The sequence below is a fragment of the Sphingomonas endophytica genome (assembly GCF_014199415.1).
Lineage (GTDB): Bacteria > Pseudomonadota > Alphaproteobacteria > Sphingomonadales > Sphingomonadaceae > Sphingomonas > Sphingomonas endophytica.
Window position 1 is genome coordinate 110,578 of the sequence record NZ_JACIJN010000007.1, and the last position, 54,511, is coordinate 165,088.

General features: G+C 67.6%; 57 protein-coding genes and 1 tRNA gene (2 of these 58 running past the window's edge). 24 read left to right on the top strand and 34 right to left on the bottom strand.

The window, feature by feature from the left end:
- The 3 genes in view from FHS97_RS11660 to FHS97_RS11670 are tightly spaced (each overlapping or abutting the next) and all read right to left on the bottom strand, a layout consistent with a single transcriptional unit that may run on beyond the window.
- A protein-coding gene (locus FHS97_RS11660; RefSeq protein WP_184037633.1) for a YgjP-like metallopeptidase domain-containing protein crosses the window boundary here: on the bottom strand, positions 1-253 show its start. 425 nt of this gene lie to the left of the window's left edge; 253 of the gene's 678 nt are visible here — the first part of the coding sequence; the start codon lies at positions 251-253; the stop codon falls past the left edge of the window.
- Positions 250-693 carry a YcgN family cysteine cluster protein gene (locus tag FHS97_RS11665; RefSeq protein WP_184037636.1) on the bottom strand — a complete coding sequence of 148 codons (444 nt, stop codon included), beginning with the start codon at positions 691-693 and terminating at the stop codon, positions 250-252. Before FHS97_RS11665 ends, FHS97_RS11660 begins: the two co-directional genes overlap by 4 nt.
- Complete coding sequence (locus tag FHS97_RS11670; protein ID WP_425506310.1) at positions 681-1,268, bottom strand: SCO family protein; 588 nt, start codon at positions 1,266-1,268, stop codon at positions 681-683. The genes FHS97_RS11665 and FHS97_RS11670 overlap by 13 nt, the downstream gene beginning before the upstream one ends.
- Before the next feature lie 66 nt (positions 1,269-1,334).
- Between FHS97_RS11670 and FHS97_RS11675 the strand changes: the two genes are divergently transcribed.
- Entirely contained in the window at positions 1,335-1,943 is a 609-nt protein-coding gene (locus FHS97_RS11675) for an ankyrin repeat domain-containing protein (RefSeq protein ID WP_184037639.1), read from the top strand.
- A 115-nt stretch (positions 1,944-2,058) separates the two neighbouring features.
- Here the strand turns inward: FHS97_RS11675 and FHS97_RS11680 are convergent, their stop codons facing one another.
- The 11 genes from FHS97_RS11680 to FHS97_RS11730 form a co-directional block, all read right to left on the bottom strand.
- Entirely contained in the window at positions 2,059-2,550 is a 492-nt protein-coding gene (locus FHS97_RS11680; RefSeq protein WP_184037642.1) for an MmcB family DNA repair protein, read from the bottom strand.
- Between the two features lie 64 nt (positions 2,551-2,614).
- Complete coding sequence (locus FHS97_RS11685; RefSeq protein WP_246346626.1) at positions 2,615-3,163, bottom strand: cell wall hydrolase; 549 nt, start codon at positions 3,161-3,163, stop codon at positions 2,615-2,617.
- A gap of 271 nt (positions 3,164-3,434) precedes the next feature.
- Positions 3,435-3,770, bottom strand: coding sequence for a DUF1491 family protein (locus tag FHS97_RS11690; RefSeq protein WP_184037649.1), 336 nt, complete (start codon positions 3,768-3,770; stop codon positions 3,435-3,437).
- Positions 3,767-4,219, bottom strand: coding sequence for a PaaI family thioesterase (locus tag FHS97_RS11695; RefSeq protein ID WP_184037652.1), 453 nt, complete (start codon positions 4,217-4,219; stop codon positions 3,767-3,769). Before FHS97_RS11695 ends, FHS97_RS11690 begins: the two co-directional genes overlap by 4 nt.
- Positions 4,209-4,679 (bottom strand): PTS sugar transporter subunit IIA, encoded by a 471-nt coding sequence (locus FHS97_RS11700; protein WP_184037655.1) that lies wholly within the window; start codon positions 4,677-4,679, stop codon positions 4,209-4,211. Before FHS97_RS11700 ends, FHS97_RS11695 begins: the two co-directional genes overlap by 11 nt.
- Before the next feature lie 9 nt (positions 4,680-4,688).
- A complete protein-coding gene (hpf, locus tag FHS97_RS11705; protein WP_184037657.1) occupies positions 4,689-5,279 on the bottom strand; it encodes a ribosome hibernation-promoting factor, HPF/YfiA family in 591 nt (196 codons plus the stop codon).
- A gap of 55 nt (positions 5,280-5,334) precedes the next feature.
- Positions 5,335-6,024, bottom strand: coding sequence for a DNA polymerase III subunit epsilon (dnaQ, locus tag FHS97_RS11710; RefSeq protein ID WP_184037662.1), 690 nt, complete (start codon positions 6,022-6,024; stop codon positions 5,335-5,337).
- Between the two features lie 10 nt (positions 6,025-6,034).
- Positions 6,035-6,628, bottom strand: coding sequence for a dephospho-CoA kinase (gene coaE, locus FHS97_RS11715; RefSeq protein WP_184037666.1), 594 nt, complete (start codon positions 6,626-6,628; stop codon positions 6,035-6,037).
- Positions 6,625-7,440 (bottom strand): shikimate dehydrogenase family protein, encoded by an 816-nt coding sequence (locus tag FHS97_RS11720; protein WP_184037668.1) that lies wholly within the window; start codon positions 7,438-7,440, stop codon positions 6,625-6,627. Before FHS97_RS11720 ends, coaE begins: the two co-directional genes overlap by 4 nt.
- 158 nt (positions 7,441-7,598) lie before the next feature.
- Positions 7,599-8,186 carry a Maf family protein gene (locus FHS97_RS11725; RefSeq protein ID WP_184037671.1) on the bottom strand — a complete coding sequence of 196 codons (588 nt, stop codon included), beginning with the start codon at positions 8,184-8,186 and terminating at the stop codon, positions 7,599-7,601.
- A complete protein-coding gene (locus FHS97_RS11730; RefSeq protein WP_184037674.1) occupies positions 8,186-9,016 on the bottom strand; it encodes a pyruvate, water dikinase regulatory protein in 831 nt (276 codons plus the stop codon). The genes FHS97_RS11725 and FHS97_RS11730 overlap by 1 nt, the downstream gene beginning before the upstream one ends.
- A gap of 326 nt (positions 9,017-9,342) precedes the next feature.
- On the opposite strand from FHS97_RS11730, the gene hemE reads away from it, so the two are divergent.
- From hemE to ribA, 7 genes are all read left to right on the top strand, one after another.
- The gene (hemE, locus tag FHS97_RS11735; protein WP_184037677.1) at positions 9,343-10,362 is read left to right on the top strand and encodes a uroporphyrinogen decarboxylase; all 1,020 of its coding nucleotides are present in this window, start codon (positions 9,343-9,345) and stop codon (positions 10,360-10,362) included.
- A 2-nt stretch (positions 10,363-10,364) separates the two neighbouring features.
- The gene (locus tag FHS97_RS11740) at positions 10,365-10,820 is read left to right on the top strand and encodes a CopD family protein (RefSeq protein ID WP_184037681.1); all 456 of its coding nucleotides are present in this window, start codon (positions 10,365-10,367) and stop codon (positions 10,818-10,820) included.
- Between the two features lie 255 nt (positions 10,821-11,075).
- Positions 11,076-12,332, top strand: coding sequence for a transcription termination factor Rho (rho, locus tag FHS97_RS11745; protein ID WP_184037683.1), 1,257 nt, complete (start codon positions 11,076-11,078; stop codon positions 12,330-12,332).
- 224 nt (positions 12,333-12,556) lie between these two features.
- Complete coding sequence (locus FHS97_RS11750) at positions 12,557-13,291, top strand: TerC family protein (RefSeq protein ID WP_184037685.1); 735 nt, start codon at positions 12,557-12,559, stop codon at positions 13,289-13,291.
- A 63-nt stretch (positions 13,292-13,354) separates the two neighbouring features.
- Positions 13,355-13,966 carry a LolA family protein gene (locus FHS97_RS11755; protein ID WP_184037687.1) on the top strand — a complete coding sequence of 204 codons (612 nt, stop codon included), beginning with the start codon at positions 13,355-13,357 and terminating at the stop codon, positions 13,964-13,966.
- 240 nt (positions 13,967-14,206) lie between these two features.
- A complete protein-coding gene (locus tag FHS97_RS11760) occupies positions 14,207-14,989 on the top strand; it encodes an exodeoxyribonuclease III (protein WP_184037689.1) in 783 nt (260 codons plus the stop codon).
- A 44-nt stretch (positions 14,990-15,033) separates the two neighbouring features.
- Complete coding sequence (gene ribA / locus FHS97_RS11765; RefSeq protein ID WP_184037994.1) at positions 15,034-16,056, top strand: GTP cyclohydrolase II; 1,023 nt, start codon at positions 15,034-15,036, stop codon at positions 16,054-16,056.
- On the opposite strand, the gene FHS97_RS11770 is transcribed toward ribA, so the two are convergent.
- Both FHS97_RS11770 and FHS97_RS11775 read right to left on the bottom strand, forming a co-directional pair.
- Positions 16,047-16,727, bottom strand: a complete 681-nt coding sequence (locus FHS97_RS11770) for an HAD family hydrolase (protein WP_184037692.1) — start codon at positions 16,725-16,727, stop codon at positions 16,047-16,049. The two genes, ribA and FHS97_RS11770, sit on opposite strands and share 10 nt — an antisense overlap.
- The gene (locus FHS97_RS11775; RefSeq protein ID WP_184037695.1) at positions 16,724-17,383 is read right to left on the bottom strand and encodes a YggS family pyridoxal phosphate-dependent enzyme; all 660 of its coding nucleotides are present in this window, start codon (positions 17,381-17,383) and stop codon (positions 16,724-16,726) included. The genes FHS97_RS11770 and FHS97_RS11775 overlap by 4 nt, the downstream gene beginning before the upstream one ends.
- Positions 17,384-17,405: 22 nt before the next feature.
- Between FHS97_RS11775 and FHS97_RS11780 the strand changes: the two genes are divergently transcribed.
- Positions 17,406-17,969, top strand: coding sequence for a thiamine phosphate synthase (locus FHS97_RS11780; protein ID WP_184037699.1), 564 nt, complete (start codon positions 17,406-17,408; stop codon positions 17,967-17,969).
- Positions 17,970-18,003: 34 nt separating this feature from the next.
- Here the strand turns inward: FHS97_RS11780 and FHS97_RS11785 are convergent, their stop codons facing one another.
- Positions 18,004-18,717 (bottom strand): hypothetical protein, encoded by a 714-nt coding sequence (locus FHS97_RS11785; RefSeq protein WP_343053436.1) that lies wholly within the window; start codon positions 18,715-18,717, stop codon positions 18,004-18,006.
- A 203-nt stretch (positions 18,718-18,920) separates the two neighbouring features.
- Here FHS97_RS11785 and FHS97_RS11790 point away from each other — a divergent pair, with 203 nt between their 5' ends.
- The 4 genes from FHS97_RS11790 to holA are packed head-to-tail and all read left to right on the top strand — an operon-like array spanning position 18,921 to position 23,440.
- Positions 18,921-19,367 carry a DUF3576 domain-containing protein gene (locus tag FHS97_RS11790; protein WP_028967403.1) on the top strand — a complete coding sequence of 149 codons (447 nt, stop codon included), beginning with the start codon at positions 18,921-18,923 and terminating at the stop codon, positions 19,365-19,367.
- Positions 19,368-19,383: 16 nt separating this feature from the next.
- The gene (gene leuS, locus FHS97_RS11795; RefSeq protein ID WP_184037717.1) at positions 19,384-21,924 is read left to right on the top strand and encodes a leucine--tRNA ligase; all 2,541 of its coding nucleotides are present in this window, start codon (positions 19,384-19,386) and stop codon (positions 21,922-21,924) included.
- Positions 21,921-22,433 (top strand): LPS assembly lipoprotein LptE, encoded by a 513-nt coding sequence (gene lptE, locus FHS97_RS11800; RefSeq protein ID WP_343053437.1) that lies wholly within the window; start codon positions 21,921-21,923, stop codon positions 22,431-22,433. The genes leuS and lptE overlap by 4 nt, the downstream gene beginning before the upstream one ends.
- The gene (gene holA, locus FHS97_RS11805) at positions 22,430-23,440 is read left to right on the top strand and encodes a DNA polymerase III subunit delta (RefSeq protein WP_184037720.1); all 1,011 of its coding nucleotides are present in this window, start codon (positions 22,430-22,432) and stop codon (positions 23,438-23,440) included. Before lptE ends, holA begins: the two co-directional genes overlap by 4 nt.
- Here holA and FHS97_RS11810 read toward each other — a convergent pair.
- From FHS97_RS11810 to FHS97_RS11835, 6 genes are read right to left on the bottom strand one after another with little or no spacing between them, the layout of a single operon-like run.
- Positions 23,437-24,357, bottom strand: a complete 921-nt coding sequence (locus tag FHS97_RS11810) for a ParB/RepB/Spo0J family partition protein (protein ID WP_184037723.1) — start codon at positions 24,355-24,357, stop codon at positions 23,437-23,439. The genes holA and FHS97_RS11810 overlap by 4 nt on opposite strands.
- Entirely contained in the window at positions 24,354-25,136 is a 783-nt protein-coding gene (locus FHS97_RS11815; RefSeq protein ID WP_184037726.1) for a ParA family protein, read from the bottom strand. The genes FHS97_RS11810 and FHS97_RS11815 overlap by 4 nt, the downstream gene beginning before the upstream one ends.
- Positions 25,136-25,744 (bottom strand): 16S rRNA (guanine(527)-N(7))-methyltransferase RsmG, encoded by a 609-nt coding sequence (gene rsmG, locus FHS97_RS11820; RefSeq protein ID WP_184037729.1) that lies wholly within the window; start codon positions 25,742-25,744, stop codon positions 25,136-25,138. Before rsmG ends, FHS97_RS11815 begins: the two co-directional genes overlap by 1 nt.
- The gene (gene mnmG, locus FHS97_RS11825) at positions 25,741-27,453 is read right to left on the bottom strand and encodes a tRNA uridine-5-carboxymethylaminomethyl(34) synthesis enzyme MnmG (protein WP_184037732.1); all 1,713 of its coding nucleotides are present in this window, start codon (positions 27,451-27,453) and stop codon (positions 25,741-25,743) included. The genes rsmG and mnmG overlap by 4 nt, the downstream gene beginning before the upstream one ends.
- Positions 27,454-27,462: 9 nt before the next feature.
- A complete protein-coding gene (mnmE, locus tag FHS97_RS11830) occupies positions 27,463-28,737 on the bottom strand; it encodes a tRNA uridine-5-carboxymethylaminomethyl(34) synthesis GTPase MnmE (protein ID WP_184037734.1) in 1,275 nt (424 codons plus the stop codon).
- Positions 28,734-28,970: a DUF6489 family protein gene (locus FHS97_RS11835; RefSeq protein WP_184037737.1), complete on the bottom strand. Its 237-nt coding sequence runs from the start codon at positions 28,968-28,970 to the stop codon at positions 28,734-28,736. Before FHS97_RS11835 ends, mnmE begins: the two co-directional genes overlap by 4 nt.
- 147 nt (positions 28,971-29,117) lie before the next feature.
- Between FHS97_RS11835 and FHS97_RS11840 the strand changes: the two genes are divergently transcribed.
- The gene (locus tag FHS97_RS11840) at positions 29,118-29,810 is read left to right on the top strand and encodes a dienelactone hydrolase family protein (RefSeq protein ID WP_184037739.1); all 693 of its coding nucleotides are present in this window, start codon (positions 29,118-29,120) and stop codon (positions 29,808-29,810) included.
- A gap of 65 nt (positions 29,811-29,875) precedes the next feature.
- Here the strand turns inward: FHS97_RS11840 and FHS97_RS11845 are convergent, their stop codons facing one another.
- Positions 29,876-32,194, bottom strand: a complete 2,319-nt coding sequence (locus tag FHS97_RS11845; RefSeq protein ID WP_184037752.1) for an FtsK/SpoIIIE family DNA translocase — start codon at positions 32,192-32,194, stop codon at positions 29,876-29,878.
- 113 nt (positions 32,195-32,307) lie between these two features.
- Between FHS97_RS11845 and FHS97_RS11850 the strand changes: the two genes are divergently transcribed.
- Positions 32,308-33,537, top strand: coding sequence for a UbiH/UbiF/VisC/COQ6 family ubiquinone biosynthesis hydroxylase (locus FHS97_RS11850; protein WP_184037755.1), 1,230 nt, complete (start codon positions 32,308-32,310; stop codon positions 33,535-33,537).
- Between the two features lie 21 nt (positions 33,538-33,558).
- Here the strand turns inward: FHS97_RS11850 and pdeM are convergent, their stop codons facing one another.
- From pdeM to FHS97_RS11875, 5 genes are all read right to left on the bottom strand, one after another.
- The gene (gene pdeM, locus FHS97_RS11855) at positions 33,559-34,236 is read right to left on the bottom strand and encodes a ligase-associated DNA damage response endonuclease PdeM (protein WP_184038000.1); all 678 of its coding nucleotides are present in this window, start codon (positions 34,234-34,236) and stop codon (positions 33,559-33,561) included.
- 40 nt (positions 34,237-34,276) lie between these two features.
- Entirely contained in the window at positions 34,277-35,677 is a 1,401-nt protein-coding gene (locus FHS97_RS11860) for a M20/M25/M40 family metallo-hydrolase (RefSeq protein ID WP_425506311.1), read from the bottom strand.
- 53 nt (positions 35,678-35,730) lie between these two features.
- Positions 35,731-36,654 carry an aspartyl protease family protein gene (locus FHS97_RS11865; protein ID WP_184037761.1) on the bottom strand — a complete coding sequence of 308 codons (924 nt, stop codon included), beginning with the start codon at positions 36,652-36,654 and terminating at the stop codon, positions 35,731-35,733.
- 30 nt (positions 36,655-36,684) lie between these two features.
- Entirely contained in the window at positions 36,685-39,093 is a 2,409-nt protein-coding gene (locus FHS97_RS11870) for a ligase-associated DNA damage response DEXH box helicase (protein WP_184037765.1), read from the bottom strand.
- 192 nt (positions 39,094-39,285) lie between these two features.
- Entirely contained in the window at positions 39,286-39,468 is a 183-nt protein-coding gene (locus tag FHS97_RS11875; protein WP_184037768.1) for a hypothetical protein, read from the bottom strand.
- A 73-nt stretch (positions 39,469-39,541) separates the two neighbouring features.
- Between FHS97_RS11875 and FHS97_RS11880 the strand changes: the two genes are divergently transcribed.
- The 3 genes from FHS97_RS11880 (at position 39,542) to FHS97_RS11890 (ending at position 44,145) form a co-directional block, all read left to right on the top strand.
- Positions 39,542-40,540 carry a ligase-associated DNA damage response exonuclease gene (locus FHS97_RS11880; RefSeq protein WP_184037771.1) on the top strand — a complete coding sequence of 333 codons (999 nt, stop codon included), beginning with the start codon at positions 39,542-39,544 and terminating at the stop codon, positions 40,538-40,540.
- Positions 40,541-40,726: 186 nt separating this feature from the next.
- Positions 40,727-42,352 carry a S10 family peptidase gene (locus FHS97_RS11885; RefSeq protein ID WP_184037775.1) on the top strand — a complete coding sequence of 542 codons (1,626 nt, stop codon included), beginning with the start codon at positions 40,727-40,729 and terminating at the stop codon, positions 42,350-42,352.
- Positions 42,352-44,145 (top strand): DUF885 domain-containing protein, encoded by a 1,794-nt coding sequence (locus FHS97_RS11890; protein ID WP_184037778.1) that lies wholly within the window; start codon positions 42,352-42,354, stop codon positions 44,143-44,145. Before FHS97_RS11885 ends, FHS97_RS11890 begins: the two co-directional genes overlap by 1 nt.
- Positions 44,146-44,359: 214 nt before the next feature.
- Here the strand turns inward: FHS97_RS11890 and FHS97_RS11895 are convergent, their stop codons facing one another.
- A complete protein-coding gene (locus FHS97_RS11895) occupies positions 44,360-45,037 on the bottom strand; it encodes an RlmE family RNA methyltransferase (protein WP_184037781.1) in 678 nt (225 codons plus the stop codon).
- Positions 45,034-46,071 carry a Ppx/GppA phosphatase family protein gene (locus FHS97_RS11900; RefSeq protein ID WP_184037784.1) on the bottom strand — a complete coding sequence of 346 codons (1,038 nt, stop codon included), beginning with the start codon at positions 46,069-46,071 and terminating at the stop codon, positions 45,034-45,036. The genes FHS97_RS11895 and FHS97_RS11900 overlap by 4 nt, the downstream gene beginning before the upstream one ends.
- Before the next feature lie 144 nt (positions 46,072-46,215).
- Between FHS97_RS11900 and FHS97_RS11905 the strand changes: the two genes are divergently transcribed.
- The 6 genes from FHS97_RS11905 (at position 46,216) to FHS97_RS11930 (ending at position 51,729) form a co-directional block, all read left to right on the top strand.
- Positions 46,216-46,289 (top strand) — tRNA-Gln (locus FHS97_RS11905).
- 102 nt (positions 46,290-46,391) lie between these two features.
- Positions 46,392-48,053, top strand: a complete 1,662-nt coding sequence (locus FHS97_RS11910; protein WP_343053438.1) for a glycoside hydrolase family 43 protein — start codon at positions 46,392-46,394, stop codon at positions 48,051-48,053.
- A gap of 86 nt (positions 48,054-48,139) precedes the next feature.
- Positions 48,140-49,072: a serine O-acetyltransferase EpsC gene (gene epsC / locus FHS97_RS11915; protein ID WP_184037787.1), complete on the top strand. Its 933-nt coding sequence runs from the start codon at positions 48,140-48,142 to the stop codon at positions 49,070-49,072.
- Positions 49,065-49,805, top strand: coding sequence for a gamma-glutamyl-gamma-aminobutyrate hydrolase family protein (locus FHS97_RS11920; protein WP_184037789.1), 741 nt, complete (start codon positions 49,065-49,067; stop codon positions 49,803-49,805). The genes epsC and FHS97_RS11920 overlap by 8 nt, the downstream gene beginning before the upstream one ends.
- Before the next feature lie 54 nt (positions 49,806-49,859).
- Positions 49,860-50,228 carry a hypothetical protein gene (locus FHS97_RS11925; protein WP_184037792.1) on the top strand — a complete coding sequence of 123 codons (369 nt, stop codon included), beginning with the start codon at positions 49,860-49,862 and terminating at the stop codon, positions 50,226-50,228.
- 61 nt (positions 50,229-50,289) lie between these two features.
- Positions 50,290-51,729 (top strand): MATE family efflux transporter, encoded by a 1,440-nt coding sequence (locus tag FHS97_RS11930; protein WP_184037795.1) that lies wholly within the window; start codon positions 50,290-50,292, stop codon positions 51,727-51,729.
- Between the two features lie 3 nt (positions 51,730-51,732).
- On the opposite strand, the gene rpoN is transcribed toward FHS97_RS11930, so the two are convergent.
- The 3 genes from rpoN to FHS97_RS11945 form a co-directional block, all read right to left on the bottom strand.
- Positions 51,733-53,202, bottom strand: a complete 1,470-nt coding sequence (gene rpoN, locus FHS97_RS11935) for an RNA polymerase factor sigma-54 (protein ID WP_184037798.1) — start codon at positions 53,200-53,202, stop codon at positions 51,733-51,735.
- Positions 53,203-53,381: 179 nt separating this feature from the next.
- The gene (lptB, locus tag FHS97_RS11940; protein WP_246346628.1) at positions 53,382-54,176 is read right to left on the bottom strand and encodes an LPS export ABC transporter ATP-binding protein; all 795 of its coding nucleotides are present in this window, start codon (positions 54,174-54,176) and stop codon (positions 53,382-53,384) included.
- Between the two features lie 113 nt (positions 54,177-54,289).
- Positions 54,290-54,511, bottom strand: the 3' end of a protein-coding gene (locus FHS97_RS11945; RefSeq protein WP_184037801.1) for an LptA/OstA family protein. The gene runs 315 nt beyond the window's last position; only the last 222 of its 537 coding nucleotides appear in the window; the start codon falls outside the window, past its right edge; the stop codon is at positions 54,290-54,292.

The following is a 54,511-nucleotide window of genomic DNA, read 5'->3' on the forward strand; positions in this document are numbered from 1 at the left end:
CGTCGGCGTGCCACGCGATCGTGAGCATCTTCCCGTCGACGGGGATCGTCGCGCCAGGGACGAACGGTCGCGCGGCGGGTAGCCGGTCACGCTGATGATCGATCCACGCCTCCTGCGCGCGCGCCCACGCCAGCGCCTTGGCGAGCGAGGCACGCGGCGGCAGCGTCAGCCGCGCCTGGCCGCTGACCGGATCGAACGACAGCCGCGTGCGGCGCGCGCGCGGATGGCGCACCACCGCGATGTCATCGGTCACAGCTCGCGGTCGACGATATGCAGTTCGAGCTCGCCGGCATCATCCTCGCTGATCGTCCAGCCGCGCACCGACTGACCGGCGCGATGGACCGCCTCGCGATCGCCCGACACGAGATAATGCCACTCGGGCAGCGGCTCGCCCGCCGCGCGCAGCCGATAGGCGCAGGTCGTGGGCAGCCAGTCGATCGCGTGGACGTTACCCATCGTCAACCGCACGCACTCGCTGACATAGGCGCGGCGGTGGCGGTAGTTCGAGCATTGCCCGCTGCGGCGATCCAGCAACCGGCACGCGACGTTGGTGGCGACCAGCTCGCCGGTCTCCTCATCCTCCAGCTTGTGGAGGCAGCATTTGCCGCAGCCGTCGCACAAGGCCTCCCATTGCGCGCGGTCGAGCCTGTCGAGCGGCGTCGTCTCCCAGAAACGACCGGTCAGTGCGCCCATTTCCTCACCTCCGTCGCGATCGCAGCCGGCGGGCCTTCGGGCAACAGCGCCAGCGGCCTGCCGTCCGGATCAAAGAGATAGATCTGCCGGCTGTGGTCCATGAGATAGCCGCCCCCGGTGCCGGCGCCACGTGCGAAATAGATGCCATATTCCTTCGCGACCTTCGCGATTTGCTCGGGCGTCCCGGTCAGGCCGACGAGCCGCGGATGAAAGGCGGTGACGAACCGCTTGAGCGCGGCGGGCGTGTCGCGCGCCGGATCGATGGTGATGAAGATCGGGACGATCCGCTTGCCGAGCGCCGGATCGTCGCGCTCGATCGTCTTGAGCGCCGCCGCAATGTTCTGCACGTCGGTCGGGCAGACATCAGGGCAGAAGGTGTAGCCGAAATAGACGATGCGATAGCGTCCGGCGAAATCGCGATCGGTGACGGTGCGCCCATCCTGATCGGTCAGCGTGAAGGCGCCACCGATCCGCGCGCCCGCCAGCGGCGGCTCGCCGGCCGGCTCTTTGGCACAGCCCGAGAGAGGCCCGGCGAGCAGCAGCGCGAGCGTGGCGGCGAAACAGCGCATGTTCATGGCGAGGCCAGATGTGATGCGTTATAGGCAGCAACGCAACCCTCAGTCCTAGCGAGACCCGCCCCGATGCTTCGCCGTTCGCTTATTCCCATCGCGCTGCTCGCCGCGCTGCCGGCGGTCACCGCCACGTCCGTGGCCGCGCAGCAGCAATCGCAGAGTTACAAGTTCCTTGAAGCAGTGCGGAAGGGTGACGGCAACGCGGTGATCGGAATGCTCGACCAGCCCGGCCAGACGATCATCAACGCGCGCGACATCACCAATGGCGAGGGCGCGATCCATATCGTCGTCAAGCGCGGCGATGCGGCCTATCTGCGCTATCTGCTCGCCAAGGGCGCCGATCCGAACCTGCGCGACGGGCAGGGCGACACCGCGATGATGCTGGCGGTGCAGGCGAACCAGCCCGACCTGATCCAGATCCTGGGCGCGTCCAAGGCCAATCCGAACCTCGGCAACAATGGCGGCGAGACGCCGCTGATCCGCGCCGTGCAGCGTCGCGACCTTGGGCTGGTTCGCGCGGTGCTCGCCGCCGGCGGGAACCCCGACCAGACCGACAATGTCGCGGGCATGTCCGCACGCGATTATGCCAGGCGCGATACGCGTTCGGCGGTGATCCTGAAAATTCTCGAGGAAACGCCCGCCAAGCCGCAGCGCGCGGTGGCAGGTCCGAAGTTCTGATCTCCATAGCCGGCATCCCGGGCTCGACCCGGTATGCCGCTTTTCACGACAGCTGTGGAGAAGACGGCCGGGGATCAGGTCGGCGGCGACAAGACTTGGGTAGCGACCTCCGCCCTCAAAAGCCGCTCACCGCATCCGGGTCATGCGCGGCGATCACCCGCCGCGCGGCACGGCGCGCGAAAGCGAGCGTGCAGCGCTTGCGGGTGGCGGCGGGCAGCGGATCGGTCCGCGCCTCGCGCACGATCGCCGCATCATAGCGGTCGGCGACGATCAGCCCGGTACGATCCGGCAGGAACGCTTCCCCCGCGATCGGCGTGGCATCGAAGCCCGCCGGCACCGCCCAGTAGAAGCGGTCGCAATGCGCGAGATAATCCTGCCACTTGCCGTCGCCGAGCAGGTCGGCACGCGAAACCTTAATCTCTACGATCACCAATTGCCCACGTGCGTCGACAGCCATCAGGTCGGCGCGGCGGCCGCCCTCCAGCGGGACTTCGGCGATGGCGGTAAGATCGTGCCGCAGCAGCATCCGCGTCACGCCACGTGCGACATCGAGCGCACATAGCGCGGCGGTAGCATCCTGATGGCAGGTATCGGGCGGCGTCAACATGGCCACCCGAATAGAACATCATGCGAACGAAAGCCACGCCCTCGTTTGCATCGTCCGATTGCGATCAGCGATAAAAGACGTGGTTGCCGATCGAGGCGACGCGGACGCCATTGGCGTGGCCGGCGCGGCGATGGTTGAAATACAGCGCATTGGCGGCATCGCTTTCCCATGCGTCCTTCAGCGCGACCTTCGCGACGGCCATGGCGGTGCGCCAGTCGTCGTTGCTCGGCGCGGCTGGCATCCGGCCACCGCGCACGAACGAGAATTGCCCCTTCTGCGTGATGACCTCGCAGGCGCTGCCGCCGAAACGGTGCGAGCGGGTGCGGTTGAGGATCACCTCGGCGACCGCGAGCTGGCCGCTGAGCGGCTCGCCGCGGGCTTCGAAATAGATGGCGCCGGCCAGGCAGCGCAGGTCTTCGCCGGCGTCCGAGCGGATCGACTGGTCGGCGACTGCGGCGGCGAGGGTGGGATAGGCGATCTGCTCTTCGACCTGCGCCGGCGTGACGGTCGCGGTCGTGGTGTCGGCGACCGGCGCCGTAGCCGGTGCGGCCGGGGCGATTGCGGGAACCTGTGCGGGCAGGGCGAGTTGAATCGCGGTAGAAGCGGCGGGCATCGCCGGAAGTTCAGCGGCCAGTCCGGGAGCGCTCTGCGCTACCAGAGCAAGGACCGAGAAAGTAAGCGTCGCAAAAGTTGCGAGGCGCGAGCTGAACGGCATTCCACATCATTTTTATGCGGTGGGTGCGCGGATACGATCGCTGAAGCAGCGTTAGCTGTTCGGTATCGCTCCGGGTCCCCCCCGACTGCGTCACCGTCGGGATCGCACCCCGCATCGGCACAACGCACGTTGTCGATACCGTCCGGCTACGGGCAACAGGTTAACAGGGTCAATGCGACAGGATCGTTTCAGCGACGAACCGTTCGGCTTGCGGGACGTCCAGTTCGATCACCCACAAATCCGGATCGCGACGGCGACGATTCTGCCAATATTCCTCGACCGCCGCCGGGTCGTCGGCGCGCGGGCCGGCCGGAACGAGCGCATCACGGTCATCGAGTCCCCGCATCCGCTCGACCGCACGCAGCCCGCGACCCTCCGCGATCAGGATCAGCAGCGCGCCGCCCTGCGGCTCGCCGCTGGCACGCACCACCGCCAGCCCGCCGGAGTCGTTCACGCGCCGCAGCAGCGCACCGACCGACAGGTGGGTCGGCAACCGCATGCTCATCGGCCCGCGTACCCCGGCAGCGACGCCAGCGCGATCCGCGAGCGCATGAAGGTGCCGGTACCCCGCGCCACTTCCTCGCCGGTGGCGGTGACGAGGCGCGCCTCGGCGACGAAGACCCGGCGCTGCCCGCTGATCCAGCGGCCCTCCGCCACGACCGGTCCCACGCCCAGCGGGCGGGTGAGCAGCAGGCTGAACTGCGTCGTCAGCAGGAAGCGATCGGTGACCAGACTGTTGCAGGCATAGAAAGCCGCATCGTCGAGCATCTTGAAATAGCTGGTGCCATGCGCCGCGCCGGCGGCGTGGAAATGCCGTTCGTCGACCGCGAAGTGGATTCGCGACTCGCCGGGCGCGACCAGCTCGAGCCGCGACTCGAAGAAGCGATTGATCGGCGCGGCCGCATAGAGCGACTCGAGCGCGCGATAATGTGCGGCGGCGCCTTCAGGCGGCATCGCGCTCGCCATGGTCGGTGAGCAAGGCGTACATCGCGTCCGGCGACCCGGCACCGCGCAGCTTCGCGATCAGCGCACGGTCGCGCAGCCGCCGCGCGACGCGCGCGAGCGCCTTGAGATGCTCGCCTCCCGCCTGCGGCGGCGAGAACATCGCCATCACCACGTCGACCGGCGCATCGTCGAGCGCGCCGACGTCGAGCGGCTGGGCGAGCCGCGCGACCGCCAGCGCGATCCGCGGCAGGCCCGGCACGCGTGCGTGGGGGATCGCGACCCCGCCTCCGAACCCGGTCGATCCCTCCTTCTCGCGTGCCGCCAGCCCATCGGCGAGCAGGCGCGCATCGACCCCGAGGATGGGAGCGGCGAGCGCCCCCATCTGCGTGAACAAGGCCTTCTTCGAAGTCGCCGGCATCCCGAGGACGATCAATTCGGGGACGAGCAGGTCGCTAAGATCGCTCGCCATCAGTTCCGGTCAACCACCACGCTGCGGCTCCACCCAGCCAATCGTCCCATCGCCGCGGCGATAGACCATATTATAGGAACCGGTGCCCGCATTCTTGAACAACAGCGCCTGCGTGTTGCGCAGGTCGAGCATCATCACCGCATCCGACACGCTGGCATCGGGCACGTCGACGCGCGTCTCCGCGATCACCAGCGGCGCATCGCCGGCATCGTCCTCGCCGATCTGCTCCGCGAACAGCGTATAGCCGGCATTGTCGTAGCCGTTGCGGTCCTGCGCCTCCTCGGTCGCGGCATGTGCGGCGTGGCGATCCTTGAGCCGGCGGACGTAGCGGCGGAGCTGCTTCTCGATCTTGTCGGCGGTTCCGTCGAACACGAGATGCGCGTCATGCGCGACGTGGCTTCCTTTCAGGATCAGCCCGCGCGTGACGTGCGCGACGATGTCGCAGGTGAAGCCGTTATCGTGCGGCCCCTTGCCGAAGGTGACCTCCGCCGAGATGGCCCGCGCGAAATATTTGTCGGCGATACCCTGGAGCCGGTCCTGCACATGGGCCTTCAGCGCGTCGCCGATCGCCACCTGGTGACCTGAAATCCGGATATCCATACACTTCCTCCATCTCTGCCGGCTCGCCCCCCTGCGATCCGGCGGTACGTTCGCGTCATTCGGACGCGGCGACCCCCCACAAAGGCTCTTTGACCTTCTTTAGAAACGCAGCATGTGCGGCCAGTTCCGCATCGCTCGGCGAAAAGACCCGCACGGGGCGGGGGCGGGCCGGTGCGGCGACCACTTGCTCGACGATGATCGGCGCGGCTTCGCTGACCAGCCCGAGACCGATCTGCCGCCCGCCCATCAGCTCGACATAGACCTGCGCGAGCAACTGCGCGTCGAGCAGCGCGCCGTGCAGCACCCGGTGCGAGCGGTCGATCCCGTAGCGGCTGCACAGGGCGTCGAGCGTGTGCTTGGCGCCGGGATGGCGGACGCGCGCGATCGCCAGCGTGTCGACCATCCGCGTCCGGCACACCGCCACGTTGCCGCAGCGTTCCAGTTCGCCGTTTAGAAAGGAAAAATCGAAACCGGCGTTGTGCGCGACCAGCGGCGCGTCGCCGATGAATTCGAGCAGCGCCGCGACGCCGGCCGCGAACACCGGATGCTTGGCGAGGAAGGTGGCGGACAGGCCATGGACGCGTTCGGCCTCGGCCGGCATGTCGCGCTCGGGATGAAAATAGGCGTGGAAAGTCCGGCCAGTTTCAACGCGGTTGACCAGTTCGACGCAGCCGATCTCCACCATACGATCGCCACCGGTGAAGCTGAGGCCCGTGGTTTCGGTGTCGAAGACGATCTCGCGCATGATCGCAGTGTTATCGACCCTGTCCGTCCCGCACGCAAGCGATGACGCGCAGCACCGCGGCGCGGGTCTCGTCGAGCGGCACGTCGGTGGGGATCACGAAATCGGCGTGCGCGCGCTTTTCGGTATCGCGCATCTGCCGAGAATCGATGGCTTCGAACCGGGCCAGGGTCATGCCGGGGCGCGCCAGCACGCGTTCGCGCTGCACCGGAGCCGAAGCGGACACCACCACGATGAAATCCATGTCGCGCTCGCCGCCGGTCTCGAACAGCAGCGGGATGTCGAACACGACCAGCGGCGAATCATGATGCCGGACGAGAAAGGCTTCACGCTCGGCGCGGACCGCCGGGTGGACGATCGCCTCCAACGCGCGCATCGCGGCGTCGTCGCCGAGCACCGCTTGCCCAAGCGCCGCGCGGTCGACCCCCTGCGCGCCGGTGGTGCCGGGAAAGCGCGCCTCGATCGCCGCGACCAGAGCGCCGCCCGGCCCCTGCAGGCGGTGGACCGCCGCATCGGCGTCGAACACCGGCACCCCGGCGTCGGCGAACATCGCCGCGACCGTCGACTTGCCCATGCCGATCGACCCGGTCAGGCCGAGGATCGTCATGCCAGCAGGCGCGCGCGCAATTCCCCGTCATGCTCGCGTGGCGGCGCCGCGCCGAAGAACAATTCGAACGCGACCGCCGCCTGCCCGATCAGCATCTCCAGCCCGTCGACCGTCTCGAGGTCGCGCGCGCGCGCGGCCTTGAGCAGCGGAGTCTCTAGCGGGGCATAGACGATGTCGTAGACGACCGCCTCCGCAGGCAGGGGGGTCAGATCGAGATCGAGCGGGTCGTGCCCGGTCATGCCGAGCACACTGGTGTTGACGAGCAGCGCCGCTTCCGGGAGCCGCGCGGTGAGCGGGAGCGCATCGCCCTTGAGCCCGAACTTCGCCAGCAGCGCCGCGCCCTTCAGCGGGGTGCGGTTGAGCAAGGTCACGCGGCCGACGTTGCTGCGCGCGAGCGCGAACAGCACCGCGCGCGCTGCGCCGCCGGCACCGACCACCACTACCGGCTGGCCGGCCAGATCGAGATCGGCGATCGGCGACAGGAACCCCGCCGCATCGGTGTTGGTGGCGATCAACGCACCGTCCTCGCCGCGGAACACGGTATTGGCCGCGCCGATCATCCCGCGCACGTCGCCGGGATCGGGGACATGATCGAGCGCCGCCACCTTGTGCGGGACGGTGATGTTGCAGCCGCGCCAGTCCGGGTCGGCGCTGCGGCGTGCAAAAAAGTCGGCAAGGTCGTCGGCCACGACGTGCGTCGCACGATAGTCGCCGGCCAGCCCGAGCTTTTCCAGCCAGAAGCCGTGGATCAGCGGCGACTTGGAGTGGGCGATCGGATCGCCGATCACCTCGGCATAGGGGGTGTTCGTCATGATGCTACCTTGGCCGATGTGGTGACGGTAAGGTCGGTGGGACGCTTGCCGTCATGCCGGGCTCGTCCCGGCATCCACGGGTCCGCACACCTTCGCCTCGTCGGGGTTGTGGCGCCCTGGACCCCGGAACAAGTCCAGTGTGACGTACAGGTCAAAGGTCACGCCGGCAGCACCTGACGCACGCGCAGATAGTCGAGCACCGGGAGCAACGGCATCCCGAGCACGGTGAACTGGCTGCCGTCGATCCGGGAGAACAATTGCGCGCCCGGCCCCTCGATCCGGTAGCAGCCGACGCAGCCAGAAATCTCCGGCCATTCGGCGTCGAGATAGGTCTCGATGAAGGCGGGCGAGAGCGGGCGGACGAACATCTTGGCCTTGTCGACCATCCGCCACACCGGCTGACCGTTCTCGGCGATCACCGCCGCGCTGACCAGATCGTGGCGCTTGCCCGACATGCGCGTCAGGTGCTCGCGCGCTTCCTCGCGGCTGGTCGGCTTGTCGAGGATCGTGCCGTCGTCGAGCACGGCAAGGCTGTCCGATCCCAGCACCAGATGCCCGGGATGCCGCGCACTGACCTTGAGCGCCTTCAGCTCGGCGAGTGCATCGGCCACGTCGCGCGGGTGGCGGCCGGCCATCGCCGCCTTGAGCGCGGCTTCGTCGGCATAGGCCGGCTCGGCGGTGAAGGGCACACCGGCGGCGGCCAGCATCGTGGTGCGCGAGGCGCTTTGCGAGGCGAGAATCAGCATCAATCGGTGTTCCGTGCGGCGAGCCCGCGGCGTTCGTTGACCAAGGCGATGATCGCGGCGGCGGTTTCCTCGATCGAGCGGCGCGTGACGTCGATCACCGGCCAACCGTTATCGGCGAACATCCGCCGCGCATAGGCGATCTCGCGCGCGACCGCGTCCTGGTCGACGTAATTGGTTTCGGTCGCCTGATTGAGCGACAGCAGGCGGTTGCGGCGGATCTGGATCAGCCGGTCAGTGCTGGTGGTCAGCCCGACGACCAGCGGATTCTTCAGCGAGAACAGCGCGCGCGGCGGCGGGCTTTCGACGACGATCGGGATGTTGGCGGTCTTGAAGCCGCGATTGGCGAGGTAGATCGAGGTCGGGGTCTTGGACGAGCGGCTGACCCCGGCGAGCAGGATGTCGGCCTCCTCCCATTCCTCGTGCGCGATCCCGTCGTCATGCGCGATCGTGAACTGGATCGCATCGACGCGCGCGAAATAGGCCGCGTCGAGAACGTGCTGCCGGCCGGGGCGCGCCTTGGCCTGCTGCCCGAGCAGCACCGACAGCGCATCGTTGACCGGATCGAGCGGGGCGACCGTCGGCAGCCCGAGCGCCTTGCAGCGCGTCTCCAGCGCGGTGCGCGTCACCGGATTGACGAGCGTGAAGATCACGAGACCGGGATTTTGCGCGATTTCCTGAAGGATGCGGTCGAGATGGGTTTCGGTGCGCACCATCGGCCAGAAATGCCGGACGGTCTCGACATCGTCATATTGCGCCAGCGCCGCCTTGGCGATGTTCTCCAGCGTCTCGCCGGTCGAGTCCGACAGCAGGTGAAGGTGGAGGCGAAGCATCAGAAGCCGGACATCGGAGGGGGTGGACCGATCTGTGGATAAGTCGTGGATAGCCGCTAGCGTAACTTCACCGACCCGCCAAGCGCGACCCCGATCGGTGGAAAACTCCGATTCTGTCCACAGCGCCGTCCCCAACCCGTCATTTTATCCACAGGCTGTGGAAAGCGTGGACAGCGCCATGCGACTCCGACGGCGTCCGGCAGAGTCGATCGAGTCAAGCTGTTGGCAATTCCGGTGCTGGCGAATAAGCCCCGCGATCCACGCGCCAACCACATCAACAACCAGACTCCCTGAATCTTCCTAGAAGGGTAGAAGGATCGCACCCGATGGTGACCAAACCCCTGTTGCGAGTCCTGAACGGCGCGCGCGCCGACCGCCCCCCGACGTGGCTCATGCGGCAAGCCGGGCGCTATCTCCCTGAATATCGGGCGTTGCGCGCGGAGAGGGGCGGGTTCCTCGCGCTCGCCACCGATCCGATCGCGGCCACCGAGGTGACGCTGCAACCGATCCGCCGCTTCGGCTTCGACGGCGCGATCCTGTTTTCCGACATCCTGATGGTGCCCTGGGCGCTGGGGCAGGAGCTGACGTTCGGAGCGGGCGAGGGGCCGCGGCTGGCCCCGGCGCTGGTCGACGCGGCGCTGACGGCACTGACCCGCGAGCCGGCGCGACTCGATCCGGTCTATGCGACGGTGCGGGGGGTCGCGGAATCACTGCCCGCGGAAACGACCTTTCTCGGGTTCGCCGGCTCGCCGTGGACGGTCGCGACCTATATGGTGGCGGGGCAGGGCAGCCGCGATCAGGAAGTGACGCGCCGCTTCGCTTATGCCGACCCGGCAGCGTTCGGCGCGATCGTCGACGCGATCGTGGCGATGACGATCGATTATCTCGCGAGGCAGATCGGAAATGGCGTCGAGGCGGTACAGATCTTCGACAGCTGGGCCGGAAGTCTCTCACCCGAACAGTTCGAGCGCTGGGTGATCGCGCCCAATCGCGCGATCGTCGACGGCGTCCGCGCGCGCTGTCCGGGCGTGCCGATCATTGGCTTTCCGAAGGGCGCGGGGGGCAAGCTCGCTGCCTACGCCGCCGGCACCGCGGTCGACGCGCTCGGGCTGGACGAAACGGTCGATCCACACTGGGCGGATGCGGTGCTGCCGCCGGAATTGCCGGTGCAGGGCAATCTCGATCCGCTCGCCTTGCTGACTGGCGGGGCGGCGCTGGACGCGGGGATCGACCGCGTGCTGGCGGCGTTCCCGGAGCGGCCGCATGTCTTCAATCTCGGCCACGGGATCGGGCAGCATACGCCGATCCCGCACGTCGAACATCTGCTGCAACGGGTAAGGGGTTGAACATGGTCGGGTTTCTGGGCGCGACCTATGATTGGGTGAAGGCCGCGCATGTCATCTTCGTGATCTTCTGGATGGCGGGGCTGTTCATGCTGCCGCGCTATCTGGTCTATCATCAGGAGGGGCTGTCCGACCCCGCCGATGCCGCGCGCTGGGTCGAGCGCGAGAACAAGCTACGCGCGATCATCCTGACCCCGGCGATGATCGTGGTGTGGGTGTTGGGCCTCGCGCTGGCGCTGAATGCGGGGATTGCCGACGGCGTGCCGGGGCTGGGATGGCTGCATGCCAAGCTGGCGATCGTGCTGCTGCTGTCGGGCTATCATGGCTGGGCGGTCGGCTATGCCAAGAAGCTGGCGCGCGGGCAGGGTGGCGTGTCGAACAAGGCGCTGCGGATGATGAACGAGATTCCGGCGCTCGCGACCGCGCTGATCGTCATTCTGGTGATCGTGAAGCCGTTCTGACGCCACGTCCGTCATCCCCGCGAAGGCGGGGATCGAGACGCGCAGGTTCTTGTGAGAGTCGAGACGTCCGAGGTTCTGGATTTCCGCCTGCGCGGGAATGACGGATACGCTTGACTATCCCCCGCATGAATCATACCTCGCGGCCGTGACGTCGCCGGTCCTCGGCGCGCGCCGCATCCTCTACAGCTTCGTTTCTCGAGCGTTCTCCATCGCCGGCCGAGCTTTTCCCGACCCCCGATCACATCGGACAGATACATGCATCTCAAGGATTTGAAGAAGAAGGCCCCCGCTGAGCTGGTGCAGCTTGCCGAGGAGCTGGGCGTCGAGGGCGCCTCGACGCTGCGCAAGCAGGACCTGATGTTCGCGATCCTGAAGGTGCAGGCCGAAAACGGCGAGCAGATCATGGGCGAGGGCACGATCGAGGTGCTGCCCGACGGTTTCGGCTTCCTGCGCTCGGCGCAGGCCAATTATCTCGCCGGCCCGGACGACATCTATGTCAGCCCGAATCAGGTCCGCAAGCATGGGCTGCGCACCGGTGACACGGTCGAGGGCGAGATCCGCGGGCCGAGGGACGGCGAACGCTATTTCGCGCTGGTCAAGATCACGCAGGTCAATTTCGAAGAGCCCGAGCGCGTTCGCCAGCGGGTGAACTTCGATAATCTGACGCCGCTCTACCCGGACGAGCGGCTGAAGATGGAAATCGAGGATCCGACGATCAAGGACAAGTCGGGCCGCGTGCTCGATGTCGTCGCGCCGATCGGCAAGGGGCAGCGCTGCCTGATCGTCGCGCCGCCGCGCGTCGGCAAGACGATCATGATGCAGAACATCGCGCGGGCGATCGCGCACAACCATCCGGAAGTGTTCCTGATCGTGCTGCTGATCGACGAGCGGCCCGAGGAAGTCACCGATATGCAGCGCACGGTGAACGGCGAGGTGGTCTCCTCCACCTTCGACGAGCCGGCGACGCGCCACGTCGCGGTCGCCGAGATGGTGATCGAGAAGGCCAAAAGGCTGGTCGAGCACAAGAAGGATGTCGTGATCCTGCTCGACAACATCACGCGTCTGGGCCGCGCCTACAACACCGTCGTGCCGTCGTCGGGCAAGGTGCTGACCGGCGGTGTCGACGCCAATGCGCTGCAGCGGCCGAAGCGCTTCTTCGGCGCGGCGCGCAACATCGAGGAAGGCGGGTCGCTGACGATCATCTCGACCTCGCTGATCGATACCGGCAGCCGCATGGACGAAGTGATTTTCGAGGAGTTCAAGGGCACCGGCAACGCCGAAATCGTGCTCGACCGCAAGGTGGCCGACAAGCGCATCTTCCCGGCGATCGACGTCGGCAAGAGCGGCACGCGCAAGGAAGAGCTGCTGGTCGAGAAGGGCCAGCTGTCGAAGATGTGGGTGCTGCGCCGGATCCTGATGCAGATGGGGACCGTCGATGCGATGGAGTTCCTGCTCGGCAAGATGAAGGATTCGAAGACCAACGACGATTTCTTCGATTCGATGAACCAGTGACCGAGCGTGGCCTGCCGCGTGTCGCGGCAGGACGCACGCCGGTTCGGCCGGCGGGTACGCCTTTGTGCGTACCCGACCGACGGCGCGGGCCCTTCGACTGCCTGCAAGGCAGGCGCTCAGGACATGCTTCGCCCGCGACGGTGCGCCCTTCCCCATGGCATTCCCCGACCGGAACGTTATGCCCGGCAGCATCATTGATGCGGTCAGACGGGGAGTGACCTAATTTGAGCCTTATCGCCACGCTTGCCGCCGCGGCCTCCGCCGGAGCAGCGATCCAGGGACCCGGCTCGCTGGGGGACATCTGGCAGCATATCGTCGCCGATTTCTCGAACCTGTCCGATCCCGCCGCGCTGGCGGCGTTCGGGTCGGTGCTGATGATCGATCTCGTGCTGGCGGGCGACAATGCGATCGTGGTCGGCGCGCTCGCCGCCGGGCTGCCGTCGGAGCAGCGCAAGAAGGTGATCCTGATCGGGATCGGCGCGGCGCTGGTGCTGCGGATCTTCTTCGCGCTGATCGTGACGTGGCTGATGGGGATCGTCGGGCTGATCTTCGCAGGCGGGCTGCTGCTGCTGTGGGTGAGCTGGAAGTTCTGGCGCGAGATCCGCAGCGGCGGGCACTCCGAGATCGACGCCGCCGAGGACGCGGCCACGGTCAAGCCGGTGAAGAGCTTCGCCGCGGCGGCGTGGGCGGTCGCGGTCGCCGACGTGTCGATGAGCCTCGACAACGTGCTGGCGGTCGCCGGGGCGGCGCGCGAGCATCCCGGCATCCTCGTCATCGGGCTGTTGCTGTCGGTGGCGCTGATGGGGCTGGCGGCCAACTTCATCGCGCGGATCATCGATCGCTATCGCTGGATCGCCTATGTCGGGTTGGCGGTGATCGTGTTCGTGGCGTTCCGCATGATCCACGAAGGCTGGATCGGCAGCGAGACGACGCCGGGGCTGGCGACGCTGTTCGCCTGAGTTCAGCGCGGGTTCAATGGCCGGCGGGCAGGTCCCGCCGCCGTATCGCTGTGTGGAGACGACATGTCGCAATATCTTCTTCCGCTCGCCGCGCTGGTCGCGGTGGCGAGTCCGGTGGCGGCGCAGACCGGCACCGATCTGGCGGCGGTGCAGCGCGCGATCGCCGGGATCGACTCGATGACCGCCGCGTTCAGCCAGACCGACCGTAACGGGCAGGTGTTGACCGGCACGCTGACGCTCAAGAAGCCCGGCAAGATCCGCTTCCAATATCAGAAGGGCGTGCCGCTGCTGATCGTCGGCGACGGCAAGGCGCTGACCTTCATCGACTATTCGGTAAAGCAGGTGCAGCGCTGGCCGATCGGCAGCTCCCCGCTCGGGGTGCTGCTCGATCCCGGCCGTGACATCTCGCGCTATGCCAAGATCGTGCCGTCATCCAATCCGGCGGTCCTCTCGGTCGAGGCTTATGATCCCAAGCATCCCGAATATGGCCGGATCACGCTGGTCTTCGCGCGGAGCGCCGCCGCGCCGGGCGGGTTGATGCTGCAGGGCTGGGCGGCGCTCGACACCCAGGGGAACCGGACGACGATCCGGCTCAGCGACCAGAAGTTCAACGTGCCGGTGGCTGATTCGGCGTTTCGCTGGACCGATCCGCGCCGACAGGGCCGCTCCAGCTAAATCGCGGCATTTTTGTCCAATTCGTTCATGTTGGCGAAAGGCTGGCGCGGTTAGAGCCATGAACACGGTCGGTGGGCCATCGGGATTTTCCCCCTGTTGCCCGGTCTCCTGCCTACCGCTTGCGTGACGAACGCTGAGTCGGCCCTCGCTCCATGCCCCCGGAGCGGGGGCCTTTCTTGTTGTGACGCGACCGTGCGGCCCGCCTTGTCGACGTTCCGGCGCATGGCTACCTAGCCGGTCGTGAAAATCGTCTCCTGGAACATCAACTCGGTCCGCTTCCGCATCGAGATCGTCGAGCAGTTTCTCCGCGAGGCGCAGCCTGACGTGCTGTGCCTTCAGGAAACCAAGGTGGTCGACACCGACTTTCCGACCGACGCGTTCCGCGCGCTCGGTTACGATCACATCCTGCTGCACGGGCAGCGGATGCACCACGGCGTCGCGATCGTCGCGCGCGTGCCGGTCAGCGCCGACGACCGGCTCGACTGGCAGGCCAATCGCGAGGCGCGGCATCTGGGGGTGCGGCTGCCCAACGGCGTGCGATTGGAGAATGTCTATGTTCCGGCCGGTGGCGACGTTCCCGACCGTGAGGTAAACGCCAAGTTCGGGCAGAAGCTGGACTTCGTCGAGCGGATGACGCGCTGGTCCGAGACGCTGACCGAGCCGACGATCCTGACCGGCGACTTCAACATCGCGCCGCTGCCCAGCGACGTATGGAGCCACAAGGCACTGCTCAAGGTCGTCAGCCATACGCCGGTCGAGGTGGAGGCGCTGGATCGACTCAAGGCGTCGAACGACTGGGTCGATCTCGGGCGGCATTTTCACCCGGCACCGGCGCGGCTGCACACCTGGTGGAGCTATCGCTCGCCGGACTGGACGAAGAACGATCGCGGTCGCCGCCTCGATCATATGTGGGCGACCGGTGACGTCGCGAAGACCGCGACCGCTCACACCGTCTTCGAGCCGTGCCGCAGCTGGCTGAAGCCGTCCGACCACGTGCCGATCATGACCGAGTTCGCGTGGTGACATCGTCGGTATCCGGACGTGACGCCGCGCGCGCGATCGATGCGATGCGGCGTGGCTGGCCGATCACCGTCACAGCAGCCGACGAACCGCCGCTGACGGTGCTGGCGATCGAAACCGCCGATGCCGAGCGGCTGGCGCGTTTCGCGCCGGACGGGCGCTTCGACGTATTGCTGTCGAACGGGCGCGCCGCGACGCTCAAATTGGCGAATCAGCTCGATGCGGCGGTGCCCGATCGTCCGGTGGTGGTCGAACATGCGCCGTGGTTCGACATGGCGCTGGCCACCGCGCTCGCCGACCCGCAGCTCGATCTCGCGACGCCGCTCAAGGGGCCGTTTCGCACGATCCCGGTTGCCGCGCCGATCGCAGCGGGTGCGGCACTGCAACTGGCGCGGATCGCCGGATTGCTCCCGGCCTTCGTGATCGCGGATGGCGAAGCGGCGCAGACCGTCGACGCGCGGGCGATCGCCGCCCACGAGGATGCACAGGCGTTGCAGGTTGCGGTGCGTGCGCGCCTGCCGGTCGCGGGTGCCGAGCAGGCGGAGATCGTCGCGTTCCGCTCGCCGGAGAGCGCCGACGAGCATATCGCGCTGGTGATCGGCACCGCGACGGGCGAACCGCCTTTGATACGGCTGCACAGCGAATGCCTGACCGGGGATGTGCTCGGCAGCCTCAAGTGCGATTGCGGGCCGCAGCTCCACGCCGCAATCCACGCGATCGCCGCGGCGGGGTGGGGCGTGCTGCTCTATCTGCGGCAGGAGGGGCGCGGGATCGGGCTGGTCAACAAGCTGCGCGCTTATGCGCTGCAGGATCAGGGCTTCGACACGGTGGATGCCAATGTCCGGCTCGGCTTTGCGATCGACGCGCGCGACTTCGGCGTCGCGGCGCGGATGTTGCAGTTACTGGGGCAGGACCGGGTGCGGCTGCTGACCAACAATCCCGCCAAGGTTGCGGGGCTGGAGGCGGCGGGCATCGAGGTGATCGAGCGCGTCCCGCACGCCCTGCCGGCCAACCCGCACAACGAACACTATCTGGCCACCAAGCGCGACCGGACCGGGCATCAGCTCTGATCGGACAGGCCGAGGATCGCCGTGACCTCGTCAAAGTTGCTCGCCACCGCCTTCACGCCGATCGCGCGGAGCCGGTCGCCATGGTCGGGCGCGCAATGGCCGCCGGCGACCAGTCCGATCACGAACGCGCCACTTGCCACTGCGCCGGTCGCACCGACGGGTGAGTCCTCGATGATCGCGCAGCGCTCGATCGCGACGCCCAGCTTGTCGGCCGCATACAGATAGAGATCGGGCGCGGGCTTGCCGTTGGTGACGTGTTCGGCACCCGAATAGAGATGCACATCGAACGCGTCGCGCAAGCCGAGGTGCTCGAGATGGGTAGCGATCCAGCGCACGCGGCTCGACGACACCACTGCGCGTGGCAAGCCCGCGGGAAGCGCGCGGACGAAGGCGGTCGCGCCTGCCACTTCGGCGATCCCTTCGATCAGGCAGCGCTCGTCCTCGGCGCGGCGGGCTTGCTGGAAGCCGGGCGGGATCGGCGCGCCGATATGCGCTTCGATCGCGGCGAGGAAGTCCTTGCCGGACAGGCCCATGAACCGTGCCATCGTCTGTTCGGGCGTGGTCGGATAGCCGGCGCCGGTCAGGTAATCGGCGAGATGGCGGTTGCCGCTTTCCTCGCTCTCGATCAGCACGCCGTCGAAGTCGAAGAGCAGCGCGTCGAAGCGGGTCATGCGCGCGCGCCGAACAGCGCGGAGCCGACACGGACGTGGGTGGCGCCCAGGGACACCGCCTGTTCGACATCGTCGGACATGCCCATACTGAGCCCGGTGAGCCCCGCATCACGCGCGATCTTGGCGAGCAGCGCGAAATAGGGTGCGGGTTCGATCGCTGCCGGAGGGACGCACATCAACCCGGCGACCGTTAGCCCGGCGGTCTGCGCCTCGGTCAGCAGCGCGGGCAGACCCGCAACCGCGCAGCCGCCCTTCTGCGGCTCGTCGCCGATATTGACCTGCACGAAACACTGCGGCTGCCGTCCGGTCGCATCGATCGCGCGCGCCACCGCCGCGACCAGCGACGGGCGGTCGATGCTGTGGATCGCGTCGGCGAGCGTGACCGCCTCGGCGGCCTTGTTCGACTGCAATTGTCCGACCAGATGCAGGCGTGCGTCGGGATATTCCTCGCGCAGCGCCGGCCATTTCGCGGCGGCTTCCTGGACGCGGTTCTCGCCGAAGTCGCGCTGCCCGGCGGCGAGCAACGGGCGGATCGCGTCGATGGGATGCGTCTTGGACACCGCCACCAGCGTGATGTCGGCCGGGTCGCGCCGCGCGATCCGGGCGGCGGCGGCGATGCGGGCGTGGAGCGCCGCGAGACGGTCGTCGGGGGTCATCGACCGCGCTATAGGGAGCGCCATGCCTGCCCGCCACCCCGTCCGCTGGCTGATGACCGACGAACGTCAGGGCGAGCGGCTGTGGCCGGCGCTGGAGCAGCTGCCGCGCGGGGCAGGGGTGATCTTTCGACATTACCGAACGGCGTTGGCGGAGCGACGGGCGCTATTTGCGCGGGTGCGGCGCGTGGCGCGGCGGCGCGGGCTGGTGCTGGTGCTGGCCGGTGGCGAGTCGTGGCGGGGCGCGACGGGGCGCCATGCGCGGCGGGGGCGGGGCGTGGTGACATGGCCGGCGCACGACCGGCGAGAGGCGCTGGCGGCGGTGCGCGCGGGCGCCGATGTGGTGTTGGTATCGCCGGTGTTCGCGACGCGGTCGCATCCGGGAGTTCGGACGCTGGGATTATGGCGGGCGGCGGCGGTCGCGCGTGGGCTGTCGGTGACGGTGATCGCGCTGGGGGGGATGGACGAGCGACGCTGGCGGCGGGTGGCGGCGCTGGGGTTCGACGGTTATGCCGCGATCGACGCATGGTCGGGGCCGTCACCCCTGACTTCAAGGATCAGGTCCGGGACGCCGAAGGTCGTGGGATGAAAACCGGCACGATTTGCAGGAAGTCGCCGAGAGCTTAGAAGCGGAACGCGGTGCCCACGTAGATCGCCTGGCTGTCGCGACGATCGTCGTCGGCGCGGGTCAGGCGCTCTCGATCGGTCTTCAGCCGCATCCCGGCGGTCAGGTCGAGGTTGCGGGTCAGCGAATAGCTGCCGCCGACATCAATCGAATAGCTGTTCGGTTCGGTCAACGCATGCGCTGCGCCGGGGAGCGGACGATCCGCGCTGGCGCCGACCCGGCCGCTCCACTTCGACCCCGAATAGCTGACCGCAACATCCGCCGCCTCGCGGCTGCCCGGCAGCCCGGCGAGATCGACCTTGGCGACGTCACCCGAGATCGCGAAGCGCTTCCAGCCCACCGACACGCCGAGGTTGTAGGCGATCGGCGCCAATCCGACCGTCGCGGGCGCCGCCGAAGCGTACCGTGCATTGTCGCGCGCCGCGATGCTGGACCGAGCGCGCACTGCCACGGTGACCGCACGGTTGCCGATCCGCGACTCGGACGGCGTGAAGCGGAAGCCGCTGGCGTCGAGCCCGCCGCGCGCGAAAAGCGCCGCCAGCTTGGGATCGGCGGCCGAGGGGGTGAAAGAACCAGCAACCCGCGGTGCCGACACCAGTTTGCGCGCCGGTCGCTGCGCCGGATCGGTCGCGCCGAGCACCGGCACGGCTGCAACGGCGGCGGCCAGCAGGCCCCCCCCGATCAATGCAGCGATGCGGCGCGTTGCGGCCACGATCTTATCCATCCCCTTTGTGCCGGACGAATCTGTCCGACCAATGGAGCGGGCCTAACAGGAATCCGTTCCGTGTCCATGACCGCCCCGGCGCTTTATCGGCGACCTGTTGCATCATGTCCACATTGTGGCGCGCTTGCCGGGGGCAAAGGGTGCGGGTAGAGCGGGCAGGATTACCCGAATTGCCTGTAAGGACGATGCCGATGTTCCGCCCCTTGCGCCTCGCGGCTGGCCTGTCGGCCGCTGTTGCCCTGTCGTTGAGCCTGTCGGCGTGCGGCGGCCGCGGCGGCAAGCCGGCCGGCGATCTCGCCGCGTCGAAGGTCACGACGATCGGCGTCAACAGCTATCTGTGGCGCGCGACGCTCGACACGCTCAGCTTCATGCCGCTGCTCCAGACCGACTCCAACGGCGGCGTGATCGTCACCGACTGGTACGTCAACCCGCAGACTCCGACCGAGCGGATGAAGGTCACCGTCTCGATCCTCGACCAGGACCTGCGCGCCGACGCGGTGCGCGTCGCCGCGCTGCGCGAGGTGAACCGCGGCGGGCAGTGGGTGGCGTCGCCGGTCGAGGCCGCGACGACGCAGAAGCTGGAAGACATCATCCTGACGCGCGCGCGCGACCTGCGCCGCGGCGCGGTGACCGGCTGAGGCGACGACGACTGCAATGACCACCCGCTTCAATGCCCTGAAGGCCGACGCGCACTGGCAGCGCGTCTGGGACGAACGCACCACCTTCGCCGCGCGCGACGACAGCCCCAAGCCGAAGAGCTATGTGCTGGAGATGTTCCCCTATCCGTCGGGGAAGATCCACATGGGGCACGTCCGCAACTATACGATGGGCGACGTGCTGGCGCGCTATCGCCGCATGACCGGGCATGAGGTGCTGCACCCGATGGGGTGGGACGCGTTCGGGATGCCCGCCGAGAATGCCGCGATGGAAAAGGGCGTGCATCCGGGCAACTGGACGCGCGCCAATATCGCAGCGATGAAGGCGCAGCTGAAGCGGCTCGGCTTCGCGCTCGACTGGACGCGCGAGCTGGCGACCTGCGAGCCCGATTATTACGGGCACGAACAGGCGCTGTTCCTCGATTTCTATAAGGCCGGACTGGTCTATCGCAAGGAATCGGCGGTCAATTGGGACCCGGTCGATATGACGGTGCTCGCGAACGAGCAGGTGATCGACGGGCGCGGCTGGCGCTCTGGCGCGCTGGTCGAGAAGCGCAAGCTGAGCCAGTGGTTCCTCAAAATCACGCAGTTTGCCGACGAGCTGATCGAGGGGCTGGGGTCGCTCGACCAATGGCCTGACAAGGTCCGGCTGATGCAGGAGAACTGGATCGGCAAGAGCCAGGGGCTGCAATTCCGGTTCGCGCTGTCGGACGGCGGATCTGTCGAGGTGTTCACGACGCGGCCCGACACGATGTTCGGCGCGAGCTTCGTCGCGGTCGCGGCGGATCACCCGATCGCGCAGGCGCTGGCCGCGCGTGACGCGGACGCCGCGGCGTTCGTCGAGCGCTGCAAGCAGGGCGGCACCACCGCCGCCGAGCTGGAGACGCAGGAGAAGCTCGGCTACGACACCGGGCTGACCGCGACTCATCCGTTCGGGGCGGGCGAGCTGCCGGTCTATATCGCCAATTTCGTGCTGATGGACTATGGCACCGGCGCGGTGTTCGGCGTGCCGGCGCACGACCAGCGCGACTTCGACTTCGCAACCAAATATCGCTTGCCGATCCGCCGGGTGGTCGCCGATGGCGACATGACCGACCCGGCGTTCGACGAGGAGGCGGCCTATAGCGGCCCCGGGCGGCTGGTAAATTCGCACTTCCTCGACGGGCTCGACATCGACGCCGCCAAAAGCGAGGTGATCGCGCGCGCCGAGGCCGGCGGCTGGGGGCAGGGCTCGACGGTCTATCGCCTGCGCGACTGGGGCGTCAGCCGCCAGCGTTATTGGGGGACACCGATCCCGGTGATCCATTGCGCGACCTGCGGCGAAGTGCCGGTGCCGCGCGAGCAACTGCCGGTGAAGCTGCCCGAGGACGTCACCTTCGATGTCCCCGGCAATCCGCTCGATCGCCATCCGACGTGGAAGCATGTCGCGTGCCCGGGGTGCGGGGCCGATGCGCTGCGTGATACCGACACGCTCGACACCTTTGCGGATTCGTCGTGGTACTTCATCCGCTTCGCCAGCCAGCCCGACGACCGGCCGTTTGACCGGACGGTAGCGGAGAGCTGGCTGCCGGTCGGGCAGTATATCGGCGGGGTCGAACATGCGATCCTCCACCTGCTCTACGCACGCTTCTGGACGCGCGCGCTGCGCCATGTCGGGCTGATCGACCTTGCCGAGCCGTTCACCGGGCTGTTCACGCAAGGGATGGTGACGCACGAGACCTACAGGCTCGACATCCCGGATCACGACGGCCCGCCGGGTGCGCTCTGGGTATCGCCAGCCGACCTCAGCGTCGGCGAGGGCGGGGCATTGTTCTTCCAGACCGAGGAAGGCGGGGCGATCCCGATCATCCGCGGTCGCGTCGAGAAGATGTCCAAGTCCAAGAAGAACACGATCGATCCGGAGCCGATCGTCGATCAATATGGTGCGGACGCGGTGCGCTGGTTCATGCTCTCCGACTCACCGCCCGAGCGCGACCTTGAGTGGAGCGAGAACGGCATCGAGGGCGCGTGGCGGTTCGTCCAGCGGCTGTGGCGGCTGTTCGAGAGCGAGAAGGCCGGCGAGGGGAGCGATGTCGCGCTCGATCGCAAGCTGCACCGCACGATCGCCGATGTCGCCGCCGCGATCGAGGCACTGTCGTTCAACAAGGCGGTCGCCAAACTCTATGAGCTGGTCGCCGCGATCGAGAAGGCCGCGCCGTCCGCCTCGCGCGATACCGCGATCGCGACGCTGATGCGGCTGGTCGCACCGATGGCGCCGCACATCGCCGAAGAGGCATGGGCGACGCATGGCGCCGGCGGTCTGATCGCCGACGCGGCCTGGCCGGCGGTCGATGCGGCGCTGCTCGTCGAGGACGAGGTCACCATCGCGGTGCAAATCAACGGCAAGTTGCGCGACACGCTGACGCTCCCCAAGGGACTGGCGAAGGAAGACGCCGAGGCGGCGGCGCTCGCCTCCGACAAGATCATCCGTGCGCTCGACGGCAAGACGCCGCGCAAGGTGATCGTGGTGCCCGACCGTCTCGTGAATCTCGTCGCGTGACCGCGCGTGCTGGCCTGATCGTGGCGCTGCTGGCGGCGGTGCCGCTCGGCGGCTGCGGGCTGACCCCGCTCTACACCGGTGGGGGAGGCGGCCCGATCGCCGCGACGCTTGGCGAGGTGGAGGTCGCGCCGATCGACGGCAAGGCCGGCTGGCTGGTTGGCGGCGCGCTCAACGAGCGGCTCAAGGCGATCGGCGGCGGCGCAGCGCGCTACCGGCTCAACGTCCGGCTCGACGACAAGATCGTCGGCCTCGGCGCGCGCAGCGATGACTCGGTCGCGCGTGAACGCCGGACGCTGCGCGCGCGCTATCAGCTCATCGACGTGGCGAGTGGCGCGGTGGTGCTCGACGCAACCGCGGGATCCGACGCCGGGATCGATGTCGTCGGCTCTGAATATGCGACGATCGCGGCGGAGAGCACCGCGCTCGAACGGTTGTCGGAGACGATCGCCGACCAGATCGTCGCGCGGCTGGCGCTCTATGCGCGGCGGACCCAGCCGCCGACGTCATGAAGGCGACCGAAGCGCGGCTGACGGCGGCGCTCGACCGGCCTCCCACCGACATCCGCCTGTATCTCCTGCACGGCCCGGACGAGGCGGTCGCGCAGGCGTTTGTCGCGCGGTTGGCGAAGGCGATGGGCGAGGGTGCGGAGCGTGTCGATCTCGACGGGCCGACGTTGCGCGGTGATCCGGTGAGACTGGCGGATGAAGCGGCGGCGCTGTCGCTGTTCGGTGGTGCGCGCTTCGTCCGGGTGACCGGCGCGGGCGAGGAGTCGCTGGAAGCGGTCTCCGCCTTGCTCGCCGCCGAGCAGGCCGGCAACCCCGCGATCGTCCTCGCGCCGACCGTCAAGGCGACGGGCAAGCTGGTGAAGACGGCGATCGAATCGGACCGTGCGCTGGCGTTTGCTTGCTATCCGCCCGGCGCGCGCGATGCGGCGGCGATCGTCGCCGATCTTGCTCGCGCGGCGGGGCTGCGGCTCTCGCCGGCGGCGGTGCAGCGCATCATCCGGGGCAGCGATGGTGACCGGGCGGTGATGATGCGCGAGGTCGAGAAGCTCGCGCTTTATCTCGACGCTGCCCCCGATCGCCCGGTTGACGCGGATGACGGCGCGCTGGCGGCGATCGGCGCGGAAATCGCCGAGGGCGAGATCGGCGAAGTCGTGCTCGCGATCACCGCGGGGCAGGTCGACGTTCTGATCGATGGGCTACGGCGGATGAACGGGCCGGATGCCTCACCGATCCCGATCCTGCGCGCTTTGGGACGCCGGCTGGTCACGCTCGCGGAGATGCGCGCGGCGGTCGAGGCGGGCGAGGGGGCCGAGCAGGTGATGAAGCGTCACCGTGTCTTCTGGCGCGAAGAGGCCGCGACCGCCGCTGCGCTGCGCCGCTGGACGCTGCCGATGCTCGCCAGCGCACAGGAGTCGGCACGCCGCGCCGAGCGCGAGGTTATCGCCGCCGGTCCCGCCGGGCGCATCGTCGCCGACCATTTCCTGCTGCGGATGACGCGCGCCGCGCGTTAGATCCGCTCTCCGCTCAGTCGCTGGCACACCATGTCGAGTTGCTCCAGCGAGCTGTAATCGAGCGTGAGCGACCCGCGGCCATCGTCGTTGAACACGATCGAGACCCTCAGCCCGAGCAGATCAGCGAGCTGGCGTTCGAGCGCCTCGATATCGGCACTGCCTGCGCCCGCCGGCGCGGCCTGCGCGGGACGCGGCGATCCGCCGCGGGTCGTCGGCGCACCATGTTTGTCGTGGCTGGCGAGCTTCTCGGTCTGCCGCACCGACAGTCCTTGCGACAGCACTTGATCGGCGAGCGCCACCGGATCGGCGGCGCCGACCAGCGCGCGCGCATGGCCCATCGCCAATTTGCCTTCGACGACCTGCGCCTGCACCTCGGGCGGCAGATCGAGCAGCCGAAGAAGATTGGCGACATGGCTGCGCGACTTATGGACTGCGCGCGCCAGCTCCTCCTGCGTATGGCCGAACTCGTCGAGAAGTCGTTGATAGGCGCGCGCTTCTTCGATCGCGTTCAGGTCTTGGCGCTGGATATTCTCGAGCAACGCGATCTGCAGCGTCTCGCTGTCGGAATAGTCGCGAACGACGACCGGCACTTCATGGAGCCGCGCGCGCTGCGCGGCACGCCAGCGCCGCTCGCCGGCGACGATCTGGAAATCGTGCCCGTGCGGTCGAACGATGATCGGCTGGATGACGCCGCGTTGCGCGATCGACGCGGCGAGTTCGTCGAGCGCCGCTTCGTCGAAGTGGCGGCGCGGCTGCTCGGGGTGGGGTGCGATCGAGGAGACCGGGATCATCCGTACCGCGCCACGCGCTGCGCCCTTCTCGCCGGTGTCGCGTTCGTCCTGTGCCACGTCGCCCAGCAGCGCGTTGAGACCACGGCCGAGGCCCCCCTTGCCACGGCGGGAAGAAAAATCACTCACGCGGCTTCATTCTCCATCTGCGGCAGACGTCGGATCAATTCACGCGCCAGCGCAATATAGGCTTCCGACCCACTGCATTTGTGGTCGTAGATCAGCGCAGGTAGACCGTGGCTCGGCGCTTCGGACAGCCGCACGTTGCGCGGGATCACCGTGTCGAACACGACATTGCCCAGCACCGCGCGCACATCGGTCGACACCTGTTCGGTCAGCCGGTTGCGGCGATCGTACATCGTCAGCGCCACACCGAGGATCGCCAACGACGGGTTGAAGCGCGAGCGGATTCGCTCGACGGTGTTGAGCAACTGGCTGAGCCCCTCAAGCGCGAAGAACTCGCATTGCAGCGGGACGAACAGTGCGTCTGCCGCCACCATCGCATTGACGGTCAGCAGGCCGAGCGACGGCGGACAATCGATCAACACGATGTCCCACACCCGCGTCGCCTTTTGAAAGGCGCGCCGCAGGCGATGGGTGCGCTCTTCAAACTCGATCAACTCGATTTCGGCACCCGACAAGTCGACCGTTGCAGGAAGAACGTCGAGCAACGGGATCTCGGTAGCGACCGCCGCTTCGGCAACGCCGTCGCAGTCGATCAGAATGTCATAGCTCGAACGCTGTCGTTGCGCCTGGTTGATCCCCAGTCCCGTCGAGGCGTTACCCTGCGGATCCATATCTACCAGCAGCACGCGATTGCCAGACGCGGCGAGCGCGGTCGCGAGATTGATCGCGCTGGTGGTCTTTCCAACGCCGCCTTTTTGATTGGCCACCGCGATGCAGAACATCAGGTTCTCACTCCATCGGCGATCACGATCACCGAAGCGGGATCAGTGACACTTTGTTCCACGTGAAACATGCTGCGCCATTTGGCTGGCAGCATCGCTACCTCACTATCACCATTCTTCCCACGCGGAAGGATCAATCGCGTCCCATCATGACGAAGGTGGCCCGTGATGGTGACGAGATCGGGGATGCTGGCCACGGCACGCGCGCTGATTACGTCCGCGCGTCCGGTCACCGCTTCCGCTTTGCTCTTTGCGACGGTGACATGGGCAAGCTGCAATTGATGCGCGACGTGTTCGAGAAATTCTACCCGTCGGCCACGCGGCTCGACGAGCGTCACCTGCACGTTCGTCAACATGGCCACCACCATACCAGGGAATCCCGGCCCGGAGCCGATGTCGAACCAGGTGCGAGCGCGATCCGGCAAGTAGGTGATAAGCTGCGCTGAATCGACGATGTGGCGGTTCCAGATCGTCTCTCGCGACGCCGGCGAAATCAGGTTTTGCCGCTCGTTTTCTTCGAGCACCATTGCGCGAAAACGATCGAGCTTGTCGGTCGCGGCATCACCGAACGTTGCCTTGCACCAGGCCAGCGCTTCATCTTCGGTCATGTGCGCTTCCGCGAATGGAGCCAGAGCGCTGCGACGGCTGCTGGCGTCACGCCACGCACGCGTGAGGCTTCATCAAGCGTCTTTGGCGAGGCGCGCTCCAGTCGCTCGATCATCTCGGTCGACAGGCCGGGCACCGAGCGAAGCGACAGAGTGTCGGAGGAAATCGCAACATCGCCGTCGCGCCGCATACGAGCGATCTCTTCGCTCTGCCGCTCGAGATAGGGTGCATAACGGCGATCCTCCTCGATCTCGCGCAGGATGTCGGCATCGACACCGTCCTGTATGCCATCGCGGGCCGCGTCCCGCATCGCGTGACGCTGCCGGAGATGCGCCTGCCGCGCTGGGGTGAGTACCCCCAGCGTATCCGCCCATCCGGATAAACGAGCTTCGGCATTGTCGGCCCGCAAAGCCAGCCGATACTCGGCGCGCGCAGTGAGCATCCGGTACGGCTCGCTGACCCCCTGAAGAACCAGGTCATCAATCATCACGCCGATATAGCCGCGCGCGCGGTCGACGGTCGTCGGCGCAAGATCATGCGCCAGCGCCGCCGCATTGCAGCCCGCGATGACGCCTTGCGCGGCGGCCTCTTCATAGCCGGTCGTACCATTAAGCTGGCCGGCGCAAAACAATCCGTGGATCGCCGCCAAGGCGAGACGATGATCGAGTGCCCGCGGGTCGATGTAATCATATTCAACCGCATAGCCGTATTGGACAATCTGCGCGCGCTCCAATCCTGCGACCGATCGCACCAGAGCGTCCTGCACCTCGGCGCTCAACGATGTCGAGATGCCGTTCGGGTAGATCCATGGATCGTCCAGACCTTCCGGTTCCAGAAAGATCTGGTGACCGTCGCGGTCGCCGAAGCGATGGACCTTATCCTCGATCGACGGACAATAACGCGGCCCGCCTCCCTCAATGTCCCCACCGAACAGCGGCGACGTCGTCAGACCGTTGCGGATAATGTCGTGTGTCGCTGCCGAGGTGCGGGTGATCGCGCAGGCAAGTTGCGGCAGCCGGGGCGTGCGGGTCATCGGCGACATGCGCCACTCGTCATTATCGGAAGGCTGTGGCTCCAACGCGCCCCAGTCGACCGTCCGCCCGTCCAGCCGCGGCGGCGTCCCGGTCTTGAGGCGACCCATTGGCAGTCGTAACGCGCGGAGCTGCTCGCCCAGTCGATTTGCCGGACGCTCGTCGATACGGCCCCCGGCGGCTCGATCGAGTCCACGAAAAATTTTGCCGCCGAGGAAAGTCCCGGTCGCCAGCACCACGGCGGTCGTGCCGATCGTGCTGCCATCCGCCAGTGCAACGCTGGCGACCGATCCATTCGTAAGGTGCAGCGCAAACGCCTCACCTTCGATCAACGTAAGATTGGCATAGCGGGCAAGCTGGTGCTGGATTGACGCACGATAGCGGCGACGATCGGCCTGCACTCGTGGCCCTTGGACCGCCAGCCCCTTTGAGCGATTCAGCATTCGATGATGGATCGCGGCGTCGTCTGCGGCACGCGCCATCAAGCCGTCAAGCGCGTCGACCTCGCGGACGAGATGCCCCTTGCCCAAGCCACCAATCGATGGGTTGCAGGACATCGTTCCGATCTGCGCAAGCGACTGACTGACCAGCGCGACCGACGCGCCGCGCCGCGCGGCGGCGGCCGCCGCCTCGGTACCGGCATGACCGCCGCCCACCACCACAACGTCGAACTGTTTCACGTGGAACACTCACTTGCCCAGGCAGAAGCGACCAAAAAGGGCGTCGAGCATCGCCTCTGTCGCATCGCGCCCCAATATCGCCGCCAATGCCCGATTTGCAATGCGCAGATGTTCCGCATCAAGGAGGAGATCATGGCCATCGACAGCCTGCAAAGCCGACAGTGCTTCGCTCAGCAGCGAGCGATGCCGTGCGTGCAGTGCCCCACTGGCGAGGTCACCGATAAGCTGCTGCGAGCGTTGTGAAATAATCGCCCAAAGCGCATCAATCGACGCTTGGTCATGGACCGAGGTCACATGATCGACGCTGACGCGATCGTGTTCTAGTTCGTCGCCGCGTGCCCCGATCTTCAATGCGTTTGCCGGCGCCGCGTCGGGCTCCCCCAACCACAGGATCAGGTCGGCAACGTCGAGCTGCGCTTTAGCACGCGTGATGCCGATAGCCTCGATGGGGTCCGCCGTCTGGTTTGTCAGTCCGGCGGTATCGACAAGACGATAGGGAAGGCCGGCGCGAATGACGCCAGCCTCGAGGACGTCGCGGGTCGTACCCGCAATATCGGTGACGATCGCCGCGGGACGTCCCAACAGAGCATTGAACAGCGACGACTTGCCCGCATTGCGCGGTCCGGCAAGCACCACCATCACGCCATCACGCAGCCGCTCGACCGGCGGTCGGGTCAGCATTGCGGCCATTTCGAGGATCACGGGCGCGAGCAAGGGTGGCAGGTCCAGCCCTGTGGCCTGCGTCACCTCATCCTCATCGCCGAAGTCGAGCTCCGCCTCCACCCGCGCCGCGGCCATGCTCAGCCGGTCGAGCCAGTCGATAATGGTCCGGCTCATCCCGCCTTCCGCCATTGCGAGCGCGGCGCGGCGTTGCATGTCGGTTTCGGCTTCAAGCAGGTCCGCCAGCCCCTCCGCCTGCGCCAGATCGAGCCGGCCGTTGATCAGCGCCCGACGTGTAAATTCGCCCGGTTCGGCACGCCGCAGCCCGACTTGGCTGGCGAGCGCCGCCTCTACTGCCGCGACGACCGCCCGTCCGCCGTGCAAATGGAGTTCGAGCAAATCTTCCCCGGTCGCGGTCGCCGTGCCCGGAAAGAAAAGCGTAAGCGCCTGATCGAGCGTCCCGCCTTCAACGTCCCGCAGCCGCCGCAGTCCGGCGATCCGAGGCGGGGGCAAGGTGCCGGCAAGCGCTTCGCCCGCAGCACGGGCGTTCGGCCCGCTGACCCGCACCACGGCAATCGCGGCGGGCGGTCGACCACTGGAGAGCGCGAAGATCGTGTCGGTCATGCGCCCGGCTTGGTGCCGCTTGCGAACAATTGCCGCCAAAAGTCCATTCCCGCGTCACCAACCGGAGCCCAGCTGCGGAACATCGCACCGATCAACTCGGGGGAGGGGCCTTGGCCGTCGATCGTCTCGCGCATTCGCGACAGGAAGTGATCGTGGAGCGGAGTGAGGTCGGGCAGGCCCATCATTCGCCGTGCTTCCTCCGGTGTGCAATCAACCTCGATCGTGACCTTCATGGCTGCGCTCCTCGCTCGCGCCGCCCGCCGGGCGCTGGATTATTCCCGATCTATGCGCGCGAACGGTCCTGCGCCGCAATGTCCGGACCGTGGCACTTTGCACGCTGCCATGGTTTATGAGGTCGCACTGGCACGGAGACGCAGCAGATGACCGATATGATCTCGATCCCGACTCTCGACGCCGCGACGATGCCGGCCTATCGCGCCGCGCCGGCGGACAGCCCGAAGGCCGCGATCATCGTCATCCAGGAAATTTTCGGGATCAATGCCGGCATCCGGCGCAAGTGCGACACGCTCGCCGAAGCCGGCTATCTCGCGATCGCGCCCGACCTCTTCTGGCGCATCGAACCGGGCATCTCGCTTGATCCCGATATCGCTCCGGAAATGCAACGTGCGCTGGCGCTGATGGGGCAATTCGATCAGGACCAAGGTATTCGCGATATCGAAGCCGCAATCCGCTTTGCACGCAGCGCCGGGACCGCAAAGGTCGGTGCGGTTGGCTACTGCCTCGGCGGGCGCTTGGCGTTCATGACGGCGACGCGCACCGATATCGATGCCAGCGTCGGCTATTATGCGGTCGGCGTCGACGGACTGCTCGGCGAGAAGCATGCGATCGCCAAGCCGCTGCTGCTCCACATCGCCGGCGATGATGGCTTCGTCGACAGGGAGACTCAGGCAGCGATGCATGCCGGGCTCGACGATCATCCGGAGGTGACGCTCCACGATTATCCCGGCGAGGATCATGGCTTTGCGACCGAGTTCGGCCAGCGTCGCTCTGATGCCGCCGCGACGCTGGCGGACCAGCGCACCGCCGCCTTTTTTGCCGAACATCTGGGCTGAGGCGAGGGACAAACCCCAGCAAGACATCGTCGCCCGGACCTTGATCCGGGCGACGACGAGCGACCTTAAACGGGATTGCCGTCGGTATCGCGCAGCACCTCGCGACGGCCGACATGGTCGGGGCGGCTGACCACGCCTTCCTTCTCCATCCGCTCGATCAGACGTGCCGCAGAATTGTAGCCGATCCGCAACTGGCGCTGCAGCCACGAGGTCGACGCCTTCTGGCTGCCGCAAACGATCGCGACCGCCGCGCGATATTGCTGGTCTTCGGCGGAGTCCTCGCCGGTCGGCGCACCCTCCAGCGCGAAGCTTTCGGCGGGCTCCTCGGTGACCGACTCGATATAGTCGGGCTGGCCCTGCGCACGCCAGTGATCGGTGACCGCACGCACCTCGTCATCGCTGACGAACGGACCATGCACGCGGACGATGCCCTTGCCGCCGGGCATGTAAAGCATGTCGCCGCGCCCCAGCAATTGCTCCGCACCCTGCTCACCGAGGATCGTGCGCGAGTCGATCTTGCTCGTGACATGGAAGCTGATGCGGGTCGGCAGGTTGGCCTTGATGACGCCGGTGATGACATCGACCGACGGACGCTGCGTCGCCATGATGAGGTGGATGCCCGCCGCGCGCGCCTTCTGCGCAAGCCGCTGGATCAGAAATTCGACTTCCTTGCCGGCCGTCATCATCAGATCGGCAAGCTCGTCGACGATCACGACGATCTGCGGCAGCACGTCATAGTCGAGCTGCTCTTCCTCGTAGATCGGCTGGCCGTTTTCGCCATAGCCGGTCTGAACCCGGCGTCCCAGCGGCGTGCCCTTGGCACGCGCCGCGCGCACCTTGTCGTTGAAGCTGGCGAGACTGCGCACGCCCACCGACGACATCTGGCGGTAGCGATCCTCCATCGTCTCGACCGCCCATTTGAGCGCGCGTACTGCCTTCGATGGATCGGTGACCACCGGCGACAACAGATGCGGGATATCGTCGTACATGCTCAGTTCGAGCATCTTCGGGTCGATCATGATCATCCGGCACTGGTCCGGGGTCAGGCGGTAGAGCAGCGACAGGATCATGCCGTTGAGTCCGACCGATTTGCCCGAGCCGGTCGTGCCCGCCACCAGCAGGTGCGGCATCGGCGCGAGATCGGCGATCACCGGATCGCCCGCGATGTTCTTGCCGAGGATGACGGGAAGCTGCGCGGTCTGGTCCTCGAACGCCTGACTGGCGACCAGCTCGTGGAGCGACACGGTTTCGCGCTTGGTGTTGGGCAGCTCGATGCCGATCACCGAGCGGCCGGGGATCGTCGCGACGCGCGCCGAAATCGCCGACATGTTGCGCGCGATATCGTCGGCGAGCGCGATGACGCGGTTGGCCTTGGTGCCGGGGGCGGGCTCCAGTTCGTACATCGTCACGACCGGGCCGGGGCGCACCTCGGTGATCGCGCCCTGCACCTTGAAATCGTCGAGCACGGTTTCGAGCAACCGCGCATTGCGCTCCAGCCCGGCCTTGTCGACCGGCCCGCTCTGGTTCGCGGGGGCGGGGGTGAGCAGGTCGAGCGACGGCAGCACGAACGTGTCACGCAGGTCGAGACGTTGCTGCGGCTTCGGCGGGGCGAGCGACGGCGAATTGCTGCGGTCGCTGATGACCGGGGCAGGGCGGTTGTCGGGCTGCGCCACCGCGCGCGGCACCGGGCTGCGCGCCAGCGCGAACGGCGCGTCCCCGTCCTCCGCCGGTTCGTCGAACGCCACTTCGTCGCGATCGGCGTCATCATTCCGCGCACGACGGCGGAGCAGGCGCGGCGAGGGGGTGAAGCGCGCCAGATCGATCTCGAGACTGCGGCCCCACAGCAGCGCGCCCGCGATCCCGGCGACGAGCCCGAGCGCGAGCACGCTCCACCAGGTCACTTGCGGATTGCCGATCAGCGCGAACCCCGATCGGAACGCACCGACCACGCCCGAGCCGACAGCGCCGCCCCATCCGAACGGCAGCGCCGGCACCGCGCCCGGCGCGACGCAGGTCAACGTCACCGCCATCAGCCCGACGCCGACCGCGGCGTTGCGGAGCATCCGCCAGCCGTTGCCCGCCGGCTGCGCGCGCCACAGCCGCAGCGCGACGATCGGCGCGACCGGCAGCAGTAGCGCCACCGCCGGACCGAACAGCGTAAGCGCAACGTCCGCGAACCACGCGCCGGGGCTGCCGAGCAGATTGCCGGTGACGCCCGCCGCAGCAGTGTTGAGCGACGCGTCTCCCGCCCGATAGGTGACCAGCGCCACCGCCATCGCCACCGTCAACACGAACAGCGCGGTGGCCACGATCAACGCCCCGCTGCGCAACGCCCCGGCCTTGACCGTCTCGCGCCACAACGGCGCCTCGACACGGCTTGCCATTCCGAACCCCCAACGATGTCAGAAAATACCGCTATATTCTCCGCCGCCGCGCGTTGCACGTCAAGATGGCCGCGGGCGTTGGCATCGCGCGCGAGTGAGGATAGGGCAGGATCATGGACAAAGCAGATGCGCGGGCAGATGTGCTCATCCTCGGCGGCGGGCTGGTCGGCAGCGCGCTTGCGGTCGCGCTGGACCGTCATGGCCTTTCCACGATCGTCGTCGATCCCGCCGATCCCGGCGTAACATTGACCGCAGGGTTCGACGGCCGCGCCTCGGCGGTTGCGAGCGCCAGCCACAAGATGCTCGACGCGATCGGCGTCGGCGATGGTCTGCGTGGCAAGGGCTGTGAGATCCGGCAGATCCGCGTCAGCGACGGACTTGCGCCGGGCAAGCTCGACTTCATCCCCGCCGCTGACGACGCTGCATTGGGAACGATGTATGAGAACCGGCTGCTGCGCCGGTCGCTCTACGATGCCGCGATCGCCGCCGCGCACGTGGATCTGCGGATGCAGACCCGTGCCACGGATATCGTGCGGGACGCGGACGGCGTGCGTGCGACCTTGTCGTCCGGCGCCACTGTCACCGCGGACCTGCTCGTCGCTGCCGAAGGTCGCCAATCTCCGACGCGCGCTGCGGCGGGGATCAATGTCGCGCGCTGGCAGTACGATCACGCCGCGATTATCGGAGCCTTCCATCACGAACGCAGCCACGAGAATGTGGCCTATGAGATTTTCTATCCCGCCGGTCCGTTCGCGCTACTGCCGCTGCCCGATGACGAGATCGGCCATCGCTCGGCGATCGTCTGGACCGTCGCGGACGATCAGGCGGCGGGAATGCTCAAGCTCAGTGATCGCGGCTTTCTCGCCGAGGCGGAGAAGAGCATGGGCGGGTTCCTGGGCGCTTTGTCGCACGCCGCCCCGCGCGCGAGCTACCCGCTCGGCTTTCACCATGCCGCGCGCCTGACCGACACGCGGTTGGTGCTGGTCGGCGATGCTGCGCATGGCATCCATCCGATCGCAGGGCAGGGGGTCAATCTCGGCTATCGCGATGTCGCCGCGCTGGTCGAGGTGCTGGTCGAGGGGCGGCGGCTCGGGCTCGATGCCGGTGACGCGCAATTGCTCAAGCGCTACGAACGCTGGCGGAGCCTCGACACGTTCATGGTCGCCGCCGCGACGGACACGCTGACCCGATTGTTCGGTATTCCCGGCAGGGTTGCCAGCGCGGTGCGGCGCTTCGGCATCTCGGCGGTCGATCGTCTTCCGCCGCTCAAGGACCGCTTCATGGCCGAGGCGCGTGGTGAAAGTGGCGACCTGCCGAAATTGTTGATGGGCACGATGGTCTGACGCGTTCCGCGTCGGCTGAGGTCACGCAGCGACAGGGAAGCGCAGCAAGCGATCGCGGAGCGCAACCAGCGCTTCCGCACCGCCGCCGGTCGCGCGCATGATTTCCGGATGCGTCACGTCAAGCCCGCCGGCCAGCGCGCCGAATGCCGGGAAGATCAGCTTTGTCGCAGTGGCCACGAAGCACCGGCGCGCTACCAGCTTTCCCCGAACCTTCACGCGCAGCTTTGGATGAAAGTGACCGGATAATTCGGGAAATGTTTCACGTGGAACAGCCTCATGGCGCAGCATCACGCCTTCGACCAACGCCTCGTCACGCACAGCGCCCCCGCAGCGATCGACAAAGACGCGGTCGTGATTGCCGGTGATCCACGTCCAGCGCGTGGTGGCGGTCAGGTTCGACAGCATCGCACGCGCCGATTCGGGTAAACGCTCGCAGCCGGCAATGTCATGGAAACTGTCTCCGAGGCACCAGACCTCCTCGGCGCCCGTTGCCATGACGGTGTCGGACAATGCGGTCAGCGTCGCCAGCGAGTCGTAGGGCGGGAGCATCTGACCGCCGCGCGCATACCAGCTCGCCTTTTCGAGGTGCAGGTCGGCAACGAGCAACGCGCGCCGTGCCGGCCAGAATAGCGCCCCTTCGGGCAACGCCTGCCAGATATGTCCGCCAAAGCGGAGTTCGGCGAACGGAACAGGAACCATGCCGCCGGCCATGCCTTAACCGGCGATACCGATCAACCGCTTAGCCGGCATAGACCTTCACCAGATCGAACATATAGTCGCGTGCATCGTAGAGTGAATCGACGCGGATCCGTTCATCGAGGCCATGAACCCCACTGGTCCGCGGATCGACGAACGTACCCGGCACGCCATAGACCGGAATGCCGATCGCCTCGAGGAACACGCCATCGGTGGCCCCGGTCGACATCATCGGCAGTAACGACAGGCCGGGGAAATGCTTGGCCGCGACCCGCTTCATCGGGTCGATCACCTTGGGATCGAGCGTCGGCGGGATCGCGGTCGGGCGTACCGGCTGGTTGGCGGTGACCGTCACTTTCTCCCCGGCGAGCCGCTTCAACGTCGCAAGCGTGCCGTCGACCGTCTCGCCGGGAAAGATCCGGCAGTTGACGTTCGCCGTGGCACGCTGCGGCAGCGCGTTCTCGGCATGGCCTGCGCCGAGCAGGGTCGCGACGCAGGTCGTGCGCAGCGTCGAATGGAGCACCTTGTCGCGACTGACGATCGCATCGGCGGCCGTATCGGTCGGGTCGGTGAGCAGCCGGCGGATTGCAGCTGCCTGTTCGCTGTCGGCACGGGCCGCCGTGGCAGTGAAATAGGCGCGGGTGGTGTCGGTGAAGCGGACCGGGAAGTCATAGCCCTGCACCGCCTTGATCGCATCGGCCAGTTCGTAGATCGCATTGTCCGGGGTCGGTGCGGAGCTGTGCCCGCCGGGGTTGGTGGTGACGAACGTATAATTCTGCGCCGCCTTCTCGCCGACCTGCACCGCCAGCAGCTGGCGCTTGCCCGCGCCATCGAGCCGCCCGCCGCCGCCTTCGTTGAGCGCGAACTCGGCGGCGATCAGCTCGGGGCGGTTCTGCGCCAGCCATTGCGCGCCGTTGAACGCGAAGGTCGTCTCCTCGCCGCAGGTCAGCGCGAGCTTGATCGTCCGCTTCGGACGATAGCCCTGCTGGCGGAAGCGGATCATCGCATCGGCCCAGATCGCCGCCATCGCCTTGTCGTCGACCGCGCCGCGCGCGTAATAAAAGCCGCCTTCCTCGACCAGCTTGAACGGATCGCGCTGCCAATCCTCGCGCTTGGCGGCGACGACGTCGAGATGGCCGAGCAGCAGGATCGGCTTGGCGGCGGGGTCGCTACCCTTCAGCACCGCGACGATGCCGCCGTCGTTCGGATGCTCGGGCACCGCAAAGCGGGTGATATCGGCATCGGCGAAACCCGCTGCCTGCAACCGCGCGCCGATCTGCGCCGCCGCCTGTGTGCAGCTGCCGACGTTTACGACGGTGTTGGTTTCGACCAGCTCCTTGTAGAGCGTGAAGAACGCTTTCTGGTCGGGGCGGGTCTGCGCCTGGGCGTTCGTCGCCAGCATCGCCACTAGGCCGGCCGCGATCGCTACGTTACGCATCCACATACCCCTTCGTCGTTGCCGCAATCGTCGCAGCGAAGCGTCAGGGGCGCAATATGTCACAACACGCGGGCACGCCCTGTGTCGCGGGGCAGCAGCAGCCGTAATTCACGCCGCGCAAAGTCGATATGCACGCGCCGGAACAGCCGCAGCACATCCATCCCGAGCAGCAACGCCGGCTTCCCTTCAAGCCCGAACGCGGCGAACGGCCGCGCGTCGGCGAAGCCGACCGGCAGCGAACGGATCGTGGCGCTTCCCAGCGTCAGCATCGGCACCGCGGCATAATCGGTGGTGATGCTGTCGCCGGTGACGCTGGTGAACACGATCGGCGTGCCGGCGCCGCGCCGCGCCAGCAAGCGCCGCAACGCCAGATTGCCGATGCTGACGCTCGTCCCGGTATCCAGCACCACGCGCACCCGCCGCCCCGCGACCGTGGCATTGGTGACGACCAACTGGCCGAACAGGCTTTTGGCGCGGACCACGATCTCGCCCGGCTCCGGGCGGGGCGGCTTTACGCCGATGGCAGGCGCGACGGTCATCCGCTGCTGGTCGAAGTCGATCGTCAGCGCATGGTCCTGCATCGCGTCGATCCCGAGGATCCCGAGCGCGCCCATGTCCTGCGCGTCGAGCGCCGGTGCCTCGACGCGCCGCGCCCCCAGCGTGCTGACCGACAGCGACGGGATAACGACCGTCGCCACCGTGCTGGTGCCGGTGATCGTCGTCATCCGCACCGTCGGGCCGGCGGGCAGCGCGAGCCGAGTCGCGAGCTGGCGCGAGATGACGCTGCGCTGCGCCCCCGAGTCGACGATGAACGGATATGGACCGGCGGCGTCGATCCGCACCGGCACGGTCATCCGATCTTCCTGATTGAGAAAGGCAAGATCATCGCCGACCGGTGCAATGGGCGGCACCGGCGGGGGCGTGTCCTGCGCGGTCGCGGGCAGTGCGGCGCAGGCCAGCAGCAGCGCGAAGATCCTCTCCATAGCTCACGCTACGCCTCGCGCAGCGCGCGATCAATCCACGCGCATCGCCTCCGCCGCCAGCGCCTCGGCCTCGATCAGCAGCGCGTCGTCGGCACTGCCGGTCGCGACCTTCTCGCGCCCGATCAGCGTCAGCACCGGCACTGCGAGCGGGGTGACGCGCGGCAGGTCGACATGCACCATCGTGTCGGCGGCGCGGTCGAGCAGATCGGCGAGCCGCCCGACGTCGGTCATCCGCGCCCGCGCATCGGCCCAGGCGGCCTCCAGCAGCACATGCCCCGGCTCATACTGGCGCAGTACGTCGTAGATCAGGTCGGTCGAAAAGGTCACCTGCCGCCCGGTCTTGCGCTTGCCGGGATGCTGGCGCTCGACCAGCCCGCCGATCACCGCCACCTCGCGGAACGCGCGCTTGAGCAGGTGCGAGCGTTCGACCCATTCGACGAACTCATGTTCGAGGATGTCGGCGCTGAACAGCGCGGCGGGATCGGTGACCTTCTCCAGCCCGTAACAGGCAATCGCATAATCATTGGCGACGAAGCCGAGCGGCTTGAGCCCCAACGTCTCCATCCGCTTCGTCACCAGCATCCCCAGCGACTGGTGCGCGTTCCAGCCCTCGAAGCTGTAGGCGATCATGTAGTGCCGCCCTTCGCGCGGGAAGGTCTCGACCAGCAATTGCTCGGGGTGTGGCAACGTCGAGCGGCGCTGCTGGATCTCCAGCCATTCGCGCACGTCGTCGGGGAAGCGGTGCCATTCGGCGGGCGTGTCGAGGAAGCGCCGGACGCGATTGGCGAGGTTGGTCGACAGCGGCATCCGGCTGCCGCCATAGGTCGGGATGCGCGCCGGGCGGCTGGTGGCGCGGACGATCAGGTCCTCGGTGTCGATCTTCTCGACCTCGAGGCTCAGCCCGGCGAAGAAGAAGGTGTCACCATGGCTCAGCGTCGCGGCAAACCCCTCCTCGACCTTGCCAAGCGCGCGCCCGTTGCGGAATCGCACCTTGAGCATCGTCGCCTCGACGATGATCCCGGCGTTGAGCCGATGCTGCGCGACGAACTTCGGATGACTCACCCGCCAGCGGCCGTCGGCATCCTGCGTCAGCCGCTTGAACCGGTCATAGGCGCGCAGGGAGTAGCCGCCGTCGCGGATGAAGCCGAGCACGCGGTCGAACAATTCGTCGGTCAGCGCCGAATAGGGGAGGGCGGAGCGCACCTCGTCCAGCATCGCCGCCTGCTCGAACGGCGCGGCGCAAGCGCACGCCATGACATGCTGCGCGAGCACGTCCAGCGCCCCCATCCGGAACACGTCGCTGTCCAGCTCGCCCGCCTCGACCGCGTCGAGCGCGGCGCGCGCCTCCAGATATTCGAAGCGGTTGCCGGGAACGAGGATCGCCTCGCTCGCCTGATCGAGCCGGTGGTTCGAGCGGCCGATCCGCTGGAGCAGCCGCGACGAGCCTTTGGGCGCGCCCATCTGGATCACGCAATCGACATCGCCCCAGTCGACGCCGAGGTCGAGGCTGGCAGTCGCCACCAAGGCGCGGAGCCGCCCGTCCGCCATCGCGCTCTCCACCTTGCGGCGCGCTTCTTTTTCGAGGCTGCCGTGGTGGATACCGATCGGCAGCTGCATCGCATTGGCCTTCCACAGATCCTGGAAGATCAGCTCGGCAAGGCTCCGGGTGTTGCAGAAGACGATCGAGGTCTTGTGGGTCTCGATCTCGGCCATGACCTGCTCGGCGGCATAGCGCCCCGAATGGCCCGCCCACGGCACGCGGCCTTCGGGCAGCAGGATTGCGATGTCCGGGTCCACCCCGGCGTCGCCGTGCACCAGCGCGACGCGATCGATGTCGCCATCGGGTGCGAGCCATGCGCGATAGCCGTCGGGGTCGGCGACGGTCGCCGACAGCGCGACGCGGCGCAGCGCGGGCGCGATCGTCTGAAGGCGCGCCATGCACAGGTTGAGCAGGTCGCCGCGCTTGCCGGTGGCGAAGGCGTGAACTTCGTCGACGACGATCGTCCGCAGCCCGGCAAACATCGTGAAACTGTCGGGATAGCTAAGCAGCAGCGACAGCGACTCGGGGGTGGTCAGCAGGATCTGCGGCGGCTTGACGCGCTGCCGGGCCTTGCGATCGGATGGCGTGTCGCCGGTGCGGGTCTCGACGCGCAGGTCGAGCCCCATTTCCTCGATCGGCGCGAGCAGGTTGCGCTGGATATCGACCGCCAGCGCCTTGAGCGGCGAGACGTAGAGCGTGTGCAGCCCGTCGACGGGTGCGTCGATGAGTTCGGCCAATGTCGGGAGGAACCCGGCGAGCGTCTTGCCCGCGCCGGTGGCGGCGATCAGCAGCGCGTGATGCCCGGCGCGCGCCTCATCCAGCATCGCCAATTGATGCCGGCGCGGCTGCCAGCCACGCCGCGCGAACCAGTCGGTGAGGACAGCGGGGAGGGCGGTCAATCGGGCGTCCGGGCGGGCATGTCAGTGATGTAGGTGTTGGGGTGGAGGAGGCAACTGCATGCCCTGCCGCCTTCGTCATTCCCGCGAAGGCGGGAATCCAGAACCTCTGACGTTGGTAGCTTTCACTGCGACCTGCGCGTCTGGATTCCCGCCTTCGCGGAAATGACGAGAGACGGGGCAATGACGGACAGCTCACGGCGTCCGCGTGCGATCCTCGGCCGATTGCTGCTTGTACAGTTCGCGCGTCGCCTGCTCGGTCCGCGCTTCTTCACGCGGCGAACGCTTGCGATTGCGCAGCATCGCGAACAACAATGCCGCCACCAGGATGATCGGCCCGACGATCACCACGAAGCTCCACCAACCGTCGCCTGCCATCGGCTCTCTCCCGTATCTCGGGTGGTCAACGACGCGTCGATGAACTTCGATCCGCGCGCGCGGTTGGTGCGGCATGGCAACGCTCGGCGACTGGCTCGAACCGCACCCGCACGGGCTGTACGTGCGCCCCGCCGATGCGTGGGTCGACCCGTCGATCCCGGTCGCGCGCGCGCTCGTCACCCACGGCCACGCCGATCATGCGCGCGGCGGGCATGGCGAGGTGTGGGCGACCCCCGAAACGCTCGCGATCATGGACGCGCGCTATGGCGAGCAGGTCGGTCGCCCGGTCGCCTATGGCGAGAGCATCCGGCTCGGCGACGTCGAAATCGGCTTCGTCCCCGCCGGGCATGTGCTCGGCTCGGCGCAGATCGTGCTCGATCATCGTGGCGAGCGCGTGGTGGCGTCGGGCGATTACAAGCGCCGCGCCGACCCGACCTGCATCCCGTTCGAGCCGGTCAAATGCGACGTGTTCATTACCGAGGCGACCTTCGGCCTGCCGGTGTTCCGCCATCCCGACACCGGCGACGAGATCGACAAGTTGATCGCGCGGCTCCACGCCAATCCCGAGCGCTGCATCGTCGTCGGCGCCTATGCGCTCGGCAAGGCACAGCGCGTGATCGCCGAGCTGCGCGTCCGGGGGCACACCGCGCCGATCTATATTCATGGTGCGCTCCAGCGGCTGTGCGACCTGTATGCGGCGCATGGCGTCCCGCTTGGCGAGCTGCGCCCGGCGACCGGCGTCGCGAAGGCGGAGATGGCGGGGCATATCGTGATGTGCCCGCCCTCGGCGCTCAACGACCGCTGGTCGCGGCGGCTGCCCGATCCGATCACCGCGATGGCGAGCGGCTGGATGCGGGTGCGGCAACGCGCGCGGCAGAAGAACGTCGAGTTGCCGCTGATCCTGTCCGACCATGCCGACTGGGACGAACTCACCGAGACGCTGAGCGAGATCTCGCCGCGCGAGGTGTGGGTGACGCATGGGCGCGAGGAGGCGCTGGTCCATTGGTGCATGACCCGGCAGATCAAGGCGCGCGCGCTCGCGCTGGTCGGGTTCGAGGATGAGGACGACTAGCCCCACATCCGTCATTCCCGCGCAGGCGGGAATCCAGAACCTCTGACGTCGCGAGCCTTGCGAAGACCTGCGCGTCTGGATTCCCGCCTCCGCGGGAATGACGCATAGGCAAGACACGACAACCGCTTGCATCGTTTCCATTGCGACGATTACACCAGCATCCCTGACCTATAAGGGGATCGCCTGATGCGCTTCGGATACGCCGCCCTCCTGCTCGCCGCCGCGACGATGCCGGCGCTGGCGCAGGACAAGGACAAGCGGCCGGCCAAGAGCAACGCCGAGATGCAGAAGGAGGAGGCCGACGCCGCCACCGCCAACGCCCCGGTCGAGGAACGCGAGGAGCGCTCAAAGGGCGCGGTGACGGTCGCGGGAAAGCGGCTCGGCTATACCGCCACGGCGGGCACGCTGACGATCCGCGACATCGAGGGCAAGCCGACCGCATCGATGTTCTACACCGCCTATACGCTCGACGGCACCAAGCCGGGCACGAAGCGGCCGATCACCTATTTCTACAACGGCGGGCCGGGCAGCCCGACCTTCTGGCTGCACATGGGCTCGTTCGCGCCGGTGCGGCTCCAGACCGGCAGCCCCGAGTTCATCCGCCCCGCGCCCTATGATTTCGGCCCGAATCCCTACACGTTGCTCGACAAGACCGACATGGTGTTCCTCGACGCGATCGGCGCGGGCTATTCGCGCCCGCTCGGCGATGCCAAGCCGGCGGACTTCTACGGCACCGACGAGGATGCCGATGCCTTCGCCAAGGCGATCCTGCGCTATTCGACCAAATACGGTCGATGGAATTCGCCGAAGTTCATCTTCGGCGAGAGCTACGGCACGTTGCGCTCCGGCGCACTCGCCTATCAGCTTCAGGACCGCGGCATGGCGCTCAACGGCGTGGTGCTGCTCAGCTCGATCATGAACTACGGCTATCGCCAGCCGGGGCTCGATCAGGTCTATCTCAATTATCTGCCGAGCTACGCCGCGACCGCCTGGTACCACAACCGGCTTCCCAATCGCCCGGCGGACGTCGCGACGGTGGTGCAGCAGGCGCGCGACTTCGCGGTCGGCCCGTATATGTCGGCACTCGCCAAGGGACAGAACATCACCCCCGCCGAACGCGACAGTGTTGCCCGGCGCATGAGCGAGCTGACCGGCCTGTCGCCCGACTTCCTGATCCGCAGCAACCTGCGCGTCGATCTGCCGCGCTTCCAGAAGGAGCTGCTGCGCGGCTCGCGCCAGACGGTCGGCCGCTTCGACTCGCGCTATGTCGGGGTCGACAGCGACGCGGCGGGCGAGCGCCCCGAAAGCGACGTGTCCTCCGACGCGATCTCGGGCGCGTTCATCGCCACGTTCAACGATTATGCGACCCACACGCTCGGCTACAAGACCGACATGCCGTACCGGCTGTCGGCGCGCGACGCGAAGGGGTGGACGTGGAACTGGAAGCACGACTCGCCGCTGCGCGGGGGCGGGCAGCAGAACAACCCCAACACCGCGGTCGATCTGGCGGCGGCGATGCGCGGCAATCCCTATCTGCAGGTGCTGTCGATGAACGGCTGGTACGACATGGCGACGCCGTTCTTCGGCACCGAAAACGACCTCGGGCACATGATGCTCGAGCCGGCGCAGCAGCGGAATCTCTCCTTCACTTACTATCCGGCGGGGCACATGACCTATCTCAATCCCGATGCGCTCGTGGCGATGAAGCGCGATCTTTCGGCATGGTATGACCGCGCGCTGGCGGTGGCGCGATCCGACGCGCCACCGGTCCCGCCGACGACCGCCGCCGCGACCGGGCAGGGGCCGAACTGATGCGCGCGCTGCTTCTCGCGCTCGCCGCCCCCGCCGCGATCGCTGCGCAGGCGCCCGCCACTTCGACTGCGGCGGAGGATGCGCGGCTGACCGCTTTCCTCGACCGTGCCTTCGATGCCCGCGTCGCGCTCAGCCCGGAGGCGCAGACCAGCCTCGGGCTCAAGACCAATTACGACAAGCTCGACGACAATACCGACGCCGCCGCGATCCGCGAACGTGACCTCTCCGAGCGGCAGTTGCGCGAGATGCGCGCCAGCTTCTCGCCCGCCAGGCTGGGGTCGGCCGGCAAGCTGAGCTACCGTCTGTTCGAGGATCAGGTCGAGCGCGCGCGCGACAGCTTCCGCTTCCGCAAGTGGCGTTATCCGGTGTCGACCAACGGCAGCCCCATGGGCGAGGTACCGGCATTCCTCATCAACAACCACCGCGTCGACACCGTCGCCGACGCCGACGCCTATGTCGCCCGCATCCGCGATTCGGAGCGGGTGATGCGCGAAACCGCCGCGTTGATGCGCGAGCAGGCGAAGATGGGGATCGTCCCCCTCAAGATGACCTATGCGCCGGTGCGGGCCGACGCCCGCAAGGTGCTGACCGGCGCCCCGTTCACTGCCGGGGCGGATTCGGCGCTGATGGCCGATTTTCGCAAAAAGGTGACCGCGCTCAAGGCGTCCGATGCGGACAAGCAGCGGCTGCTCGCGGCGGCGGCGGCGGCGATGACCGGGCCGATGAAGCGCGGCTACGAGCTGATGTTCACGACGCTCGACGCGCTCGAATCGCAGTCGACCGGCAATTGGGGCGCATGGAAGCTGCCGCAGGGCGCGGCCTATTATGCGGTCCGGCTGCGCGATTCGACGACCACCAACCTGACCGCCGACCAGATCCACGACCTCGGGCTGCGGCAGGTCGCCGCGATCCGCAAGGAGATGGAGGCGGTAAAGACGCGCGTCGGCTTCAACGGCACGCTCGAACAATTCTTCGAGGTGGTGCGCACCGATCCGCGCTTCAAATATCCCAACACCGAGGCGGGACGCGAGGCGTATCTGGGCGACGCGCGCAGCTTCGTCGCGCAGATGATGACCGCCGCCCCGCAATGGTTCGAGCGACTGCCCAAGGCGAAGCTGGAGGTGCGCGCGGTCGAGAAATGGCGCGAGGGCACCGCCTCGACCGCCTTCTACAACCGTCCCGCGCCGGACGGCTCGCGGCCGGGGATCTTCTACGTCAACCTCGTCGACATGAACCAGACGCAGAAGATACAGCTCGACGCGATCGCCGCCCACGAGGCCGCGCCGGGGCACCATTTCCAGATCGCGCGCGCGATGGAGCTGGAAGGTCTGCCCAAGTTCCGGGCGTTCGGTGGCTACGGCGCCTATGTCGAGGGCTGGGGGCTGTACAGCGAGCGGCTCGCCAAGGAGATGGGGGCGTACAAGGACCCCTATGCCGAGTTCGGGATGCTCTCGAACCAGGTGTGGCGCGCGATCCGGCTGGTGGTCGACACCGGCGTGCATTCCAAGCGCTGGACCCGCGAACAGGCGGTGGCGTACTTCCGCGCGAACAGCTCGGTCAGCGACACCGACATCGCGCGCGAGGTCGATCGCTATTTCAACTGGCCGGGGCAGGCGACCAGCTACATGGTCGGCCAGCTCAAGATCGCCGAGCTGCGCGCCAAGGCCGAGCGCGAGCTGGGTCCGAAGTTCGACATCCGCAGCTTCCACGAGGCGGTACTGGGGCAGGGCGCGCTGCCGCTCGACGTGCTCGAGGAGCAGGTCGACGCGTATATCGCGGCGAAGAAGGCGTGACCGCCCGTCATTGCAAGCGGAGCGAAGCAATCCAGGGCGTCCTGATCCGGCCCTTGATTGCGTCGCTATGCTCGCAATGACGATGGAGGGGCAAGTTCACCCCGTCACATACCCGTGACCCCGGCGAAGGACGGGGGCCAGTTGGGGACGTTGCCGTACTTCAATGCAGCGCCCGCCACTGGACCCCGGCCTTCGCCGGGGTGAGCGACCGGCGCTACTCCTCGCTCGCCGCAACCCGCCCCTTGAAGCCCTGCGCGACCACGAACCACTCGACAGAGCCCTTGCGGCTCGCCGGCGGCTTGGCGTGCTTCACCGTCGTGAAGTTGCGCTTCATCTCCGCCACCAACGACGAATCAGCCCCGCCCGCGAACACCTTCGACACGAACGTGCCGCCCGGCCGCAGCACGTCGATCGCGAACGCCAGCGCAGTCTCGACCAGCGCCATCGTCCGCAGCGCATCGGTCTGCGGATGGCCGACGGTGTTCGCCGCCATGTCCGACATCACCAGATCGGGCGCGCCGCCGAGTGCCTCCATCAGCTTGCCCGGCGCGTGATCGTCCATGAAGTCCATCTCGAAGATCGTCACGCCGTCGATCGGATCGACGGGCAACAGGTCGATCCCGACGATCGCCGCGCCCGGCGAGACGCGCCGCACCACCTGGCTCCACCCGCCCGGCGCGATCCCGAGATCGACGACGCGTTTCACGCCCTTGAGCAACCCGAACCGCTCGTCGAGTTCGATCAACTTATAGGCCGCGCGGCTGCGATAGCCCTCGGCCTTGGCGCGACGGACGTAGGGATCGTTGAGCTGCCGCTCCAGCCAGCGCGTCGATTGCGCGGTACGGCGCTTGGCGGTCTTGACCCGCTGCCGCCCGACTCCGGCCCCCCTCATGCCCCTGTCTCCATCAGCCGGCGCAGGATGCCTTCGCGGATTCCGCGGTCCGCGACCCCCAGCCGCTCGGCGGGCCACAGGTCCAATATGCCTTCGAGGACCGCACAGCCCGCGACGACCAGATCGGCGCGCTCGCGCCCGATGCACGGCAATTTGGCGCGTTCGGCGAGCGACATGCCGGCCAGTTCCTGACTGATCGTGCGCATCGCCGCGGCGGGCGCGATCAGTCCGTCGACCTGCGAACGATCGTAGCGTTCGAGTCCGAGATGCACGCTGGCGAGCGTCGTGACGGTCCCGGACGTGCCGAGCAGCCGCGGCACGCCGCCCGGCCGCGGCAATCGTGCCGCGAACGGCGCGAAGCTCTCCGCGACCAGCGTCCGCATCCTTTTGTAGGCGCGCGCGCGCTCCTCGGCGGTGTTGCCGCCGCCGGCGCTCTCGGTCAGCGACACCACACCCCATGGCGCGCTATGCCAGTCGCGGACGCGCGGCACGGTGGTGTCGGCATCGACCAGCACCAATTCGGTCGAGCCGCCGCCGATGTCGAACACCAGCGCCGGGCCGCTGCCGGGTTCGAGCAACGCATGGCAGCCGAGCACCGCCAGCCGCGCCTCTTCCTCGGCGGAGATGATGTCGAGATGGATGCCGGTTTCCTCCAGCACGCGCGCGATGAACGGCGCGCCGTTGCTCGCGCGGCGGCACGCCTCGGTCGCGACCGAGCGCGCCAGCGTGACGTTGCGCCGCTTCAACTTGTCGGCGCAGACGCGCAGCGCCGCGATCGTCCGCTCGATCGCGGCATCGGACAGCGCGCCGCTATGCGCGAGTCCCTCGCCGAGCCGGACGATTCGCGAAAAGGCGTCGACCACCGCGAAGCCGTCGCCCTGCGGGCGTGCGATCAGCAGGCGACAATTGTTGGTGCCGAGATCGAGCGCGGCATAATGCCGCGCCGCGCCGCGCATATGGCGCGGCTGGGGTCGTGCCGAACGGGCAGGGCTCGGGGCCTGCCGGCGCGGCAATTGGGCGGGAAAATCCACCATTGCCGTCAACTTTCTTACATCTGCCGGACCGGGACCACCCATGCGATCCCCCGGTGCTTGACCCTGAAGCTACACAGTCGCGCCAGATGGGGCAAGCTAGGCGTTGACACCGCCATCGCACGCTTATAGACGCACCCCCGCTGTTGCCCGATCCTCTAATGGTAAGAGAGCGGACTCTGACTCCGTCAATCAAGGTTCGAGTCCTTGTCGGGCATCCAGCTTTTCCCCACACACCGTTGGTCCTGGTCGTCTAAAGCGCTGATCGCGCTTGCGATGATAGCGCTACCGTTTACCTTGCCCGCAAAACGAGGGAGAGGTTCGTGAGCATCATCGGCCAGGGAAGGGCGCTGCTGTGCGGCGTCGCGATCGGGGTTGTGGCGGTTGCCGGTACGGCGACGGCGCAGGTCGCGCGATTCGAGCGCTTTCGCTACGACGGCAAGGCGCAGGAGCGCATCACTGTCAGGCCGGGCTTCTATCGCAACCCGATCCTGTCCGGCTATTATCCCGATCCATCGGTGACGCGCGTCGGCGACGACTATTATCTCGTCAATTCGTCGTTCGCGCATTTTCCGGGACTGCCGGTGTTCCGGTCAAAGGATCTCGTGAACTGGACGCAGATCGGCAACGCGATCGACCGGCCCGAACAGCTCGACTACACCGGGCGGCGCGTGTCGCAGGCGGTGTTCGCGCCCGATATCTCGTTCCACAACGGCACCTTCTACATTGCCAACACCTGCGTCGAGTGTGGCGGCAATTTCGTCATCACCGCCACGGACCCGGCCGGCCCATGGTCGCAGCCGATCTGGTTGCCGTTCGAGGGGATCGACCCGTCGCTCTATTGGGAGGGCGACCGCGCGTTCATCGTCAATAATCGCGCGCCCGCCGAGCCGCCGCGCTACGACGGGCACCGCGCGATCTGGGTGCAGGAATATGACTGGCGTGCCGGCAAGATGGTCGGCGAGAGCACCCAGCTCATCAACGGCGGGGTCGATCTGGCGAAGAAGCCGGTGTGGATCGAAGGGCCGCATGTGCTCCGCAAGCAGGGCTGGTATTATCTCACCGCCGCCGAGGGCGGGACGAGCGACAACCACTCGCAGGTCGTGTTCCGCTCGCGCAGCCTGCGCGGGCCGTTCGTGCCCTATGCCGGTAACCCAATCCTGACGCAGCGCGACCTGCCGCCGGGCCGTGCGCATCCCGTCACCTCGGCCGGGCACGCTAAACTGGTGCAGACGCAGAACGGCGATTGGTGGGCGACCTTCCTCGCCACGCGTCCCTATGCCGACGGGCTCTACAATATCGGGCGTGAGACGTTCCTGCTGCCGGTGACGTGGCAGGACGGCTGGCCGCACATCCTCGCGCGCGGCGTACCGATCCCGTTCACCGCGCCGCGCCCGAAGCTGCCTGCGGGCGCGAAGCCGACGCTGCCGACCAGCGGCAATTTCGGTTATTCGGACAATTTTGCCGGCACCCGGCTGGCGATGCAGTGGATCGGCATCCGCACGCCGAAACGGCCCTTTCACCGCGTCGCGGGCGGGATGCTCGAACTGCAGCCCGGCGCGCGCTTCGGCGACCTGAACGGCGTGCCGTCGTTCGTCGGGCGGCGGCAACAGCATCATGTCGCCACCGTCTCGGTGACGATGCGCTACCAGCCCGGCAAGGACGGCGCGCGCGCCGGGCTGGCGGCGGTGCAGAACGATCGCTCGCTGCTGCTGTTCGGGGTGACGCGCGTCCAGGGCAAGCCGGTGATCGCGCTGTGGACGCGCGCCGGGGCGGACGGCGACACCCTCGTCGCCAGCGCGCCGATCGACGCTGCGAAGCCGGTCACGCTGACGCTGCGCGCGGACGGCGGGAAGATGGGGTTCGACTATGCGGTGGGCGGGCGACGACGGACGCTGCGTGACGGGGTCGATGGGCGCTTTCTCAGCACCACGCGCGCGGGCGGTTTCGTCGGTACGGTGATCGGGCCGTTCGACGAGTCCTGAGCAGCCCAGCTTGGGGGGACCGGGCCTGCTTCTTTCAACACCCAGAAAAATGATGGGATATGCTGCGCGCCGAACGAGGAGCGCGCATGACCGATCAACGCAGTTCAGTCCCGGTGGCGGAAGCGGTTGCTGCCTTGCGCGCGGCACGCGGGGCGTGGCGCGCACGTCATGACGACGGGCGCGACACCACCAGCTTCCCGTCGCGCGGCGCGCTGGAGCGGGTGATCGAGCTGCTCGCCGCGGCGCTCTACCCGCGCCGGCTCGGCCAGTTCCGCGGCGCGCCCGCCGAGGAGGACGGCTTCGTCGCCGCCAAGCTGCTCGCCGCGGCGACCGAGCTGGAGCGCGAGGTCGCCGCGGAACTGGGCTATTGGCAGGCCGAGGCGAGCAGCGGCACCTTCGACCGCGACCAGCCGGCGACGATCGTGCGGCTGTTCCTCGCCGGGCTCGGCGAGATCCGGCGGCTGATCGACAGCGATGTCGAGGCGGCGTTCCTCGGCGACCCCGCCGCGCGCAGCGCCGACGAGATCCTCGTCTGCTACCCCGGCGCGATCGCCAGCCTCCACCACCGGCTCGCGCATCCGCTCTACGAACTCGGTGCGCCGATCGTCGCGCGGCTGATCTCCGAACTCGCCAACGAGCGGACCGGGATCGACATCCATCCGGGTGCGACGATCGGCGCGTCGTTCTTCATCGATCACGGCACCGGCGTCGTCATCGGCGAAACCGCGGTGATCGGCGCGCGCGTGCGGTTGTACCAGCACGTCACGCTGGGCGCGCGGACGCCGCGCGGTGATGACCCCGACCGGCCCCGCACGCGCTACGCACGGCATCCGATCGTCGAGGACGATGTCGTGATCTACGCCGGAACGACGATCCTCGGGCGCGTGACGATCGGCGCGGGCGCGATGATCGGCGGCAACGTCTGGCTGCTGGAGGACGTGCCGGCCGGTCGCGTGGTGGTGCAGCCCGAGGCACGCGCGCACGACAACGCCACCGACTGGCGCGCCAACGATGGCTGATGCGCGCAAGCCCGTGATCGGCGTGCTGTGCTGCAATGAGAACGTGCAGCGTCCGGTGCAGGTGGTGGCGAGCCGCTTCGTCGCGCCACTCGCGCGCGTGTCGGACGCGTGCGTGGTGCTGGTCCCGGCGATCACCGAATTGTGCGACGTCGCGACGTTGCGCGGTTATCTCGACGGCATCCTGCTGACCGGATCGCGCTCGAACGTTGCGCCGACCCGCTATGGGGCGGCCAGCGACGACGACGGCGGCGTGCTCGACCGCGAGCGCGACGATGTCGCGTTGGCGATGGCCGATGCGATGATCTCGGCGGGCAAGCCGGTGTTCGGTATTTGCCGGGGCATGCAGGAGATCAACGTGCTGTTCGGCGGCACCTTGTCGACCGAGCGCTGCTGCGGGCGGCATCTGCGCGGCGGGTGGGAGCATGAAGATTATGCGACGCTGTTCGACCACCGGCATGACGTACAGCTCGCCGCCGATGGCGCGCTGGCGGCGGTCACCGGCGAGCAGCGGCTCTCGGTTCATTCGGTCCACGAGCAGGCGGTCGAGCGGCTCGGCGGCGGGCTGACGGTCGAGGCGTGGTCGAGCGACGATGGCGTGATCGAGGCGATCGCCGCGCGGCCCAACGGCGCGGAGGTGCTGGCGGTGCAATGGCATCCGGAGTGGGATGTCGAGCGCAGCGCCAGCAGCCATGCCTTTTTCGCGCTGATCGGCCGCGCGCTGCGCGGTGCCTGACGCAACAAAGCCGCGGCTCCGGCGATTGACCGTGCCAAGCTGTGGAGAAAGACGATGAAGCCGCTCGCCCTGCTCGTTCCGCTCGCCATGCTGGCGCTTGCCGCCTGCTCGGAGCGCACCGAGGATCATGCCGAGCGCACCGGCAATGCGATCGCCTCCGATATCGAGCGCGCCTCCGACAATGTCGTGCAGAGCGTCGATTCGCTGACCGATCGGCTTGCGGACCATGTCACCAACCGCGTCGACGGCCTGGCGGCGGACCAGATCGACCGCGCCGCGGACCGCATCTCCGAAGCCTCCGACCGGCTGGAGGATGAAGTCCGCCGCCACGGTGACCGGACGCGCGATCGCACCGGCGCAGCGCTCGAAAACGCCGGGGCCGAGCTGCGCGACCGCGACGCGGCCGACCGCGAGCGCCGCTGACCTGCGCGCCCTGTCGCCGCCACAGCGCGCGCGCTAAGGCGAGGAGACGAGGGGAAAGACGATGGCGCGCGGACCGCAACAGGATTTGACGACCGGTCCGATCGGGCGGACGCTGCTGGTGTTCGCGCTGCCGACGCTCGGCTCCAGCATTCTGCAATCGCTCAACGGCTCGATCAATGCGATCTGGATCGGGCAGTTTCTCGGCGAGCGCGCGCTGGCGGCGACCACCAACGCCAATATCATCATGTTCCTGCTGATCGCCGCGGTGTTCGGCTTCGGCATGGCCGCGACGATCCTGATCGGGCAGAACATGGGCCGCCGCGACCTCGACGCGGTGCGCCGCGTGCTCGGCACGTCGGTCGGGCTGTTCACGCTCCTGTCGATCGTCACCGTCGTCGTCGGGCTGCTCGCCGCGCCCGCGATCCTGCGCGTGCTGGCGACCCCGGCCGAGGTCTATCCGCTCGCGCTCGCCTATCTGCGCGTCATCTTCGTTGCGATGGTGCCGGGGTTCGTCGCCGTGTTGCTGACCATGGCGCTGCGCGGAACAGGTGACTCGATCACGCCGCTCAAGTTCATGGCGCTCGGCTCGGCGATCGACGTCGCGCTCAACCCGCTGCTGATCCGCGGCTTCGGTCCGGTGCCGGCGCTGGGGATCGAGGGATCGGCGACCGCGACGCTGATCGCCAATACGGTCTCGCTGATCGCGCTGCTCGTCTACATCTACCGGCGCGACCTGCCGATCCGGCTGCGCGGTGCGGAGTGGCGCTACATCCTGCCCGACCCGGCGCTGCTGCGGACGATCGTCGCCAAGGGCGTGCCGATGGGGTTGCAGATGCTGGTCGTCTCGACCTCGGCACTGGCGATGATCGGGCTGGTCAACCGCCACGGCACCGCGACCACCGCGGCTTATGGCGCGGCGAACCAGCTGTGGACCTATATCCAGATGCCCGCCATGGCGGTCGGCGCGGCGGTCAGCGCGATGGCGGCGCAGAACATCGGCGCGGGGGCGTGGTCGCGGGTCGACCGGATCACACGGGTCGGGATCGTCACCAATCTGGCGCTGACCGGCGGGCTGGTCGTGCTGCTCACCCTGCTCGACCGGCATGTGCTTTGGCTGTTCCTCGGTCAGGACAGCGCTGCGGTCGATATCGCGGTGCGGATCAACCTGATCGCGGCGTGGAGCTTCGTGCTGTTCGGTGTGTCGATGGTGCTGTCGGCGACGGTGCGCGCCAATGGATCGGTGATCGGGCCGCTGGTGATCCTCGCGCTGGCGATGTTCCCGCTGCGGCTCGGCATGGCCGCCGGGCTGGCACCGTCCTGGGGTGCAGACGCGATCTGGTGGAGCTTCCCGGCCGGATCGATCGGCTCGATGCTGATGATGATCGCTTTCTATCGTCACGGTGGCTGGCGGCGCAGCAAGCTGCCTGCCGCGCCGCACGAGGGCGAGGAGCAGACGATGGCCGAATGCCAGCCCGCCGCGAAGACGATGCCGGTGGGTTGAAGCTCAGGCGCGTTGCAGCGCGCGCGCGCGGCGGCGCTGCACCGAGCTGCCGATCCCCATCGCCTCGCGATATTTGGCAACCGTCCGGCGCGCGATATCGAAGCCCTTGGCGTTGAGCAGTTCGACCAGCGTATCGTCCGACAGGATCGTGTCGCCTTCGCCCGCGATCAGCGCGCGAATCGCGCTCTTCACCGCCTCCGCCGACACCGCATCACCGCCATCGGCGGCGGCGATCGCCGAGGTGAAGAAATATTTCAGCTCGAACACGCCGCGGGCGCAGCTCAGATATTTGTTGCTGGTGACGCGGCTGACGGTCGATTCGTGCAGATCGATCGCCTCGGCGATCTGGCGCAGCGTCAGCGGACGCAGATGCGCGACCCCGCGCAGGAAGAACGCTTCCTGCTGCTTCACGATCTCGGTCGCGACGCGCACGATCGTCCGCTGCCGCTGATCGAGCGCCTTGACCAGCCAATTGGCGCTGGCCAGCTTGTCGGCGAGCCACGCCTTGCCGGCCTTGTCCTGCTTGCCGCCCGCCAGCTCGCTGTAATAGCCCTTGTTGACCAGCACGCGCGGCAGCGTCGCGGCATTCAGCTCGATCGCCCAGCCGGCCTTGGTGCGCGTGACGGACAGATCGGGAATCACCGGCGCGGGCGGCTCGCCACCGTAGCGGCAGCCGGGCTTGGGATCATAGGCGCGCAGCTCGCGGATCATGTCCGCCATGTCCTCGTCGTCGACCTGACACAGCCGCTTGAGCCGCGTCAGATCGCCGCGCGCGAGCAGGTCGAGATGATCGAGCAGCCGCGCCATGCACGGATCGTAGCGGTCGGCCTCGCGCGCCTGGATCGCGAGGCATTCGGCAAGGTCGCGCGCACCGACCCCGGTCGGCTCGAAGCGCTGGATCATCGTCAGCACCGCGGCGACGCGCTCGACCGGAACCCCCAATCGCTGCGCGATTTCCGCGACATCGGCGCGAAGATAGCCTGCCTCGTCGATCTGGTCGATCAGCGCGCGCGCGATGAACAGCTCCGCCTCGCCGAACGCCGCGCCGGCCTGCGCGAGCAAGATGTCGGCGAGACTTTCGCTGGTATCGGCAAAGGCGTCGAGGTCGGGTGCCTCTCCCGAACCGCTGGCGGGCGCCGCGCTCGACGACAGGCCGGCGTGATCGGACGGCGAGTCGTCGAAGCGCTCGGCAGCGATGTCGACGTCGAGCGCTTCGCCGGCTGCCTCGCCAGCGACGACGAGTTCGTCGGCGCCGGCCGGCTCGTCGCGGGTCGGCGCGTCCACCGGCACCGCCTCCGGCGCATCGTCGCCGCCGGGCGTCGCTTCAAGCAGCGGATTGCGTTCGAGTTCCTCGGCGATCACGCCTTCGATCTCGAGATTGCTCAGCGCCAGCAGCTTGATCGCCTGCTGAAGCTGCGGCGTCATCACCAGCGATTGCGACTGGCGAAGATCGAGGCGCGGGGCGAGACTCATGCGTTCACGCCACGTCGCCCCTGCGCAGGCAGGGGCCTATATTTTTGGAATGTAGGGACGACTTTGACACAGGACGGCACGCGCATGGGTCAGTCCACCCGCCAGCAATCGGCAGACATGGGCCCCTGCCTGCGCAGGGGTGACGGGCGGGAGAGGGCGCGTATCCCGCTCTCCATCGCCTACAGCGCGAAATCCTCGCCCAGATAGAGCCGGCGGACGTTCTCGTCGCGCACCAGTTCCTCCGGGCTGCCGGTGAACAGCACCTTGCCGTCGTAGATGATGTACGCGCGGTCGACGATGTCGAGCGTCTCGCGCACATTGTGGTCGGTGATCAGCACCCCGATCCCGCGGTCCTTGAGCTGGCAGACCAGATCGCGGATGTCGGCGATCGAGATCGGGTCGATCCCCGCGAACGGCTCGTCGAGCAGCATGATCGACGGATCGGCAGCCAGCGCGCGCGCGATCTCCGCACGCCGCCTTTCGCCCCCCGACAGCGCCATCGCCGGCGCATCGCGCAGCCGCGTCAGCCCGAATTCGCCGAGCAGCTTCTCGAGCTTCTCGGTCCGCGCCGCCGCATCGGGCTCGGCCAGTTCCAGCACGGTCAGGATGTTCTTCTCGATCGTCAGCCCGCGGAAGATCGACGTCTCCTGCGGCAGATAGCCGAGCCCGAGGATCGCGCGGCGGTACATCGGCAGCCCGGTGATATCGTCGCCGTCGAGCATGATCCGGCCCGAATCGGGCTTCACCAGCCCCATCACCGAATAGAAGCACGTCGTCTTGCCCGCGCCGTTCGGGCCGAGCAGCCCGATCACCTCGCCGCGCCCGACCGTCACCGACACGTCGGTCAGCACCACGCGCTTGTCGTAGCTCTTGGCGATCGACACGACCTGCAGGCCGCTGCCCAGCTCGGCCTCGTGGATCGGCTCCACCCGGTCGAGACCGTCGCGATCCAGCGCTGTCGTGATGCCGTCCATCGTCTGTCGCTCTCTCAGAACAGGGTTACCGCTTCGTCAATGCCGCGCGACTGGCAGGATTCATGCAGGAAGCAGGCGCGGGCGTGAACCCCTGACGTGTCTTTGCCGCGCGATCAGTTGCGCCTCGGCACCGAGAAGGTGCCGGTGACGCGCCCGTTGGGCGCCTGCGTCACGCCACCGGTGCCCGCCGCCGCGCCGCCCGCCACCGACGAGCCGTCGATCACCGCGCGACCGGTGTCCAGATTGATCGTCAGCCGCCCGCCGTTGACGGTATTCCCGCCCTGCGTCAGCTTCACCGCGCCGAGCATCGTGATGACGCGGCGGTTGAGATCGTA

What these genes read in the sequence shown, in the direction of transcription:
- FHS97_RS11665 (WP_184037636.1), bottom strand. Translation starts at nt 693, where the DNA reads ATGGGCGCACTGACCGGTCGTTTCTGGGAGACGACGCCGCTCGACAGG.
- FHS97_RS11670 (WP_425506310.1), bottom strand. Translation starts at nt 1,268, where the DNA reads ATGAACATGCGCTGTTTCGCCGCCACGCTCGCGCTGCTGCTCGCCGGG.
- FHS97_RS11675 (WP_184037639.1), top strand. Translation starts at nt 1,335, where the DNA reads ATGCTTCGCCGTTCGCTTATTCCCATCGCGCTGCTCGCCGCGCTGCCG.
- FHS97_RS11680 (WP_184037642.1), bottom strand. Translation starts at nt 2,550, where the DNA reads ATGTTGACGCCGCCCGATACCTGCCATCAGGATGCTACCGCCGCGCTA.
- FHS97_RS11685 (WP_246346626.1), bottom strand. Translation starts at nt 3,163, where the DNA reads ATGCCCGCCGCTTCTACCGCGATTCAACTCGCCCTGCCCGCACAGGTT.
- FHS97_RS11690 (WP_184037649.1), bottom strand. Translation starts at nt 3,770, where the DNA reads ATGAGCATGCGGTTGCCGACCCACCTGTCGGTCGGTGCGCTGCTGCGG.
- FHS97_RS11695 (WP_184037652.1), bottom strand. Translation starts at nt 4,219, where the DNA reads ATGCCGCCTGAAGGCGCCGCCGCACATTATCGCGCGCTCGAGTCGCTC.
- FHS97_RS11700 (WP_184037655.1), bottom strand. Translation starts at nt 4,679, where the DNA reads ATGGCGAGCGATCTTAGCGACCTGCTCGTCCCCGAATTGATCGTCCTC.
- hpf (WP_184037657.1), bottom strand. Translation starts at nt 5,279, where the DNA reads ATGGATATCCGGATTTCAGGTCACCAGGTGGCGATCGGCGACGCGCTG.
- dnaQ (WP_184037662.1), bottom strand. Translation starts at nt 6,024, where the DNA reads ATGCGCGAGATCGTCTTCGACACCGAAACCACGGGCCTCAGCTTCACC.
- coaE (WP_184037666.1), bottom strand. Translation starts at nt 6,628, where the DNA reads ATGACGATCCTCGGCCTGACCGGGTCGATCGGCATGGGCAAGTCGACG.
- FHS97_RS11720 (WP_184037668.1), bottom strand. Translation starts at nt 7,440, where the DNA reads ATGACGAACACCCCCTATGCCGAGGTGATCGGCGATCCGATCGCCCAC.
- FHS97_RS11725 (WP_184037671.1), bottom strand. Translation starts at nt 8,186, where the DNA reads ATGCTGATTCTCGCCTCGCAAAGCGCCTCGCGCACCACGATGCTGGCC.
- FHS97_RS11730 (WP_184037674.1), bottom strand. Translation starts at nt 9,016, where the DNA reads ATGCTTCGCCTCCACCTTCACCTGCTGTCGGACTCGACCGGCGAGACG.
- hemE (WP_184037677.1), top strand. Translation starts at nt 9,343, where the DNA reads ATGGTGACCAAACCCCTGTTGCGAGTCCTGAACGGCGCGCGCGCCGAC.
- FHS97_RS11740 (WP_184037681.1), top strand. Translation starts at nt 10,365, where the DNA reads ATGGTCGGGTTTCTGGGCGCGACCTATGATTGGGTGAAGGCCGCGCAT.
- rho (WP_184037683.1), top strand. Translation starts at nt 11,076, where the DNA reads ATGCATCTCAAGGATTTGAAGAAGAAGGCCCCCGCTGAGCTGGTGCAG.
- FHS97_RS11755 (WP_184037687.1), top strand. Translation starts at nt 13,355, where the DNA reads ATGTCGCAATATCTTCTTCCGCTCGCCGCGCTGGTCGCGGTGGCGAGT.
- ribA (WP_184037994.1), top strand. Translation starts at nt 15,034, where the DNA reads ATGCGGCGTGGCTGGCCGATCACCGTCACAGCAGCCGACGAACCGCCG.
- FHS97_RS11770 (WP_184037692.1), bottom strand. Translation starts at nt 16,727, where the DNA reads ATGACCCGCTTCGACGCGCTGCTCTTCGACTTCGACGGCGTGCTGATC.
- FHS97_RS11775 (WP_184037695.1), bottom strand. Translation starts at nt 17,383, where the DNA reads ATGACCCCCGACGACCGTCTCGCGGCGCTCCACGCCCGCATCGCCGCC.
- FHS97_RS11780 (WP_184037699.1), top strand. Translation starts at nt 17,406, where the DNA reads ATGCCTGCCCGCCACCCCGTCCGCTGGCTGATGACCGACGAACGTCAG.
- FHS97_RS11790 (WP_028967403.1), top strand. Translation starts at nt 18,921, where the DNA reads ATGTTCCGCCCCTTGCGCCTCGCGGCTGGCCTGTCGGCCGCTGTTGCC.
- leuS (WP_184037717.1), top strand. Translation starts at nt 19,384, where the DNA reads ATGACCACCCGCTTCAATGCCCTGAAGGCCGACGCGCACTGGCAGCGC.
- holA (WP_184037720.1), top strand. Translation starts at nt 22,430, where the DNA reads ATGAAGGCGACCGAAGCGCGGCTGACGGCGGCGCTCGACCGGCCTCCC.
- FHS97_RS11815 (WP_184037726.1), bottom strand. Translation starts at nt 25,136, where the DNA reads ATGTTCTGCATCGCGGTGGCCAATCAAAAAGGCGGCGTTGGAAAGACC.
- rsmG (WP_184037729.1), bottom strand. Translation starts at nt 25,744, where the DNA reads ATGACCGAAGATGAAGCGCTGGCCTGGTGCAAGGCAACGTTCGGTGAT.
- mnmE (WP_184037734.1), bottom strand. Translation starts at nt 28,737, where the DNA reads ATGACCGACACGATCTTCGCGCTCTCCAGTGGTCGACCGCCCGCCGCG.
- FHS97_RS11835 (WP_184037737.1), bottom strand. Translation starts at nt 28,970, where the DNA reads ATGAAGGTCACGATCGAGGTTGATTGCACACCGGAGGAAGCACGGCGA.
- FHS97_RS11840 (WP_184037739.1), top strand. Translation starts at nt 29,118, where the DNA reads ATGACCGATATGATCTCGATCCCGACTCTCGACGCCGCGACGATGCCG.
- FHS97_RS11845 (WP_184037752.1), bottom strand. Translation starts at nt 32,194, where the DNA reads ATGGCAAGCCGTGTCGAGGCGCCGTTGTGGCGCGAGACGGTCAAGGCC.
- FHS97_RS11850 (WP_184037755.1), top strand. Translation starts at nt 32,308, where the DNA reads ATGGACAAAGCAGATGCGCGGGCAGATGTGCTCATCCTCGGCGGCGGG.
- pdeM (WP_184038000.1), bottom strand. Translation starts at nt 34,236, where the DNA reads ATGGTTCCTGTTCCGTTCGCCGAACTCCGCTTTGGCGGACATATCTGG.
- FHS97_RS11860 (WP_425506311.1), bottom strand. Translation starts at nt 35,677, where the DNA reads ATGTGGATGCGTAACGTAGCGATCGCGGCCGGCCTAGTGGCGATGCTG.
- FHS97_RS11865 (WP_184037761.1), bottom strand. Translation starts at nt 36,654, where the DNA reads ATGGAGAGGATCTTCGCGCTGCTGCTGGCCTGCGCCGCACTGCCCGCG.
- FHS97_RS11875 (WP_184037768.1), bottom strand. Translation starts at nt 39,468, where the DNA reads ATGGCAGGCGACGGTTGGTGGAGCTTCGTGGTGATCGTCGGGCCGATC.
- FHS97_RS11880 (WP_184037771.1), top strand. Translation starts at nt 39,542, where the DNA reads ATGGCAACGCTCGGCGACTGGCTCGAACCGCACCCGCACGGGCTGTAC.
- FHS97_RS11885 (WP_184037775.1), top strand. Translation starts at nt 40,727, where the DNA reads ATGCGCTTCGGATACGCCGCCCTCCTGCTCGCCGCCGCGACGATGCCG.
- FHS97_RS11890 (WP_184037778.1), top strand. Translation starts at nt 42,352, where the DNA reads ATGCGCGCGCTGCTTCTCGCGCTCGCCGCCCCCGCCGCGATCGCTGCG.
- FHS97_RS11895 (WP_184037781.1), bottom strand. Translation starts at nt 45,037, where the DNA reads ATGAGGGGGGCCGGAGTCGGGCGGCAGCGGGTCAAGACCGCCAAGCGC.
- FHS97_RS11900 (WP_184037784.1), bottom strand. Translation starts at nt 46,071, where the DNA reads ATGGTGGATTTTCCCGCCCAATTGCCGCGCCGGCAGGCCCCGAGCCCT.
- epsC (WP_184037787.1), top strand. Translation starts at nt 48,140, where the DNA reads ATGACCGATCAACGCAGTTCAGTCCCGGTGGCGGAAGCGGTTGCTGCC.
- FHS97_RS11920 (WP_184037789.1), top strand. Translation starts at nt 49,065, where the DNA reads ATGGCTGATGCGCGCAAGCCCGTGATCGGCGTGCTGTGCTGCAATGAG.
- FHS97_RS11925 (WP_184037792.1), top strand. Translation starts at nt 49,860, where the DNA reads ATGAAGCCGCTCGCCCTGCTCGTTCCGCTCGCCATGCTGGCGCTTGCC.
- FHS97_RS11930 (WP_184037795.1), top strand. Translation starts at nt 50,290, where the DNA reads ATGGCGCGCGGACCGCAACAGGATTTGACGACCGGTCCGATCGGGCGG.
- rpoN (WP_184037798.1), bottom strand. Translation starts at nt 53,202, where the DNA reads ATGAGTCTCGCCCCGCGCCTCGATCTTCGCCAGTCGCAATCGCTGGTG.
- lptB (WP_246346628.1), bottom strand. Translation starts at nt 54,176, where the DNA reads ATGGACGGCATCACGACAGCGCTGGATCGCGACGGTCTCGACCGGGTG.